This is a genomic window from Ruegeria sp. YKSF57, from assembly GCF_059612585.1.
Window position 1 is genome coordinate 1 of sequence record NZ_JBXWQW010000023.1, and the last position, 55,072, is coordinate 55,072.

The following is a 55,072-nucleotide window of genomic DNA, read 5'->3' on the forward strand; positions in this document are numbered from 1 at the left end:
CGCGCAGGATGTAGCGCGGGCGCGCTCGCGCGGGCGGCCCTATGCCACTTGCGCCGCGCAGCTTGCCGGGATGGTGCAGACCCGGCTGGAACGACGCGAGGCAATCTGAGGTGGCAGCAAGCAGTCTGGTTCTGTTTGGCGCAGTCTATCTGGTGCTCTACCGGCATGTACGGGCAGCAGCACAAGACATCCGGCGCAATCGTCAGCGCGGCGAGGTAGAAGAAAGCGGGATATTTCCCTAGCACACCAAGCAACGGCGCCAAAGGCAGACCGATGCCCTGTGTGGTATTGCGTCCCTCAAAGTAAGACGCCGCCCTTTTGAGGCGGCGTTTCAGGTGTCAATCCTGCGGGATAACGCGCAGGCCCAGCTCCATCAACTGATCCGACGTCGGATCCGAAGGGGCCGACATCATCAGGTCTTCGGCGCGTTGGTTCATCGGGAACATGATGACCTCGCGGATGTTCACTGTATCGGCCAACAGCATCACGATACGGTCGATACCTGCTGCGCAGCCGCCATGCGGGGGGGCGCCGTACTGGAAGGCGTTGACCATGCCGCCGAACCGCTTGCGCACCTCGTCCTCGCCGTATCCGGCAATCTCGAAGGCCTTGAACATGATCTCGGGCTTGTGGTTCCGGATCGCGCCCGACAGGATTTCGTATCCGTTGCAGGACAGGTCGTACTGATAGCCCAGCACCTTGAGCGGATCGCCCATCAGCGCGTCCATACCTCCCTGCGGCATCGAGAAGGGGTTGTGCTCGAAATCGATCTTGCCGGTTTCCTCGTCCTGCTCGTAGATCGGGAAATCGACGATCCAGGCGAATGCAAAGCGGTCGGTCTCGGTCAGGCCCAATTCGGCACCGATCACGTCGCGCGCCTTGCCGGCGACCTTTTCGAACGACTTGGGCTTGCCGCCCAGGAAGAAGGCCGCGTCGCCGACGCCCAGACCCAGTTGCTGGCGGATCGCCTCAGTGCGCTCGGGGCCGATATTCTTGGCCAGCGGGCCTGCGGCCTCCATGCCCTCCCCCTGATCGCGCCAGAAGATATACCCCATCCCCGGCAGCCCTTCTTTCTGGGCAAAGGCATTCATGCGGTCGCAGAACTTGCGGCTGCCACCAGTGGGCGCGGGAATGGCTCGAATTTCGGTGCCGTCCTGCTCCAGCAACTTGGCGAAGATGGCAAAACCCGAGCCACGGAAATGCTCGGAACAGTCCTGCATCTTGATCGGGTTGCGCAGGTCTGGCTTGTCGGTGCCGTACCACAGCGCGGAATCGCGATAGGAAATCTGCGGCCAGTCCCGCCACGCATCCACCTTGCGGCCCTCGCCGAATTCTTCGAACACACCGGCCAGTACAGGCGCGATGGTATCAAACACGTCCTGCTGCTCGACAAAGGACATCTCGAGATCGAGCTGATAGAAATCGGTGGGCGAGCGGTCGGCGCGCGGATCTTCGTCGCGAAAACAGGGCGCGATCTGGAAATAGCGGTCAAATCCTGACACCATGATCAGCTGCTTGAACTGCTGCGGTGCTTGCGGCAACGCATAGAACTTGCCGGGATGCAGACGCGAGGGAACCAGAAAGTCGCGTGCGCCCTCGGGGCTTGACGCGGTGATGATCGGGGTCTGGTATTCGCGGAAATCCCTATCCCACATGCTGCGGCGCATCGAGGCGACCACGTCGGACCGCAGCGTCATGTTGCGCTGCATCGCCTCGCGGCGCAGGTCCAGATAGCGATAGCGCAGGCGGGTTTCCTCGGGATATTCCTGATCGCCGAACACCATCAGCGGCAGTTCCGACGCCGCACCCAGCACTTCCAATTCGCGCACGTACACCTCGATCTCGCCAGTGGGTAGCTTCGGGTTCACCAAATCCGCATCGCGCGCCTTGACGGTGCCGTCGATACGGATGCACCACTCGGACCGAACCTTTTCCAGTTCGGCAAAGGCGGCGCTGTCGCCGTCGCACAGAACCTGCGTTACGCCGAAATGGTCGCGCAGGTCTATGAACAAAACGCCCCCGTGGTCGCGCACGCGGTGAACCCAGCCCGACAGGCGGACGGTGTCACCGACATTGGCGGCAGTCAGTTCGGCGCAGGTGTGGCTGCGATAGGCGTGCATCGGTCATATCCCTTCGGGCGGAGAATTCGTCGCGCCGATACACCGCGATAGGCCCGGGAAGTCAAGGGTCGCGCGCCATCGTGACCGGGAAGTCACCCAAAAGAGGTGGAAATCACGAAATTGGTGCATATTTCCAATGCTGTGATATGGATTTCTTGTCTTCTGTTTCAGAACGCTCACCCATCGAGCGGGGAAGAGTAGGATGATGTGGCAAAGAATTTTAGATCGTGTGTTGAACAGGTTCGTCACTCAGGGCGCATTGCGGGTGACGTTTCCGGACGGGTCCAGCGAAGTCTATGGTGACGGAACGCACCCGTGCCCCCATTTCCGGATCCATGCCCCCGACCTGATGCGGCGATTGTGCCAGAACCCCGAGCTTGGCTTTGGCGAAGGGGTGATGGAGGGTACGCTGACCACCGAAGACAGCAGTCTGGACGATGTATTGAGGGTTGCGATTCGCAATTTGTCGGCGGGCAATCTTCCGAGATTCTATCATTGGCTCGAACGGGCAAAGTTTTTCCTGCGACCGGTTCTGCAGCGCAATACGCTGCGTCTGGCACGGCGCAACGTGGCGCATCACTACGACCTGTCCGACGATTTCTACCGGCTGATGCTGGACCCGGACATGCAGTACAGCTGCGCCTATTTCGACACGCCAGACCTGACGCTGGATCAGGCTCAGGCCGCGAAAAAGGCGCATATCGCGCGCAAGCTGTGCCTTGAACCCGGTCACCGGGTTCTTGACATCGGGTGCGGCTGGGGCGGGCTGGCATTGACCTTGGCCCGGGAACATGGCGCCCATGTCACCGGCCTGACCCTGTCGCAGAACCAGCATGACGCTGCCAAGGCGCGCGCGGTCGAGGCCGGGATGCGGGACCATATCGATATCCGCCTGATGGACTATCGCGAGTTCACCGGACAGTTCGACCGGATCGTTTCGGTCGGCATGCTGGAGCATGTGGGCGTGCCCCACTATGACACCTATTTCGGCAAGGTCGCCGATTTGTTGAAACCCGACGGCGTGGCGTTGATCCATACCATCGGGCGCAATGGACCGCCGACCAACCAGTCGCCGTGGCTGAACAAGTATATCTTCCCCGGCGGCTATGTACCGTCCCTGTCGGAACTGGTGGTGCCGATTGGTCGGGCAGGCCTGTGGAACCTGGATATCGAAAGCCTGCGCCTGCACTACGCCAAAACGCTGCGCTGCTGGAGGGACCGGTTCGAAGCCAATATCGATCAGGTCCGCGCGATGTATGACGAGCGGTTCGTCCGCATGTGGCGCTTTTACCTGACCATCTGTATCCTGGTTTTCGAAGAGCGGGACCAGACCGTGTTCCAGTTCCAGCTTGGCCATCGGCGCGATGCGGTGCCTCTCACCCGTGACTACCTCTACCCTGGCCGCGATCGGCTGCGGGACGCCGCCGAGTGATCAGGAGGTTGCCATTTCCACCCTGATCAACCCTCGCAGGGAATTGCCAGCAAGAATACTCTGAGCTTCTCTTAAGTCGTTCAAAGTTAGTATAGCTTCGGACACCTCTCGTTTTACAAGCAGTTCTTCACGCAGAATTCCCGGCAAAAGACCAGCGGAAAGCGCCGGAGTCAGCATTTTGCCATCAGCCATGACCGCGAAGATATTGGTGATGGTACCTTCGCAGACTTCCCCACGTTCGTTGAGAAAGATCATCTCATCGATCCCGTCGCGCAGATTTGCGCGAACCTCATCGTAAAGCGCGCGCCGGGTGGTCTTGTGCCGCAGCCAAAAATTCCCGGAGTCCAGCCGCTCTGGGGCGACCGCCACGCGCCAGACAGATGGGGTTTCGGTCAGGGCACCGGTGGTCAGGCCAAACTGACCGTCTGCCTCCAAAGTCAGACGGCAGCGCAGCGGATCGTCGCCCGCCACCGCCTGCAACCGCAGTTCTGCTGCCGAGCGGTCAAATGGAATGTTCAAGGCCTGCGCCGACCGCGCCATTCGCGCAAAGTGACGATCAAGGCGTGCGAACCCTTCACCGGAGCGATAACCCAATGTTTCGATCAGGCGGAAATCAGGCTCAGTTGGCGGGCAAAGCGCGCTTTCCATAACGCCTCCTCGTATTCCGATGCTGCGGTACTGTCCCAGACGACGCCGCCACCAACGTTCAGCGTGGCCCGGTTCCCCTCGGCCATCAGCGTGCGGATCGCCACGTTGAATTCGGACCGGCCGTCAGGTGCGGCCCAGCCGATGGTGCCGCAATAGATGTCGCGCGGCCAGGGTTCCAGATCGCTCAGAATTTCCATCGCGCGGATCTTTGGCGCGCCGGTGATCGAGCCGCAGGGGAAGAGAGCCTTCAGTATGTCAGACAAACGGGCATCGGCGCGCAACTGCGCCCGCACAAGCGATACCATCTGATGCACGGTGGCATAGGTTTCGACCCTGAACAGTTCGGGCACCTTGACTGTCCCCGGCACCGCCACCCGGCTGATATCGTTGCGCAAGAGGTCCACGATCATCAGGTTCTCGGCCCGGTTCTTTTCGTCGCTGATCAAAAAGTTGCGGCGGCGGGCGTCCTCGGCCGGATCGGCGCTGCGCGGCTGGGTGCCTTTCATGGGGCGGGTTTCAATCATTCCGCGAGCATCAGTGCGAAAGAACAGCTCGGGCGAACGCGACAGCAGGTCGGGCAATCCCTCCTGCCGGACAAACGTGCCATGTCCCACGGGCTGGAGATGCGCCAATGCCGCATATAGCGCGACAGCAGGCCCTTCGAGGTCAAGATCGACCGGAAAAGTCAGGTTCGCCTGATAGATGTCACCTGCGCCGATGGCGTCGTGAACCGCGCGGAACGCATCCCCGTACCGATCTTCGTTCCAGCGCGGCGCAAACCGGGTGATCTCCCCTGCCCCTGTGGTTACAGAGCATTGGCCGGGCGCACCATAGACACCAAAGCAGATCAGCGGCAGCCGCCGGCCAACCGGCATGCGCGCGGCGAGCCGCGGCTCCAGTGTGTAGCCCAGCTCATAACTGGCATATCCCGCCAGCCACGCCCCCTGCGCCCGGGCGGCATCAATAGCGGCTAGGGCTGCAGGCACATCGGCGGGTTCGTCGGCGCGGATCACGCGCGACGGGCGGTCGAAACACGTTCCCGGACCGGCCGGACCCTGATCGAAACGAATATGCAAGTGCATCCCCATTTGCCGTGGGCTGCGATATAGAGGTTTCGGGGACAGGCGAAAGGGGGGAAAGCGGCAAATGCGCATCAGATTCCGATCCCCCTTGCACCTTTTCGCGCGGTCCCTATAACCCACGACAATTTGGGCGCTTGGTGGGCGCCTGCCGACTCGCGAAAAACCGAAGGAACCTGGCCATGCCGAAGAGAACCGACATCCAGTCGATCATGATCATCGGGGCGGGCCCCATCGTCATTGGGCAAGCCTGCGAGTTCGACTACTCCGGGGCACAGGCCTGCAAGGCGCTGCGCGAGGAAGGGTACCGGGTCATCCTGGTGAACTCGAACCCGGCCACGATCATGACCGATCCGGAACTGGCCGACGCCACCTATATCGAACCGATCACGCCCGAAGTCGTCGCCAAGATAATCGAAAAGGAACGCCCCGACGCGCTGTTGCCCACGATGGGCGGGCAGACGGGTCTCAACACCTCACTGGCGCTGGAAGAGATGGGCGTGCTGAAAAAGTTCGGCGTCGAGATGATTGGCGCCAAGCGAGAGGCCATCGAGATGGCCGAAGACCGCAAGCTGTTCCGCGAGGCGATGGACCGGCTGGGGCTGGAAAATCCCCGCGCCACCATCGTCACCGCGCCGAAGAAACCCAACGGCACAGCCGACCTGGATGCTGGCGTTCAGATGGCACTGGACGAGTTGGAAGACATCGGCCTTCCCGCCATCATCCGCCCGGCCTTTACCCTGGGCGGAACCGGCGGCGGCGTCGCCTATAACCGTGAGGATTACATACATTATTGCCGCTCGGGCATGGATGCCTCGCCGGTCAACCAGATCCTCGTCGACGAAAGCCTGCTGGGCTGGAAGGAATACGAGATGGAGGTGGTGCGCGACACCGCCGACAACGCCATCATCGTCTGTTCCATCGAAAACGTCGATCCAATGGGCGTGCACACCGGTGACTCGATCACCGTGGCCCCTGCCCTGACGCTGACCGACAAGGAATACCAGATCATGCGCAACGGCTCGATCGCCGTGCTGCGCGAGATCGGTGTGGAAACCGGCGGATCGAACGTACAATGGGCGATCAACCCCGAAGACGGCCGGATGGTCGTGATCGAGATGAACCCGCGCGTGTCTCGCTCTTCGGCATTGGCGTCCAAGGCCACGGGTTTCCCGATTGCCAAGATCGCCGCCAAGCTGGCCGTCGGATACACGCTCGATGAGTTGGACAACGACATCACCAAGGTCACGCCCGCCAGCTTCGAGCCGACCATCGATTATGTCGTCACCAAAATTCCGAAATTCGCCTTCGAGAAATTCCCCGGTGCGGAACCGTTCCTGACCACGGCCATGAAGTCGGTGGGCGAAGCGATGTCCATTGGACGGACGATCCACGAATCGCTGCAAAAGGCGCTGGCCTCGATGGAATCGGGCCTGACCGGGTTCGACGAAGTTTCCATTCCCGGTCTGAGTGTGGGCCCTTGGGAGGAAGTGACCGACAAGGCCGCCGTTATCAAGGCCATCAGCCAACAGACCCCCGACCGGATGCGCACCATTGCGCAGGCGATGCGGCACGGGCTTTCGGATGACGAGATTCAGGCGGTGACCAAGTTCGATCCCTGGTTCCTGGCCCGCATTCGCGAGATCGTGGACGCCGAACGCGAGGTGCGCGAGGCAGGACTGCCCGCCGACGAGGCCGGGTTGCGCGCGCTCAAGATGCTGGGCTTCACCGATGCCCGCCTCGGCAAGCTGACCGGCAAGAAAGAAGCCGAAGTCCGCAAGGCCCGCAAGGAGGTCGGGGTCACCGCTGTGTTCAAGCGCATCGACACCTGCGCCGCCGAGTTCGAAGCGCAGACGCCCTATATGTATTCGACCTACGAGGCCCCGATGATGGGCGAGGTCGAATGCGAGGCACGCCCGTCGGACCGCAAGAAGGTGGTCATTCTGGGTGGCGGCCCGAACCGGATCGGTCAGGGGATCGAGTTCGACTATTGCTGCTGTCACGCCTGCTATGCGCTGACCGATGCGGGCTATGAAACCATCATGGTCAACTGCAACCCCGAGACGGTGTCCACCGACTATGATACCTCAGACCGTCTGTATTTCGAGCCGCTGACATTTGAACACGTGATGGAAATCCTGACGAAGGAACAGGAAAACGGCACGCTGCACGGTGTCATCGTCCAGTTCGGTGGCCAGACCCCGTTGAAACTGGCCAACGCGCTGGAGGCCGAGGGCATTCCGATCCTGGGCACCACCCCGGACGCCATCGACCTGGCCGAAGACCGCGAGCGGTTTCAGGACCTGGTTAACAAGCTGAGCCTGAAACAGCCCAAGAACGGCATTGCCTCAACCGACGAGCGGGCTATTGAAATTGCAGATGAAATCGGCTTTCCGCTGGTAATTCGCCCCTCCTATGTACTGGGCGGTCGCGCGATGGAGATCGTTCGCGATATGGACCACCTGAAACGCTACATCGCCGAGGCGGTGGTGGTCTCGGGCGACAGCCCGGTGCTGCTCGACAGCTATCTCAGCGGCGCCGTCGAACTGGATGTGGATGCGCTCTGCGATGGCGAGGCGGTGCATGTGGCCGGCATCATGCAGCATATCGAAGAGGCGGGCGTTCATTCGGGCGACAGCGCCTGTTCGCTGCCCCCCTATTCGCTCTCGCCCGAGATCATCGAGCAGATCAAGGAGCAGACCAACAAGCTGGCGCGTGCGCTGAATGTCGTCGGCCTGATGAACGTACAGTTCGCAATCAAGGATGATGAAATCTATCTGATCGAGGTGAACCCCCGCGCCTCGCGCACCGTGCCCTTCGTCGCCAAGGCCACCGACAGCGCCATCGCCTCGATCGCCGCGCGGGTGATGGCGGGAGAGCCGCTGTCGAACTTCCCGATGCGCCCGCCCTACAAGGAGGGGCAGGACACCAAGATCGCCGACCAGATGACTCTGGCCGACCCGAACATGCCCTGGTTCTCGGTGAAAGAGGCCGTGCTGCCCTTTGCCCGATTCCCCGGTGTCGATACCATTCTGGGTCCGGAAATGCGCTCGACCGGAGAGGTAATGGGCTGGGATCGCTCATTCCCGCGCGCCTTCCTCAAGGCTCAGATGGGGGCGGGCATGGTGCTGCCGTCCTCGGGTCGTGCGTTTATCTCGATCAAGGATGCCGACAAGGGCGCGGCGATGCTGGAAGCGGCGAAAGTGTTGGTAGAACAAGGATTTACACTGGTCGCCACGCGCGGAACGCAAAGCTGGCTGGACGGCCACGGGGTACCTTGCGACGTTGTCAACAAGGTCTATGAGGGCCGCCCCGACGTGGTCGACATGCTCAAGGACGGGCAGGTTCAGCTGTTGATGAACACCACCGAGGGCGCGCAGGCGGTCGAGGACAGCAAGTCCATCCGCTCGATCGCGCTGTATGACAAGATCCCCTATTTCACCACCGCCGCCGCCAGCAATGCCGCGGCGCTGGCGATCAAGGCGCAGGCCGAGGGGGATGTCGAGGTGCGCAGCCTGCAAGGCTGATACTTGCCGGCTCCTGCCTCTCCCGTTGACCTTTGGCTGGCGGGGGACAATGCTGTTTTCAACGAGCAGTACAAGGAAAATCAGCCATGCGTACCATTGTGGTCTTCGCCTCCCTTCTGGCGCTTGCGGCCTGTGACGTGCCGTTTGTTCCCCTGATCTGAGCCGCGTAAACCGGGAGGGGGAAACTTGTGTCGGGCCGCGGTCAAGGCGTCCGGGCTTCAGCGATGTACAGATGAAGTGCGCGATTTGTACGCGATTTCATCCCCCACTTGTCCGAATTGTACCATTCCGCGACACCGATCCGGACTGGCGACGGAGCTGCCGCCGCCATCGAAAACTGCCGGGTGGCGGGCTGGCGCCTGCCGTTACCGAAACATTTCAGAGATGAAGCAATTTTTCACTGATCCGGGGGGATTCCCTTGGGTCACTTCCCCTTGATCAGCGCGTGAGGCGGCTTCATTTTGAGCCAATCCGAAACATTCAGGATCCGCCATGTACACGCCCGCCATTACCGGAACCGGTGTCTATACGCCCGAGAACGTGATCACCAACGCCGAGCTTGTCGAAGCCTTCAACGCCTATGCCGATCGGCAGAACGCCGGGAATGCCGCGGCCATCGCTGCCGGGCGGGTGGAGCCGATGCAGCATTCGTCGGAGGAGTTCATCGTCAAGGCGTCGGGAATCGAGAACCGGTACGTGATGGACAAGGCCGGCGTTCTGAACCCCGAGATCATGCACCCCACCCTGCGACAGCGCAGCGATGACGAACCGGGGATCATGACCGAGATGGCGGTGGATGCCTGCCGCAAGGCGCTGGCGCAAGCGGGGCGCAGCGCCGAGGATGTGGATCTGGTGATCTGTGCGGCGTCGAACCACGAACGCGCCTATCCGGCGATTGCGATCGAGATACAGAACGCGCTGGGGATCAAGGGGTTCGGGTTCGACATGAACGTGGCCTGCTCGTCGGCGACCTTTGGCATTCAGGCGGCGGCGGACATGGTGCGCTCGGGGTCGGTGCGGGCGGCGCTGGTGGTCAACCCCGAGATTTGCTCGGGCCACCTGGAATGGCGCGACCGGGATTGTCATTTCATCTTTGGCGATGTGGCCACCGCGACCCTGATCGAACGCGAGAACGAGGCCAGCGGGCCGCATTTCGAGATCCTGTCCACCCGCTGCGCCACCGAGTTTTCCAACAACATCCGCAACAACAACGGCTTTCTGCGCCGCTCGCGCCCCGACGGAGTCGCGGACCGGCGCGACATGCAGTTCATGCAGAACGGGCGCAAGGTGTTCAAGGAAGTGCTGCCGCTGGTCAGCCAGCATATCGCCGATCACATGGCCACCGAGGGCATCGCGAACACCGACCTGAAACGGCTGTGGCTGCATCAGGCCAACAAGACGATGAACGATTTCATCGGCAAGAAAGTGTTGGGACGCGAACCGGAACCGGGCGAACAGCCCAATATCCTGCAGGACTATGCCAACACCTCGTCCGCCGGGTCGATCATCGCCTTTTCCAAGTATTCGGACGACTTGCAGGAAGGCGATATCGGCCTGATCTGTTCGTTCGGTGCAGGGTATTCGGTGGGATCGGTGATCGTCAGACGGCACGGGTGACGGGTTGGGTGTTGGAGCCGGTCTGGGGGTGTCGGCTTTGAGCCCATAATTACAAATGCTGCACGATACCTGAATGGCTGCTATTGCGATGGAGCCGTCCTCGTTCGTGATAAGTCACATTTGTGACGGCCTCCGTCTGTTAAAGCGATGCCGGTTTATTGGCGGCGCTCAGGCGACTGGTTGCCATCAGCAGGCCAGAAGTCAGGATCAGAGCAATCCCCAACCAGGCCAGCGTGTTTGTTGTCGTTCCCCACAAAAGGAAGGCCCAGAGGCTTGCAAAGATCAGAAATGAATATTCGAACACAGCCACGACAGCAGGGGTGCCGACCCGATAGGCCTGGGCGATCAGTGTAACGGCGATGACGGCGCCTGCTGCCTGAAACAGGGTCAGCCACAAGAACCGCGGGCTTGGCGTGGTCCAAGGCTGTGTCATGAAGCTCTCGCCGGGCACGAGCGAAACAACACCCAGCATGGCCACCCCTACGATACCGATGGTGGTGAATATGCCGATGGCCAGAGTCACTGGGTTTTCGTCAGCACACCAATGGCGGGTCAGCATCATCCCCAATCCGTAGAAGAAGCCAGCGGCCAGCGGCATCAAAGACAGCGCAGTGAGGTTCTTGTGATCAGGTTGCAACAGCATCAACGCGCCCGTGAAGCCGAGCAAAACCGCGAATGCTCCGACAAACCCCAACGCCTGACGAAACAGGATCACGGTCAATAGAGCCACCCAAAGCGGCGCACTGAACAAGCCCGCGCCGGCTTGGGCGACGGGCAATGCGCCCAAGGATGCAAAATAGATCAGAAGACCCAGCGAAACGAGCAGGCTCCGCCCGACCAGCCCCTTGACGTTGACAGGGCGAAGCGATTTCCCCGCAACTCGCCCAACGATGAGCAACAGAGGGATGGCAAGCAAGGTGCGGAATAGCTGGAACTGCCACAGCCCGGCCTCTTCGGCTACTGATGCCACGAAATTGTCGATGAAGCTGAGGATTGCCGACGCAACCAGCGCGAGGCTGATTGCAGAGAGGTTCCGGGTCGGGTGCATACGACTTAGGCCTGCGCATCCATCGCCGTCAGCACTTCGTCGATCGAACGGATCGCACCGTGCTGGAGATATTCCATGGCGTTGAGCGAGGCCTGGTGTGCGGCAATGCTGGAGCCCGCCACGCAATCCTCGATCACACGGCAGAAATAGTCGCCCTGATGGCCGTCGACAAACGTGTAGTGCACGCAGACATCCGTCAGCCCACCCGTGAGGATCAGGGTTTCGGCCTTCAATCCTTTGAGCAGGATTTCCAGGTCGGTGCCATAGAAGGCAGAGTAGCGGCGTTTCTGGATCTTGTAGTCATTCGGGAGGATGCCCAGCTGGTCCACCGCCAGGTCGGTCAGAGGGTTGTTGTCGAGGCAATGGATATCCTCGTCACCGTCGGTTTCGCGGCCCATGTCTACAAGATCGGCGCGGTGAATCTCCTGAATGAATATGACCGGGATTCCCATTTCGCGTGCCTTGTCGATGACCCCTTTGGTGCGAGCCATACGCTCAGCGTAGTCCGGCATGTGCGCGATCGTGCGTTCCTCGTCGGGGATCGGTGCGAATGTCGAGCACTGGATGTCGATCACGATCAGGGCGGCACGGCCTTCGATCAGCTCGCGTTTGGTGTTTAGTATCTGGGTCATCGGGGTGCCTTTCGGTCTTGCATTTGAGGAAGATCGTCTTTGCGTTCACGCATTTTTCGTAGAAGGCTTGAGCGCCTTGTCCTCGCGCGGACGGAGATGCTTGAGATAGCGCCTTTCGGCATATCTGAATGCCAGCGAGATCAGGAACACGATGGCCATATAGAACACCATCGCTGTGACGAAGCCTTCGTAGGCCAGGTAATAGCGTCCGTTTAACCAGCGCCCGACTCCGAGAAGGTCCTGCAAGGTCACCGTGCTTGCGATGACCGAGCCGTGCAGGGTGAAGATCACTTCGTTTGAATACGCGGGCAGTGCTCGGCGAAAGGCGCTTGGCAGCACCACCAGACGCATCCGCGTCCAAGGAGACATGCCACAGGCCTTCGCGGCCTCGATCTCGCCATGTGGTGTGGTCTCGATCGCGCCGCGCAAAAATTCGGTAGTATACGCCGCAGAATTGAGGGTGAACGCGATGAGCACGCACCACCATGGATCGCTTAGGATCGGGTCCCAGAGGAATGAGTTGCGAACCGACTCGAACTGACCCAGACCGAAGTAGATGAGATAGGTCTGCACCAACAAGGGCGTGCCGCGAAAGGCGTAGGTATAGCTCCAGATAACCGGGTTCAGCACCGGCTTCTTGCAAGCCCGTGCAATGGCCAGCGGCACGGCGATCAACCCGCCCAGCAGAAGCGCCAAGAATGTCAGCTGGAGCGTGACCCAGGCGCCTGCGAAAAAGCGGTCAATGTTGTCGTAGATCAGAACGAAGTCGAGCGGCGACGCGGTTTCGCTGAAGTCGCGCAGATATTCAAAGAATGTGCGGTCGCCTTCCATGAACTTACGCCTTTCGCACGCCAGCGCTGTAACGCCGGTCAACCCAACGCAAGGCCATGTCCGAGGCGGCAGTGATGATCAGGTAGATGACAAGAACCGCAAACATGAAGGTGAAGAGCTTGTGGTTTGAGCGCCCGGCCGAGAAGGCGTTCCAGACGAGATCGTGCAGGCCAATGACAGAGACCAGCGCAGTGGCCTTGACCAGAACCAGCCAGTTGTTGGTGAAACTCGGGAGCGCATAGCGCACCATTTGAGGCCATGTGACGATCTGAAAAACTTGCCGCGGTGTCATCCCGACCGACTTTGCTGCCTCGATTTGACCGGGAGGAATGGCCAGGATGGCGCCGCGGAACGTCTCGGCCATATAGGCTCCGAAGATAAACCCAAGCGTCAGGACCCCTGCGATGAATTGGTTCACATCGACATAGCCCCAAAGACCCGTGGCCTGACCAATGTCATTCAGGAGTGCTTGGCCGCCATAGAAGATCAGCATCATCAGGACCAATTCGGGAACGCTGCGGACGAAGGTGGTGTAGAGATTGCCGACGCGGCGCATTCCGCGCGAATGCGACAGCTTTGCAAAAGCGCCCAGGAGACCGAACAAGATGGACAGCACCAAGGATAGCAACGCCAGTGATATCGTGACGACCGTTCCTTCGATCAGGATCTGACGATATTCGAAAATCAGCTCCATGAGCCGTTCATCCAGTTCAGGTTTTCAGAGGAGATGGGCGGCAGAGGCAAGAAATGGCTCCTGCCGCCCGGCGTGTCTAACGGATCATTCGCCGTAGATATCGACCGCGAAGTACTTGTCGTTGATCGACTGGTAGACGCCGTTGGCGCGGATCGCGAGGATCGCTTCGCTCAGCTCATCTGCCAGAGGATCGCCCTTCCGCACGGCAATGCCGGTTCCCTCGCCCAGGCAGTCGACGTCGTCAAGGTTCGGCCCGTGGAACGCAAAGCCCTCGCCCTGTGGGGTGTTGAGGAACCCGTCCATCGCCTGAAGCGTGTTGTTCAACTGCATATCCAGACGGCCGGCAGCCAGATCGGCGAACACATCTTCCTGGGTGTTATAAAGTTTCAGGTCCGCGTCCGGGAAGTGCTTCTCGACATAGCATTGCAGGGTGGTACCGCGCAGAACACCGATCTTGACGCCCGCCGTGCCTTCCTTGGTCAGCACGATGGTCGAACCTTCCTTCGCGACAAAGCGCGAAGGCGTGAAGTAGTACTTCTCAGTAAAATCGACCCGCTTCTTGCGATCTTCGGTGATCGACATGGAGGCGACAATGGCGTCATACTTGTTGGCGATCAGCGCCGGGATCATGCCATCCCATTCCTGTTCGACCAGCTCACATTCGCGGTTCAATTCGGCGCAAAGTGCCAAGGCGATGTCGATATCAAAGCCCGAAAGTGTGCCGTCAGCTTCTTTCATTGAAAACGGTGCATAGGCGCCTTCGACCCCGATGCGCAGCGTTTCAGCCATCGCCGGTGCGCCCAGCAACGCAGCGGTGCTGACTACGGCAGCCAGGATGGTTTTTGTGAGTTTCATGGTTTCTCTCCCTGATTTGATGAAGATTGGTTAGTGTCGTGTGTTGGACAGGAACTCGCGGAACCGTTCAGTTTCCGGGCTGCTGAACATTTGCTGCGGCTTGCCCTGTTCCTCGATCCGTCCCTGGTGAAGGAAGATCACGTCGGACGACACGTCGCGGGCAAAGCCCATCTCGTGGGTCACGACGATCATGGTGCGCCCCTCATCGGCCAAAGACCGGATCACCTTGAGCACCTCGCCCACCAATTCCGGATCAAGCGCCGAGGTGGGTTCGTCGAACAGCATAACCTCGGGTTCCATGGCGAGAGCTCTGGCGATGGCCGCGCGCTGTTGCTGACCGCCAGAAATATGTGCCGGGTAATAGTCGCGGCGCTCGTACATGCCGACCCGCTGCAGCACTGCCTTGGCTTTTTCGATGGCCTCGGCCCGGGGTTGCTTCAGCACATGCATCGGTCCGGCAATGACGTTTTCCAGAACGGTCATGTGCGACCACAAATTGAAGGACTGGAACACCATCGCCAGACGCGACCGGATACGTTCGACCTGTCGTGCGTCGGTTGGCCTGAAATCGCCATGGCGGTCTGTTGCCATCTTGATGGCCTCACCATGCACGGTGATCGTGCCCGCATTCGGCATCTCCAACAGGTTGATGCAGCGCAAGAAGGTGCTTTTACCCGACCCGGATGAGCCAAGCATTGAAATGACATCGCCTTCGCGGGCCTCAAGTGAAACGCCTTTCAGGACTTCCAAGGCTCCGAACGACTTGTGAAGGTCATCGACCTGCAGGGAAATATCGGGATCAGATACAGGTTGCGGGTGCGCCATGAGCTTTCCGGTCAGGTCGGATTCTTTATCTGCAAACGGTAGCGTCCGCTCTGAACTCGGAAAATTAGGAATAACTGGCCCTCAGCGACGGTTTTGACTACGCTGTAACGCATGTCGACGTCACTCCGCCATCTCAATGCCCTGCGTGCCTTTGAGGCCGCGGCGCGTCACCAAAGCATTGCCAAAGCGGCGGCTGAATTGAATGTCAGTCACTCGGTCATCAGCCAGCACGTGAAGAACCTGGAAGCCTGGTTCGGCACCAACCTTTTCATCCGCTCGGGCAATCGGATCACGCTTACCGAGGATGGGCGGGCGCTGCTACCGCGCGTGTCCGGCGGATTTCAGGTCCTGAAGGATGCTTGCAGCGATATGTTACGCGCGACGAAAAAGGGGACTCTGACCGTCAGTGCAGAACCCGCCTTGGCGTCCTTGTGGCTCAGAAAGCGCATCACAGAGTTCTGCGAGGAATTTCCCAAAGTCGACATTGATCTTCGTCCGGCCTGGCAGCCCTCCCGGCTTGGCGAAGGACATGCGGATTTGATCATTCACTTCGAAACGCGTCTTCCGTCAGCTGGCGTCAGGAAGCATCAGCTCTTTCCAATTGACGGCTACCCGGCATGTTCGCCTGAATTGTACGATCGGTTGAAGGTACAGGAGGAAGGCGTGAACTGGAGCGAAGCACCTCTCGTTCACGATAATGGCCGGGAAATCTGGCAAAAGTGGTTCGCCACGCACGAGCCCGGAAAAGTTCAGTGGGAACACGGCCGGGTTTATTCCGACCTATCGCTGGCAATTGACGCGGCACTTGACGGTGAAGGTATCATCCTTGCTGACGAGACTTTGTGCGCGAGGGAAGTAAAATCCGGAAGCCTCGTCAAACTGGACGACAGACAAATACGCTGCGTCTGGTACGCAATCGCTGTACCACGGCAGGCAACAAGGAAGCCCGCGGCCGACACTTTTGCAGCTTGGTTGATAGATCAAGCTGCGCCTGTGCGAACAGAAACAAGTTAATGGAAGTCACACGCTTAAAGTCGTGCCTGGATTGAGCTACAAGCCAATTACCGCCATTCGCGTTGGGGCATGGAATGACCACTTCGTCCCGCACTGCCGCCACCTATCGGCAGGCGCGATGGAAACGGGGCGGCCCCGACAGTCGGCTGCAAAAGCGACAAACCGGCCCGCTATCAGGTGCTTTCCTCTTCGAGGTGCAGTTTCATGTCGATCAGCACCTGTTGCAGTTGCACGGTTTCGCGCAGCAGGCGTTTGGCCTCGTTCACGGTGATGATGCCGTCTTCGATCGCTTCCTGGTATTCGCTCATCAGCATGGCAAAGCGCTGGCTGAGCGCGATCACGTCGGAATTCACGCCGCCGGTTCTGGGCTCGTCCGAGTTGCGGCCGTTGTAGGACAGGGTGATGTTCTTGAGGTCCGCCAGCGCCGAGGTCACGTGCGGATAGCTGGATTTGGCCTCAAGCTTGGCGACCGCGTCCACCGGCATGAAGCGGTCGGAATGTTCGGCATTGTCGGAATAGTACCGGCCCAGCGTCGCCTTGGATTTGCCGGTGATCTCGCAGGCCGCCTCGATCCCGACATCCTTGACCAGCGCCTCGGTGTGTTTCTTCAGATAGGCGCAGATATCTGCCATTTTCGCCTCATCGAACAACTGCCTCTGCCGACCCTTTTTTGTTTCCGGGGGAAAGGGTCAGGAAATTTCCCATTTCAGAGTATTAATTCAAATGTCATACCTTGGCTATCCCTCAGACAAACGAGGGATTTTGTGAGTGAGTGGCGGCAGTTCCTGCTGGTAGTGAGTGTTGGCGGGGCAAAATTGATCGCCCCGCTCCTTTCCGGTCAGATGATGGCCAATGACGTCGTCGTTGCGGTTATGGGTTGACCATCCCCGAACGAGCGTTGGCTCAGGCCCCGTTGCCGTGGCGGCGGCGTCGTGTAACCTTGTATCATCGCATAACTCTTTGGCCCACAGCGCCTTGCCCCCTTTGCGCGGGCGGTCTAGACCCGGCGCATGGCCAAGCTCTACTTCAACTATTCGACCATGAATGCCGGCAAGTCGACGGTCCTGCTGCAGGCGTCACACAACTATCGTGAGCGCGGCATGCAGACCTATCTGATGACGGCGGCGGTCGACGGGCGCGCGGGCGCCGGGCGAATCGCGTCGCGAATCGGGATCTGCGAGGAGGCCGACACCTTTGGCCCGGGCGACGATGTGTTTGCGATGATCGAGGCGCGGCTTGCACAGGGCGAGGTGGCCTGTGTTTTTGTCGACGAGGCGCAGTTTCTGACCGAGGATCAGGTCTGGCAACTGGCCCGCGCGGTGGATGATCTGGATGTGCCGGTGCTGGCCTACGGGCTGCGGGTCGATTTCCAGGGCAGGCTGTTTCCCGGCTCGGCGACGCTGCTGGCGCTGGCCGACGAAATGCGCGAGGTGCGCACGATCTGCAAATGCGGGCGCAAGGCGACAATGGTGATCCGGCAGGATGCGAACGGCCGCGCCATCACCGAAGGCGCGCAGGTGCAGATTGGCGGCAACGAGAGCTATGTCTCGCTCTGCCGCAGGCACTGGCGCGAGGCGGTCGGCGATCTGCCCTCGGCCTGATCACGGATCAGACCGCAGCCTGCCCGTGGCAGGCTGCCCGGCCCAACCGGCGGTGGCGCATCCCTGATGCGCCTGCGGCGGGCGGGAGCGCATGTGGTTCAGTTCACCGCGTTGGGCAGATCGTGGCCTGCGACGAAGGCGGCGACATTGTCGAGCGCCATGTGGCCCATGTTGCTGCGCACCTCTTCGGTTGCGGTGCCGAGATGCGGCAGCAGGGTGACGTTGTCCATCGCGCGCAGTGCTTCGGGGACCGTTGGTTCGAACTCGTAAACATCCAGCCCGGCGCCAGCGATCTCGCCGGTTTGCAGGGCCGCGATCAGGGCGGGTTCGTCCACCACTTCGCCACGGGCGATGTTGACGAGCAGGCCGGTGGGATTCATCGCCTTGAGGATTGCGGCATCGATCAGGTGCCGGGTCTCGGCACCGCCGGGGACCGCGACGATCAGGAAATCGACCGAGGCCGCCAATGTGGGCAGATCGGCGGCGGCATCAGCCGGGAAATCGAGCTGTTTCGGGCTGCGGGCCACATAGGCCACCTGCATGCCGAAACCGAAGTGGCAGCGCCGGGCGATGGCCTGTCCGATGCGGCCCATGCCGACGATGCCGACGCGCTTGCCGGTGACGTGATGGCCCAGCATCTGGGTCGGGTGCCAGCCCTGCCACTGACCCGAGCGCACCAGCCGCTCGCCCTCGCCCGCGCGGCGCGCGGTGGACAGCAGCAACGTCATGGCAATGTCGGCGGTGGCGTCGGTAACGGCGCCCGGCGTGTTGGTCACGGCAATCCCCGCTGCCTTTGCTGCCTGCGCGTCGATGTGATTGTAGCCGACGCCGAAATTGGCCAGCAGCCTGCAGCGGGGTTGCGGCACCGAGGCAAAGACCCCGGCCGAGAACAGATCGCCCAGCGTGGGCACCACCACGTCGAAATCGGTCAGGGCGCGGCGCATCTCGTCACCGGAGAGCGGCGTATTGCCGTCGCGAATCTCGGCACCGAATTCGGCGCGCGCCCGCGCCTCGACCGCTGGCGTCATCGGGCGGGCGATCCAGAGTTTCATCAGTGCATCCTTCCGCCCAGCGGCACCTTGCCGTCGGGGCCGATCAGAACGATTTCGCCGCTTTCGTCCGGCAGGCCCAGCACCAGAACCTCGGACATGAACTTGCCGATCTGGCGTGGGGGAAAGTTGACCACCGCCATCACCTGCTTGCCGACCAGAGTGGCCGGATCATAATGCGCGGTGATCTGGGCCGAGGTCTTGCGTTCACCGATCTCGTCACCGAAATCGATCCACATCTTGATCGCAGGTTTGCGGGCTTCGGGGAAGGGTTCGGCACGGATGATTTCGCCCACGCGCACATCCACTTTCAGAAAGTCGTCAAACGATATTTCACTCACGCGAGAGCTCCCTGGATCGGTTGGTTGCGGCCTTGACCGCGCGGTGCAGCAGGTCGGGGAACCCGGTTTCCTGGTGCATCAGCACCTCGAGCGCGGCCTGTGTGGTGCCGTTGGGCGAGGTCACGTTGATGCGCAGCTGTGCGGGGTCTTCGTCGGCTGCCATGGCCAGCGCCCCGGCGCCGGCGACGGTGGATTTGGCCAGTTTCATCGCAAGCTCGTGCGGCAGGCCATGCGCCTCGCCCGCTTTGGCCAGCGTTTCGATCAGGTGAAACACATAGGCCGGGCCGGACCCGCTGACACCGGTAACGGCATCCATCTGCGATTCGTCGTCAAGGCGAACGGTCTGGCCCACCGCCGACAACAGGCTTTCGGCCTGGTCCATATCGGCCTCGGAGGCGTGTGCATTGCCGATCAGCGCGGTGATGCCCTGACGGATGGCGGCCGGGGTGTTGGGCATGGCGCGGATGATGGGCGTCGCCGTGCCCAGAGCTTTTTCGAAGGTGGCGATGGAGGTTCCGGCGGCGACCGAGACGAACAGGGTGCGCCCGCCGCCCAGCGCCTTGATCGCAGGCAGCGCTTCGCCCATCATCTGCGGCTTGACCGCCACCAGCACCACGGCGGGCGCTTCGGGCAGCGGAGCGTTGATGTTGACGCCCTGCGCCTTGAGCCGGTCGGACGGATACGGATCGATCACCCAGACCGACGCGGCCGGAAGCCCGTGTTCCAGCCACCCGGCCAGCATCGCCGACCCCATCTTGCCGCATCCCAGAAGCACCAGCCCCTGTTCGGCAACACGTTCCATGTCCATGAAAAGCCCCTCCCCCGTGTTAAGGTTCGGGGCGCAGGTTTACGCGCGACCGTAGGCCTCTGCAATGGCGACTTGCATCGCATCGGCAGAGCTGCGGTTGCCCCAGGTCACCAGCTGGATCGCCGGGTAATAGCGCTCGGCGCTCAGCACGGCGGCGGTGATCATGGTGTCGATCTGTTCGGGGCTGGCCGTCTGGCCGCCCGCAAGAACCAGACCATAGCGATAGACCATCAGCTTTTGCCCGCCCCAATAGGTAAAGGCGCCGGCCCAGCATTGATCGTTCATTGCGTTGAGCAATTCGTAGAGCTGCGGAATGCGCTCTTCCGGCGGCTCCATCTCGAACGAGCACACCATGCGCAGCGTCTCGTCAAAACCGGACCAGGCCAGGGTGATCGAATAAGTGCGCCACTGGCCTTCGACCGCCATGGCGATCTGATCGTCCCCGATGCGGTCGAAATCCCATTCGTGATGTTCGGCCAGATGTTCGACGATGTCGATCGGATGGATGTCTTCTTCCAGATACTGCTCGGAAAGGGCCATGTTACACCTCACTGATCTCTAGCGGTTTGGGGCTGGCAGCGCCCCAGCGCTAGTTGCCTGCTCTACAAACCGGGCGTCAGCCTTGGGTCTGTACAAGATATGGTGCGATGTGGTTGCTTTCCTGACAACCCCCATTTTTGGGGATAACAGCAATAAGTTGTGGACAGACGGCAACGGCGATCAAAATATCGACGTTTGATGCAGCTTTTTCTTGCATTAAGCAAGCGGAACGGCAGAATACACCTCACCGCGCAGCCCCGGCGGGTTGCTCGGAATGGTTGATTATTCCCGAAATTCCGGCGTCAGCGGCGATCAGTCGCCCTGTTTGGCCTCGAGCGCGGCGATGCGCTTTTGCAGCGCGGCGTTTTCTTCGCGCGCCTTCTGGGCCATCGCGCGCACCGCATCGAATTCCTCGCGGGTCACAAAGTCGCGGTCGGCGAGCCAACGGTCCATCATCGATTTCATCGCGGTCTCGGCCTCTTCCCGCGCGCCCTGGGCCACGCCCATGGCGTTGGTCATCAGTTGGGAAATGTCGTCAAGAATCTTGTTGCGGGTCTGCATGTCTTTACTCCCGTGTCGCGGTTGTCCTCTATATGGGTCACAAGCGCGGCAGGCTCAAGGTTGACTTGCCCCTCAAACCACGGGCAATGAGACGCACATGCAGGCAGTGATCCCCTTTCCCGACCTTTCGCCCGAACTGTTCTCGATCTCGATCTTCGGGATGGAGTTCGCGCTGCGCTGGTATGCGCTGGCCTATATCGCGGGTATTCTGCTCGCGTGGCGCATGGCGCTGACGGCATTGCGCCGTCCCGCCCTGTGGCCGGATCAGGCGCCACCGATGAGCGCACGGCAGCTGGAGGACCTGCTGACCTGGATCATTCTGGGCGTCATTCTGGGCGGACGGCTGGGATTCGTCCTGTTCTATCAGCCGGGATATTACCTGCAGAACCCGGCCGACATCCTGAAAGTCTGGCAAGGCGGCATGGCGTTTCATGGCGGCATGCTGGGCGTGATCGTCGCCGCGTTTCTGTTTGCCCGAAAACACCGGATCCCGACCCTGCCGCTGGCCGATCTGGTCGCCCACACGGTGCCGCCCGGATTGCTGTTGGGGCGGCTGGCGAATTTCGTCAATGCCGAATTGTGGGGGCGGCCAAGCGATGTACCCTGGGCGGTGATATTTCCCGGTGAGATGGCGCAGTATTGCCCGGAGGTCGAAGGGGTTTGCGCGCGCCACCCCTCGCAGCTTTACGAAGCGGGGCTGGAAGGGCTGCTGCTGGGCGCGTTGTTGCTGTGGCTGGTCTACCGGCGTGGCGGGTTCCGGCAACCGGGCCTGATTCTGGGCGTGTTTCTGGCAGGCTATGGCCTGTCGCGCTTTGTCGTCGAGTTCTTTCGGCAACCGGATGCGCAATTCGTCTCGGACGGCAATCCGATGGGGCTGGCGTGGCAGGCCGGCGGCTATGGCCTGACGATGGGACAGGTGCTGTCGCTGCCGATGATCGCCGTTGGCCTGTGGTTCGTCTGGCGGGCCAGGCGGGCGCGGGCATGAGCCTGCGCGACATACTGATCGGGCGCATCCGGCAGGATGGGCCGATGACGGTCGCGGATTACATGGCCGAATGCCTTTTGCATCCCATGCACGGCTATTACTCTACCCGCGACCCGCTTGGCGCTGAGGGCGATTTCACCACCGCGCCCGAGATCAGCCAGATGTTCGGCGAACTGGTGGGGCTGGCGCTGGCGCAAAGCTGGCTGGATCAGGGGAGCCCCGCCCCCTTCACGCTGGCCGAGCTTGGCCCCGGACGCGGGACGTTGATGGCCGATATCTTGCGCACGACGCGCGGCGTTCCCGGCTTTCACGAGGCGGCCCGCGTGGTTCTGGTGGAAGCGTCCCACGCGCTGCGACAGGTTCAGGCCGACACCCTGACCAAGGCCAGCCCGCGCTGGCTGGACAAGGTCGAAGACCTGCCGGATGCACCGTTGTTTCTGGTCGCCAACGAGTTCTTTGACGCCCTGCCGGTGCGGCAGTTCCTCCGCGACGGCGCCGGCTGGCGCGAGCGGCTGGTTGGCGAAAGGGACGGCAGGCTGGCCTTTGGTCTGGGCGCGCAGGCGCAACAGGCCGCGCTGGATTACCGGCTGGGTGACACGCGCGAGGGCGATCTGGTCGAGCTGTGCCCTGCCGCCGCGCCGGTTACTGCCGCCGTTGCCGGGCGCATAGCGCGCCATGGCGGCGCGGCGTTGGTAATCGACTATGGCGACTGGCGGTCGCTGGGAGATACGTTTCAGGCCCTGCGCGCGCATGACCGCGCCGATCCGCTGGCCGATCCGGGACAGGCGGATCTGACCGCGCATGTGGATTTCGAGGTGCTGGCGGAGGCCGCCCGCGCCACGGGTTGCGCGCATAGCCGGTTGACCACCCAAGGCGTGTTTCTGGAACGCCTCGGCATCACCGCCCGCGCACAGGCCTTGGCGCAGGGAAAGGCAGAAAATGACCTGAATGCGCTGATTGCCGCGCATCGCAGGTTGACGCACCCCGAGGAAATGGGAAACCTGTTCAAGACAATGGCGCTTTATCCTGCGTCATCCTCACCACCACCCGGATTGGACCCATGACGCTGGAAATACTGACGTCAGACCTTTTGACCCCGGCACACCACGGTTTCTTCAGCCGCCGCGGCGGGGCGTCTTCGGGCATATTCTCGGGGCTGAACTGCGGTGTCGGATCAACGGACCTGAACGACGCCGTGGCCCTGAACCGCACCCGCGTGGCGGACGCCATGAAGGTGACGGCCACCGATCTGGTCGGTGTGTATCAGGTGCATTCCGCCGATGTGGTGATTGTGACAGAGCCGCTGGACGAACGGCCCAAGGCCGATGCGCTGGTGACGGCGGTGCCCGGGCTGGCGCTGACCATCCTGACCGCCGATTGCCAGCCCGTGCTGTTTGCCGATCACAAGGCCGGTGTCATCGGGGCCGCCCATGCCGGATGGCGCGGCGCGTTGGGCGGAGTGCTGGAGGCCACGCTGGATGCGATGGAATCGCTGGGTGCGCGGCGCGAGAACACGGTTGCGGCAATCGGTCCCACGATCTCGCAGAACGCCTATGAGGTAGGGCCGGAGTTCCTGGACGATTTCCTGATGGAGGACATGGACAACACCCGGTTCTTTGCCAATGGCAACGGCGACCGGATGCTGTTCGACCTGCCCGCCTATGGGCTGCACCGACTGCGACAGGCCGGAATCGGGGCCGCGGAATGGACCCGGCATTGCACCTATTCCGACCCTGACCGGTTTTATTCCTATCGCCGGGCCACACATGCGGGCGAAGTTGACTATGGCCGGTTGATATCGGCGATACGACTTTGAGGCTTTGCGGCCAAATTAAGGCAAAACCGCCACGATCCCGCCCAAAAATTTGTATCTAATTTCCTGTGAATCAGCTGTGGAAATGCACCTGACCTCAACCGGTTAAGTGCGTTGCGCGCACAGTCGAAATCTGGCGCAGACAGGAAAGGAGTCCGCAAGACGCGCAAATTTGTCCTCTTTTTTTCCCGGATCGGCCCTAAGGGCGCCGCAAAACCATTTCATTTTGGAATTATCCAAGCTGGACGGGTGCAAAGCCCGCTGAAGGAAGGGGAAGAATGAAAACCGGTTCACGCTTTATCAGGTCGGTGATCGCAACTGCCAGGGATCACGTGCTGCCAATGCCCTGGAAGCTGAAATCGGATCGTTCAGACAACATCACTCGAATGTGAGTGAGTGTGAGATATCTCCGGAAGGCCAAGCTGCCGGCCTTTTGGATCGTCCGTATCGGCAAGCGCCCTGGGCCGATGTGGATCTGAACCGCAACTGTGCGCGGTGTTCCGGGGCGTGTGAGTGTGGTGGGCTTTTTTGCCTGCTTGTTATGAGTTCTGTTTTGGGGGGTCATCGTTTTGACCAAAGTTGAGCATCAAATCGCTCGCTTTTTAGGCCATTGCCGCTGCATCGAGCGCGGTTATTGCGACCGTTTCAGGACATTAAACCTGTATGCCAATTCAAGGCCGTCTGAGGGGGCTGCCCAAAATATGGCAGGAATGAAGGGGACGGAATACGAATGTCTATTCCATATTCGTTAACGCGAGCGGCGCGCAATGCTGTTGAAACATCTGCGCTGCTGCAGGACCCGGCTGCGCTGCGCGGTCAGAACCGGCCGCAACTCAGGCGTTACGAGGTCTGCGCCAAGGCCGCCAACGGTGACATCATCCAGAAACGCCATATCGCACCGGCCCTGCCGCTGTTCGAGGATGCGTTCTGCGCCTTTTCGCGCGGATCGCTGATCGAGACCGATCAGGGGCCGATGGCCATCGAGGACCTGCTGCCCGGAGATCACGTCGCCACTCAGGACGGCTCGCAGGAAGTCTTGTGGAAAGGCTCCATCACCTTGCTGCCGGGGCGTCCCGACGCGCGGGGGCGGACCCATCCGTTGACCCGGTTCATGGCCGACACGTTCGGCATCCAGAAACCGATGTCGGGGGTCATTGCCGGGCCGGCGGCGCGCATTCTGGCCACGCCCGCGCATCTGCGCCACCTGTCCAGCGGGTCCCCGATGCTGACGCCGGTGCAGGAATTCGTGGACGGCATGAGCGTGGTGGAAACCATTCCGCCCACCCCGGTCGAGCTGTTTCACATCTGCCTGAAGAAACACGCGGTGATCAATGTCGACGGCATCCAGTTCGAGACCTATCACCCCGGCATCAATGCCGTACGCATTCTGGGTCAGACACTGCGTGAGCTGTACCTGAGCCTGTTCGAGCACATTCACACGCTCAGCGATTTCGGCCCCCTGGCATTTCCGCGTGCCGGTGACGGCGAAATCGACGCGATCACGGCCTGAGGGGAAACGCCATGCATCTGCTTCTCAGCTGGGTTTTCTCACTGACCATCGCGGCGTTTCTGCCGTCTTCGACCTCGCCTTCGGGCGCGGTCGCGATCAGGCGCTTCGGTTCAGGCGTTCTTCCAGGACGTCAAACGGAACGCCGGGTTCGTCCTTTGCGCCTCGAATGACAAGCGACGTCTTGACGCTGGCCACGTTCGGCGTGGTCAGCAACTCTCCGGTCAGGAATTGCTGAAAGCTGCTGAGATCGGGTGAGACGCATTTCAGGATGAAATCCACCTCGCCGTTCAGCATGTGGCATTCCCGGACCAGCGGCCAGTTGCGGCAGCGTTCCTCGAAGGCGCGCAGTTCGACCTCGGCCTGGCTGTCCAGACCGACCATGGCAAAGACCTGAACCTCGAACCCCAGTTCACGGGCGTTGACATCGGCGTGATAGCCCCGGATATACCCGGCCTCTTCCAGGGTGCGCACCCGGCGCAGGCAGGGCGGAGCGGATATTCCCACACGTTTTGCGAGTTCGACATTGGTCATGCGACCGTCCGCCTGCAATTCGGAAAGAATCTTGCGGTCAATTTCGTCCAGCCGTGTAGCGACCATAAAATGCTCCTGGGTTTTTCGGTTCTTATAGCAGCACCCCGGTTGGGCGCAATATTATTTCGCACCCGCGCAACATTCTTTAATCTCAAAGACATATTTGGCCTCGGCTGAGGGCGCTGCGGGAACAGGGGCGGATCATCTTGGGGCTTTAAGAGCGTGGCCTGCGCCGCTATATCCCTCGTTCGAGACCATCAGGTTCATTCGGGCAGAAAACGGGGGCACCATGACCGAGACACGTCACACCAAGGTTCTGATCATCGGGTCGGGGCCTGCGGGCTATACCGCCGGCGTTTATGCAAGCCGGGCCATGCTGGAACCCATACTGGTGCAGGGCATCGAGCCCGGCGGCCAGCTGACCACGACAACCGAGGTCGAGAACTATCCCGGCTTCACCGAAGTTCAGGGCCCCGATCTGATGATCAAGATGCAGGAGCATGCCGCCGCGATGGGATGTGAGGTCATCGGCGACATCATCACCGATCTGGACCTGTCCAAACGGCCGTTTACCGCCAAGGGCGACAGCGGCACCACCTATACCGCTGACGCGGTCATCCTAGCCACTGGAGCGCGTGCGAAATGGCTGGGCCTGCCGTCCGAGGACAAGTTCAAGGGCTTTGGCGTGTCGGCCTGCGCAACTTGTGACGGCTTTTTCTATCGCGGGCAGGAAATCGTGGTGATCGGGGGCGGCAACACCGCCGTGGAAGAGGCACTGTTCCTGACCAATTTCGCCAGCAAGGTGACCCTGATCCACCGCCGCGATGAGTTGCGGGCGGAAAAGATCCTGCAGGACCGGCTGTTGAAGAACGAAAAGATCGTGCCGCTGTGGTTCCACACGCTGGAAGAGGTGATCGGCACCGATGCGCCGCTGGGCGTCGAAGGCGTTCGGGTCCGGAACGTCAAGACCGACGAGATCACCGAAATCCCCTGCAAGGGCGTATTCGTGGCGATCGGCCATGCGCCCGCAAACGAGCTGGTCAAGGACACGCTGGAGACCCATATGGGCGGCTATGTCGTGACCAAACCGGGCAGCACCGAAACCTCGATCCCCGGCGTTTTTGCAGCGGGCGATCTGACCGACCATGTCTATCGTCAGGCGGTGACAAGCGCCGGTATGGGCTGCATGGCGGCACTGGATGCCGAACGGTTCCTGGCCGAACAGGACTGAACGGATGCCGGAATTCTCCGGCCCGGTCCGGAGAATTCTGCTGCGGTCGTGCAGGGCATGATTCATTGCCCTCCCTCGCAACCTGGCTTTGCCCAAGCCGGCTTGATGGGCCCGTCCCCGGCGGTGCCCCGGGCAAACCCCGGCACGGGCTGGCCCGGTGACAATCGCGAGAGTGGGGCTTGACCATCCCGGTCTGCGCCTCACAATGTTGACCCTGGCGCGAAAAGCAAACCGGAGGCGCAAGTGGCAAGTGTTCTCTGGCGAGGCAACTGGACGACACGGCTCAGGATCGTAACCGGGCTGATCCTGCTCACCTTTGCCTTTTTCCATTTTTTCAACATCGGTCTGGGCCTGTTCCATACCGACTATCTGCACGACATGCAGGACGGTCGGACAATGGTGTCGCGGCACGGCCTTGTGAGCATCGTTCTATATGCGGCACTGCTGATCCATGCCGGTCTGGCGCTGGTCTCGGTTGCGCGGCGCAGGACATTGCGCATGCCGTTCAGTTCGGCCCTGCAGATTGTTCTTGGCCTTCTGATTCCGCTACAGCTGATCTCGCATCTTGTGCAGACGCGCTATGCCCATGAAATCTATGACGTCAATGACGAGATGGGCTATATCATCGCGCTGATGTGGCCTGGCCCGGCCATCTGGATGCAGAGCCTGCTGCTGCTCATCGTCTGGGTGCATGGCTGCATCGGCCTGCACATGTGGCTGCGGCTGACCCGCTGGTGGTCGGGGATGGTGCCCTATCTGATCGGATTGGCGGTGTTTGTCCCCTGTTTTGCACTGGCCGGGTTGCTGACCGAAGGGCGGCGGATCTGGGCCGATTTTTCCGATGAGTTCCTGCGCGAGCAGTATATCGAACATTATAACTGGCCCAGCCCCGAAGCCTTCGAGGCGATGTTCAGCGTCAAGGATAACGCCCTTATGGCGTTCTGGGCGGCACTGGCGGCGGCGCTGGCCTTTCATCTGGGTCGCAAGATGTGGCGACGCAGACATTCGGTGCGAATTCAATACGTGGACGGCCCGGAAATCCGCTCGGAAAAAGGCATGACCCTGCTGGAGATGTCGCTTGCCAACGCGGTGCCGCATACCGCCCTGTGCGGCGGCAAGGGGCGCTGCACCACCTGCCGGGTCATCGTCGAGGAAGGCGCCGACCTGCTGCATCCGCCGGGCACGGTCGAGGCGCGCAGCCTTGCCGCAATCGATGCCCCGCCCGGTATGCGGCTGGCCTGCCAGATCCGCCCGATGGACCCGGCGACGGTATTCCGCGTCTTTCGGCCCGAAGGCGGGCGCAACCGCGCGCATGCCAGTCAGGGGCAGGAACGGCAACTGGCAGTGTTGTTTCTGGATATGCGTGGGTTTACCGCCCGTACCACGGGGCAGTTGCCATATGACGTTGTTTTCCTGCTGAACCGGTTCTTTGACGCCATCGTGCCCGCAATCACGAAAGCGGGCGGTGTGGTGGACAAATACCTTGGCGACGGGCTGTTGGCGGTGTTCGACACCCGGGACGCCGCCAGTTCGGCGCGGGCCGGTATTCAGGCGGCAATCGGCGTCAGCCGCGCCCTGCAGGAGTTCAATCAGCGGCTGGCACAGGAAGACGCGCCGGAAATCCGGATCGGAATGGGGCTGCATATCGGCACCCTCGTGCTGGGCGAGATCGGGGCGGCCGGGCATGCGCCCCGCACCATCATCGGTGACACCGTCAATGCCGCCAGCCGTCTGGAAGGCGAGACCAAGGCGCTGGGCGCCGAGCTGCTGATCTCGACCAACGTATTGACGGCCGCGGGCATCGCGGTGGCGCCCCTCGCACTTCAGGAATTCAGGTTGCGGGGCGTTCCGGAACCCCTTGCCGCCCTGGCAGTTGAATCGGCCTCGGAATTGGCCTCGATGCTGGGGCTACCGGAACAATGACCCTTTTGAGGGTCGCAATCCGTCACCTGGACGAAAATCTTCCCACAGATCGACAAATGCCGGCAAAAGACGTTCCGATTGGCGGAAAAACGACACACTTCGTCCTTTGTTGCGGCCGACCGTCTGGACTCCGCCCGTGCAACCGGGCAAATGCCGCTCGAAACTGCTGGAAAATGCAAATTCCCACCCTGGTGACACGAGTATTGAAATGACGATGTTGAGCAACCTAGCCCCGATTCCCGAACTGTACGTTTCCTACGAATCCGCCCAGAAGCTGAAAGTCGAAGCCGCCGAGCTGACCAGCTGGGATCTGAGCCCGCGCCAGATCTGCGATCTGGAACTGCTGATGAATGGCGGTTTCAACCCGCTCAAGGGTTTTTTGTCGGAAGAAGACTACAATGGCGTGGTCGAGAACATGCGTCTGGCTGACGGCACCCTTTGGCCGATGCCCATCACGCTGGACGTGAAAGAGGACTTTGCCGACAAGATCGAACTGGGTCAGGACATCGCCCTGCGCGATCAGGAAGGTGTCATCCTGGCGACCATGACCGTGACAGACCGCTGGACGCCCGACAAGGCGAACGAGGCTGCAAAGGTTTTCGGCGCCGACGACAGCGCACACCCGGCGGTGAACTATCTGCACAACGTGGCCGGAAAGGTCTATCTGGGCGGGCCGATCACCGGTATTCAGCCGCCCGTGCACTATGATTTCAAGGCCCGTCGCGACACGCCGAACGAGTTGCGGGCCTATTTCCGCAAGGTGGGCTGGCGCCGTATCGTCGCCTTCCAGACCCGCAACCCGCTGCACCGCGCGCATCAGGAACTGACCTTCCGCGCCGCCAAGGAAGCGCAGGCCAACCTGCTGATCCACCCGGTCGTCGGGCTGACCAAACCCGGCGATGTCGATCACTTCACCCGCGTGCGCTGTTATGAGGCGGTGCTGGACAAGTATCCGGCCTCGACCACCTCGATGAGCCTGCTGAACCTGGCCATGCGCATGGCCGGCCCGCGCGAGGCGGTCTGGCACGGCCTGATCCGCAAGAATCACGGCTGCACCCATTTCATCGTCGGCCGCGATCACGCAGGCCCGGGCAAGAACTCGGCCGGTGAGGATTTCTATGGGCCCTATGACGCGCAGGACCTGTTCCGCAAATACCAGGACGAGATCGGCATCGAGATGGTCGATTTCAAACACATGGTCTATGTGCAGGAACGCGCCCAGTACGAGCCCAATGACGAGATCAAGGACAAGGACAATGTCACCATCCTGAACATCTCGGGCACCGAGTTGCGCCGCCGCCTGCAGGAAGGTCTGGAAATTCCGGAGTGGTTTTCCTTCCCCGAAGTCGTTGCCGAGCTGCGCAAGACCCGGCCACCGCGCTCGCAGCAGGGCTTCACGGTGTTCTTCACCGGTTTTTCGGGATCCGGCAAATCCACCATCGCCAACGCGCTCATGGTCAAGTTGATGGAAATGGGGGGCCGTCCGGTGACATTGCTTGACGGCGATATCGTGCGCAAGAACCTCAGCTCGGAACTTGGCTTCTCGAAAGAACACCGCGATCTCAACATCCGCCGCATCGGCTATGTCGCCTCGGAAATCACCAAGAACGGCGGCATCGCCATTTGCGCGCCCATCGCGCCCTATGCGACGACCCGCCGTGCCGTGCGTGAAGATATCGAAGCCTTTGGCGCCTTCTGCGAAGTCCATGTCTCGACCTCGATCGAAGAATGCGAACGCCGCGACCGCAAGGGCCTCTACAAGCTGGCGCGCGAAGGCAAGATCAAGGAATTCACCGGAATTTCGGACCCCTATGACGTGCCGGAAAATCCCGAATTGCGGGTCGAAACCGAAAATGTGGATGTCGACAACTGTGCACACCAGGTTTTGTTGAAACTGGAAAGCATGGGCCTGATCGCCGGGCACTGACCTCGCAACAGACTTGCAAGACGGCCCCCTTTGCGGGGCCGTATTCTTTTGGGGATGTCGGAATTACGAAAGGGCGCTGCCCCTCTTGCCCTTCGGGCAATTCACCCCGGGGTATTGAAAACCAGAAAGAATCAGGAGCGTGCCGGAGGCGCACATTTTGGCGACGGTTGGCCAGGATCAGAGCTGATCGCGCAGCGCCCGCGCCACCCGGCCTTCGAAATCCCCCAGTTCCGCCGCTTTGGGCTTGATTGCCTGAAGCAGTGGCAATCTGGACGCGTAATCGTCCACAGTCAGAGCTTCGACTGCTTGCCGGATATCGTCGGCGCTTTTGCACAGGATCATGCCTGCCGGGTCCAGGAACCTCTCGATATTGGGACAGCCCCAATAGATCGGCACGGTATCGCACAGGATCGCGTCGATCAGTTTTTCCGAGACATAGTTGGTCTCGCGTACGTTCTCGATCACGATCGAAAACCGATAGGGTGCCAGCCCGTCCGACTTGCGCGCGAACGGCATGTAGCCGCGCCCCATGATATCCACGTCCTGCCCCGTTTCGCGGACCCAGTCGATCATCTCGTGGCGAAGCTGGTGACCGATCAGGTCCCGCTTGGCCGAGGCGATCAGGGAACAGGATTTGGTTTTCAGAGGGTTCAGGTCCGGCCAGTCGGACACCATGGTCGAGCCATAAGGCACGAAGACAGCGTTGGGGATGCTGTTCAGTAGGACTTCGTGAAAGGTAAAGACCCGGAAGAACCGCCGCCAGGTGAACCGCAGCAGGCGGTCGTGCTTGGCGTGGATTGCACTCGGTTCTCCCATCATCAACGAGATCTGCGCCGGTGTTCCCCGGCGCAGCCGGAAATGGGCCATCGTATTTGGATACATGATCAGGTGATCGCTCGGGGCCAGATCGCCCACACGGGCGCCGGTCAGGCGCCCGGGGCATCCCAGCGGCCAGATCAGGTCGGACAGCGGCAGCGCCGCCAGATCGGGGCCAAGCCGATTGCCGTAGGGCAACAGCGCGATTGCAGGCTCCGGCATCACATCTCACCTTCGGGCAGATCGACCTGCCCGCGCATCAGCACAAAACCCGATCCGGCCACCTTGATCCCCGTCATCCGGTCCGGTTCTCCGACCCGGGTGACGGTGGCGCGACCGGGACGGCCCATGTCATGGCCCTGCTCGGCGACGAAACTGTCCTTGGGCATCAGCCCGTATTTCCACAGATAGGCCGCCATCGCGCCGGTGGCAGAGCCGGTGAACGGGTCTTCGGGCGGGCTGGGCGGCGCCATCAGAAGACGGGAAAACGTATCACCCTGCCCGGTCGCGCCCTGCAGGGTGACCAGAAACGGCTCCATCATGTCGGTGCCGGAATAACCCTGGCTTTCGGCCATGCGGCGCAGGGCGTCGATGTTCAGCCTTGCCGCCCGCAACGCCTGATGGTCGCGCAGCACCGTGATGCAGAACGGCAGGCCGGTGGACACGATCTGAGGCGGCGAGACAATCGCCTCGGGGTTCAATCCAATCCCTTCGGCCACGAGTTCAGCCAGGATAATCGCGCCGAATTTCGGTGCGACCTGCGTCATCTCGATCTCGTCATCGGTGAGTCGGATCGACACAATTCCCGCACCGGTTTCAAGTGTCAGATCATCGCCCGAAATCATCCCGCGAGACCGCAGGGCCGCGACGGTTGCAATAGTGGGATGTCCGGCAAAGGGGATTTCGCGGCTGGCCAGGAAATAGCGCACGCGGATATCTGCAATTTCGGACGGGCCGGTAAAAGTGCACTCGACCAGAGAGGTTTCGCGCACGAAGGCTTGTGAGGTTTCCGGGGACAGTCCTGCACCGCCATGGACAACGGCACATCCGTTGCCGCCAAAGGGCCGGTCGGTAAAGGCGTCCACCCAGTCGAAATCGAACCAGCTCATATCCGCTCTCTCGCTGTGTCAGTATTCTCGGCGGGAGTATGGGCCCGGCCGGTCCGTATGTTTCGCCGTCCGGGCGGCGAATGTCACGTCAAATCGTGGCCGACCGTTGTCTTAGTGCACCGTCACCGGCGTCAGATCGTTCTGGCGGGCCAGTACGAAGGCCAGCTTGCGGTTGGCGACCAGGGCCAGTTGCTGACCGTTCGCGTCATGAACCGCATAGAGGTGATCGAGATCACCGGCCTGAATACGGACTTCTTCCGGCAGATCGGCCACGTCGACGGCCTTGACATAAACGATCCGGCTGTCCTTGTCCTTGAAATCGAATGGTGTGTGCATGGCTTACCCTTTCCTGATGTTGATCGTCTGCACCACCGCTTCGGGAATGGCGCGGGTCAGATCGATATGCAGCAGCCCGTTTTCCATCACCGCCTCACCGACCTCGACACCGTCTGCCAGCACGAACATGCGCTGGAACTGACGTGCGGCGATGCCACGGTGCAGGAACACGCGCCCCTCGCTGTCGTCGCGTTGCCGTCCCCGGATCACCAGTTGGCGATCCTCGATGGTGATTGACAGATCCTCTTCGGCAAACCCGGCCACGGCCAGCGTGATCCGATAGGAATGATCCGAGGTCTGTTCGATGTTGTAGGGCGGATATCCTTCGTTGCCGGCCTTGGCCGAGCGTTCCAGAAGGCGTTCCAACTGCTCGAACCCCAACAGGTGCGGATAGGAGCCAAGTGTAAGTTTCGACACGTTGTTTCGTCCTTGTTCATCAAAGCGACGGTTCGGGCGGTCCCGTTCTGGCAACCGCTCTGTCTAGAATATGGGAAGAAACCGGGATGTCCACAAGGTCTAGGCGGATTCCCTGTTACGCACTATTGTGTGTACCAAGCAGAACAAAAAGAATTGAGTCGCCATATGAATGCGCCAACGGACCTGTCGATGAAATCCGACGACGTGCTGAAGGTGGAACTGGAGGTCTTTCGCCGCCAGCACCGCGATCTGGATGAAGCCATCGAAGCGCTGGAAGCCAAGGGAACAGCCGATCAGCTTACGATCAAGCGGTTGAAAAAGCAGAAACTTCGCCTGAAGGACATCATTGCGATGATCGAAGACCGCCTGACGCCTGACATCATCGCCTGAACTTTTCCCCGTTGAACGGAATGCCGGATCGGACGCATTGGGCACGACGCCATGCCCGGACCAGGTGACGCGTCGTTCTGATCGCACCCATCCGAAGTGTCCAGCGGGAAATTCTCTATGAAAATGGCTGTCTTGGCGCATTGCCACATAGGCGGATTTGGCTATAGTGCGCGCTCTTTCCACAGATGGGGGCCGGGTGCATGGGCGACATCAAAGTAGGGATCATCATGGGCAGCCAGTCGGATTGGCCCACGATGAAGGAAGCCGCCGACATTCTGGACGAGTTGGGTGTGGCTTATGAGGCCAGGATCGTCTCGGCGCACCGCACCCCGGATCGCTTGTGGGAGTATGGCAAGACCGCGGTGGAGCGCGGGTTGCAGGTGATTATCGCAGGCGCGGGCGGGGCGGCGCATCTGCCAGGCATGATGGCGTCGAAAACGCGGGTGCCGGTGATCGGCGTTCCGGTTCAGACCCGTGCGCTGTCGGGCGTCGACTCGCTTTATTCCATCGTGCAGATGCCCAGGGGCTTTCCGGTGGCGACCATGGCGATCGGGTCTGCGGGCGGAGCCAATGCCGGGCTGATGGCGGCAGGCATTCTGGCGTTGCAGGATGACGCCCTGGCCAAACGGCTGGATGACTGGCGCGCGGCGCTTTCGGCCTCGATCCCGGAAGAACCGCAGGGATGAGCCGGATCGGTTTCATCGGCACCGGCCATATCGCGGCGCCCATGGTGCGGTTTCTGGCCGCCAGGGGGCATCACATCGCGGTGACGGAACGCAGCGCGTCGGTTTCCGCACAGCTGGCGCAAGAGCTTGGGGTCGACGTGGATACGCCTCAAGGCGTCATCGACCGGTCCGATATCGTATTCCTGTGCCTGCGCCCGCATCTGGCGGCGGAGGTTCTTGCGCCGCTCAGCTTTCGGGCGGATCAGCAGGTTGTCTCGGTCATGGCGGCGGTGCCGGCCGGGCAACTGGCCAGACTGTGCGCCCCGGCCTCGGATTTCGTGCAGACCATTCCGCTGGGATTCCTGCAGACCGGAGGTTGCCCGCTGGTCGCGTTCGGCAATGACCACCTGCTGGCACAATTGTTCGAGCCGGAAAACCCGGTGGTGAAAGTGGCTGACGAGGTCGCGCTGAACGCACATTTCGCAATCTGCGCCATGGTTCCGGGAATTCTGGACCTTATGGCAACCGGTGCAGGGTGGCTGGCCCGGGAAACCGGCGATGCGGATGCGGCGGAGTTTTATACGACGCAACTTGTGTCGGGGTTTCTGTCGACGATGGACAAGGGCAAGGCGGGGCGTCTGGTGGAAGAACGCGATGCCCTGGCAACTGATGGCACTTTGAGCCTGCAGATGACGGATACACTGACATCGGGCGGAGCACATGAAGCTTTGCGGTCTGCGCTGACCGCGATTGGAAAACGGCTGGAGACCTGACGATGACGGAAATGCTCGCCCCCGGTGCGACGATCGGAATTCTGGGCGGTGGTCAGTTGGGCCGGATGCTGTCGGTTGCTGCGGCACGTCTGGGCTTTACCACCCATATTTTCGAGCCGGGTCAGAACCCGCCCGCGGGGCAGGTGGCCGACCGGGTGACAACCGCGCCTTATGATGACGCGGAGGCGCTGCAGGCGTTTGCCGACAGTGTCGATGTCATCACCTATGAGTTCGAGAACATCCCGACCGAAGCGCTGGATCTGCTGGAGGCGCACCGCCCGATCCGTCCCGGTCGCGAGGCGCTGCGTGTCAGTCAGGACCGCCTGATCGAGAAATCCTTTCTGCGTGATCTGGGCCTGCTGACCGCACCCTTTGCCGATGTCGCCGATCTGGGCGATCTGCAGGCGGCGATTGCCGAAATTGGTACACCGGCCATTCTGAAAACCCGCCGCTTCGGCTATGACGGCAAGGGGCAGGCCCGGCTGCGTGCGCCCGAGGATGCCGAGGCCGCGCTGGCGGACATGGCCGGCGCGCCCTCGATCCTGGAAGGGTTCGTGGAGTTCAGCCATGAAGTGTCGGTCATCGCCGCGCGCGGGCTGGATGGCCAGGTTGCCTGCTTCGATCCGGGCGAGAACGTGCATCGCGACGGCATCCTGCACACCACCACGGTGCCCGCGCGCCTGTCACCGGCGCAACGCACCGATGCGGTGCTGCTGGCCGCCAACATCCTGAACGCGCTGGATTACGTCGGCGTCATGGGGGTCGAGTTGTTCGTGACGCCGCAGGGTCTGATCGTCAACGAAATCGCCCCGCGCGTGCACAATTCGGGCCACTGGACCCAGAACGGCTGTGCGGTGGACCAGTTCGAGCAGCATGTCCGCGCCGTCGCGGGCTGGCCACTGGGCGACGGCCAGCGCCACTCGGACGTGGTGATGGAGAACCTGATCGGCGCGGATATGGACCGGGTGCCGGATCTGGCCCGCGAGCGCGACGTGGCGATCCACCTTTATGGCAAGGCCGAGGTCAAGCCCGGGCGCAAGATGGGCCATTTCAACCGGATCACCCGCTGAGGGGTGCGGGAGCATTTTTCAAGATGAAGAAATGGCGGTTCGCTTACCGCAGGAACCGTGCAGCAATATCACCGGACATATAGCTGACGCGCCCGCCTGACAGGGTGGCGGCGACGCGGCGCGTGGTGGCATCCAGGATAACCAGATCGGCGCGTTTTCCGGGTGCCAGAGCGCCCCGGTCATCCAGGCCCAACACCCGCGCCGGACCGTCCGAGACCAGCGACCAGGCAGCGGCGAAATCCAGCACGCCTGTCGCCACCAGCATCAACGCCGCGCGGCGCGGGCTGGGATAGTGATAATCCGAGGCCAGCGCGTCGCACAGCCCCATCGCAATCAGTTCTACGGCGCTGGCATTGCCGTTATGCGAGCCTCCCCGCACCACGTTGGGCGCGCCCATGATCACATGGTCCCCGGCGGATTTGGCGGCCTCGGCGGCCTCGCGGGTTTCCGGAAATTCGGCGATGCTTGCGCCCCGGTCACGCCATTGGCCGCGGCCATCGGCGGTGGCATCGTCGTGGCTGCCCATCCGCACCCCCTGCCCCGCCAGGCGGGCGCAAAGTGTATCCAGCGCGGCGGGAACTTCGTCGCGGCGCGCATGCAGGCCCTGCATCAGTTCCAGATGGGCCTCGGGGCTGCGCCCGGCCTTCAGCGCCTGCCCGGTCAGGCGCGGCGGCTTGCGCCCCTGCGCCAGCCGATCATGCGGCAGGTGGTCGTTGAAGACAACATAAGGGATGTTCCAGTCGGCCACGTAGTCGGGCAGTGTGGGATGATCGTCCAGCAAATGGGTTTCGAACCGCAATTGCGGGATCAGGCAGGTCACAACCTCGCCGCGGACCTGCATGATGGCGCGGAATACCTGGGCGGCGAAATCCGGCCCGCGCAGCCCGCCCTCCCAACTGTAGAACTGGGCCAGAACGGCGGTGGTGATCCCGTTCGCCGCAAGTTCGGCCTCGGCGGCCAGCACGCCTTCGTTCGTCTGTTTCATCGCGCCCCGGCGCGGCGCCAGGTGGCGTTCGAACCCGTCACCGTGCAGATCGACGATCCCGGGCAGGATCATGTATCCCGACAGGTCAACACATCGCCCGACCGGGTCATTGCAGATCACACCCTGGGCGATGCCAAGCTCTGCCTCGGTCAATCCTTCATCGGGCAGCAGCACCCGCGCGCCCTGTAACCGCAGATCCAGTGCCGTCATTGCGTCGACTCCGACCTGGGCTGGGTGCAATCCTGCCCGACGCAGATGTCGTCGATCACCTTGGCCACAGCCTCGGACCACGAAATCTCGGGGCCGAAGCGCCCGAATTCGATGAAATGCAGCACCTGCGCCACCACGCGAGGATTGTTCATCATGAAGGTATGGGTGACCGGCAGCACGATATGATCGGTCATACCCTGAACCCTGGTACTGTCGATCGAGACCTTGCCGTCGTCGGGTCCTTCGATCAACGAAGAAAACAGCGGGTTCAGCGAGTTTCTGCCCGCGATCACGCCCAGGTCGAAATTCACCGGCGGCAGCTGGCGGGGCACGCTGTCCGGCCCGGTTCCCAGTGCCAGACCGGCGGGGCCGTTCAGCAGGCCGAACACTTCCCAGTCGCCAAGTTCGTCCACCAGCTCGCTGCCCTGGTTGGGCGGCCCAAGCATGACGACGCGGCCAAGGTTTTCCGGCATGTGATCCTTCAGCCAATACCGGATCAGGATGCCACCCATCGAATGCGCCACGAAATGGGTTGTCTGGTCGCCGCATTCGGCCATTGCCGCAGGCAGGGTCTGGTTGGCCAGCTCGGGAATTGGCAGATCGGTCGAGGGGTATCCCGGGCGCACCACATCGTAACCGCGATGCAGCAAGAGCTGTTCCATCACCGCAAACGACGTCTCGGTCCGTGCCAGCCCGTGCAGCAGCACGACGCAATCGGCGCGCAGGGCCGCGGGCCAGAGCAGGAACAGGAGCAGCAGATACCTCATGTCAGCCAGATAAGCCTATTTGGCGTGCAGGAAAAGCCTCAGCCCGCGCGACGCCGGGTTACCGCCAGCGCAATCCCGCCCAGAACCAGCGCCGTGCCGGCGGTCAGCTTCCAGCTGAGCGTCTCGCCCAGCAGCAGAACGCCCGCGAGTATCGCGATCACCGGCACGCTCAGCTGTGCGGTGGCGGCGACCGGCGCGGCCAGACCGGGCAGGACGCGGTACCACAACGCATAACCCAGCCCGGATGTCACCGCCCCCGACAGGATCGCCAACAGATACCCCGGCAGGGCCATGCCCCAGCCCCCGCCCAGCGCGAGAATGGCGAGGGCCGTCACCGGCAGGGCGATGATGAAATTGGCGCCTGTCCCGGCCAGCGCATCCGGCTCGCTGCGCCCGGCCAGTGAATAAGCCCCCCAGCCCACGCCTGCGGCGATCATCAGGGCCGCCCCGCCGGGGTCGACCCGAACCGCGCCCGTTGGCCACAGGATATAGGCCAGCCCGCCAAAGGCGATGCCCGCGCCGGCCAGCTGCCGCGCCGTGGGCGGCGTGCCGGAAATGGTGGTGGCGGCAAACATGGTGATCTGCACCACCCCGAACAGGATCAGCGCCCCGACCCCGGCATCCAGCGTCAGATAGGCGGTCGAAAACCCGATCATGTAAAGCGACAGCGACCCCGCCCCGACAATCCGTCGGCGCGAGAGCAAGGGCAGCCCGCCGCCCTTCAGATGCACCAGAACCGCCAGCGTGACCGCCCCTGCCAGCACCCGGACCACGGCAAATCCGCCCGGCTCGCTGGCGCCGATGTCGATGGCCATGCGGTTGAGGATCGAGTTCGCGGCAAACGCGACCATGGTCAGAGCGGTCAGGAGAAACAGCTTCATCTCAACCGCATAGCGCGTTCGCGCCCGTTTGAATACTCACTTTTCTGCCGGTCGGTATCGAACGCCCCGGGATGGATCGGCGTTTTCTCCAGATATTCTCCTGATACCGGAATACCAAACGCTCAGCCGCTTTTCGCGGCGCAACGCTCAGGTCGGGATCCGATCCGATGATCTTCGCGCAAGTGCCGCTTCTTTCCGGTCCCAAATACCCTCGCCGAAGGCAGGCCCGCATAGCGGGCCTTTGAACGAAACCGGGGCCGCCCAAAGGCGACCCCGAAACATCTGGCCGGGTTCCGGGCAGATTGGCCTTAGGGCCAATCGCCTGTCTTCCCAAGCGGAATTTCCTTGCGGAAATCCGGCTTACATCATGCCGCCCATGCCGCCCATGTCGGGCATGCCGCCACCTGCCGGTGCGTCTTTCTGCGGCTTGTCGGCCACCATCGCTTCGGTGGTGATCAGCAGACCGGCAACCGATGCGGCGTCTTCCAGAGCGGTCCGGACAACCTTGGCCGGATCGATCACGCCGAACGAGAACATGTCGCCATATTCCTCGGTCTGCGCGTTGAAGCCGAAGGCCGGGTCGTTCGACTCGCGCACCTTGCCTGCAACCACGGCGCCGTCGACGCCTGCGTTCTCGGCGATCTGGCGCAGCGGCGCTTCGATGGCCTTGCGCACGATGTTGATGCCTGCGGTCTGGTCGGGGTTCGCACCTTCCAGATCGATCAGAACCTTGCCGGCCTGAACCAGAGCGACACCGCCGCCCACGACAACGCCTTCCTGAACGGCCGCGCGGGTTGCGTTCAGAGCATCGTCCACACGGTCCTTGCGCTCTTTCACTTCGACTTCGGTCATGCCGCCGACGCGGATCACGGCAACGCCGCCTGCCAGTTTGGCAACACGTTCCTGCAGCTTTTCGCGGTCGTAGTCAGAGGTGGTTTCCTCGATCTGGGTGCGGATCTGTGCAACGCGTGCTTCGATCTCGGCCTTCTCGCCAGCGCCGTCAACGATGGTGGTCTCGTCCTTGGAGATCGAGATTTTCTTGGCGGTGCCCAGCATGTCCATGGTCACGGACTCGAGCTTCATGCCCAGATCTTCCGAGATCACCTGGCCGCCGGTCAGGATCGCGATGTCCTGCAGCATGGCCTTGCGGCGATCGCCGAAGCCCGGTGCCTTGACGGCTGCGATTTTCAGGCCGCCGCGCAGCTTGTTGACCACCAGGGTCGCCAGCGCTTCGCCTTCGACGTCCTCGGCGATGATCAGCAGCGGTTTCTGCGACTGGATCACCTGCTCGAGCAGCGGAACCATCGGCTGCAGCGACGAGAGCTTCTTCTCGTGCAGCAGGATCATGCAGTCTTCCAGCTCGGCGACCATCTTGTCGGCGTTGGTCACGAAGTAGGGCGACAGATAGCCGCGATCAAACTGCATGCCTTCGACGACATCGGTCTCGGTTTCCAGACCTTTGTTTTCCTCGACGGTGATGACACCTTCGTTGCCGACCTTCTGCATCGCGTCAGCGATCTGGCGGCCGATTTCGGCTTCGCCGTTGGCCGAGATGGTGCCGACCTGAGCGACTTCGTCCGAGTCGGTGACGTCACGGGCAGCAGCCTTGATGCCTTCGACAACCTTGTGGGTCGCCAGGTCGATGCCGCGCTTGAGGTCCATCGGGTTCAGACCGGCAGCAACCTGCTTGAGGCCTTCCTTGACGATGGCCTGGGCCAGAACGGTTGCGGTGGTGGTGCCGTCGCCGGCTTCGTCATTGGTGCGCTGGGCGACTTCTTTCACCATCTGCGCGCCCATGTTTTCGAACTTGTCTTCCAGTTCGATTTCCTTGGCAACCGAAACACCGTCCTTGGTGATGCGCGGTGCGCCGAACGACTTGTCCAGCACCACGTTGCGGCCTTTGGGGCCCAGGGTCACTTTCACGGCGTCAGCCAGAATGTTGACACCCCTGAGCATCTTGTTGCGGGCATCGGTCGTAAACTTGACGTCCTTAGCAGCCATGTTCTTTCTCCTTGAGAGATAAATACGTGTTGAAGCGTTGAAAGATCAGAGAGGCGGGCGCCTTACTCGATGATCCCCATGATGTCGCTTTCCTTCATCATCAGCAGCTCTTCGCCACCGACATTGACCTCGGTGCCCGACCATTTGCCGAACAGGATCTTGTCACCGGCTTTGACAGCCATTGCGATCAGTTCGCCGCTGTCCTTGCGCGCGCCTTCGCCGGTCGCGACGACTTCGCCTTCGCTGGGCTTTTCTTTTGCACTGTCGGGGATGATCAGTCCGCCTGCGGTTTTCTCTTCGCTTTCCACGCGGCGAACCAGCACACGGTCATGAAGCGGTTTCAATGCCATCTTTGCAGCTCCTTGGGCTCAAAGGTTGTTTTTCCTCCCCCCGCCTCAATGGCGGGAGCGTTATCACTCATAGTCGTCGAGTGCTAACGGCGAATAGCTAGGCAGGAAAAAACCGGCTGTCAACAAGCTGGATGAATTTTTTTCGACATGGCGAACACAGGCGCCGTCGGCTCCGGGTTTGACTTCGCGCCAACCGCACATAGGGTGGGAATGGCCGTGCCTCAAGAGCAGATCGCAGAGATATGGCCGACGGGGGACGAAATGCAGATCAAAGCGAATGGTATCGCACTGGAAGTCGAACAATGCGGCCCCGGCGATGGCACGCCACTGGTCCTGATCCGTGGCCAGGGCAGCCAACTGGTTCATTGGCCGGACGAGCTGATCGGAGGGTTTGCCGACGCGGGTTTTCGCACGATTCTGTTCGACAACCGCGATGTCGGGCTGTCCCAGCGCTGTCCGGTGCCCGAAGCTCCGGGCGAAGCAGATGCGATTCTGGATCTGCTGCGGCAAGGCGGCGATCTGCCCAGACCCTTTGGGATCACCGACATGGCGGCGGATGTCGTCGGCCTGATGGACGCGCTTGGCATTGCCTGCGCGCATGTGTTCGGCATTTCGATGGGCGGCGCGATCCTGCAGCGGCTGTGCATCGACCACCCCGACCGTTTGCTGAGCGCCACAATGGTCATGACGACCTGCCGCCCTTTCGCCGAACGCGCAGGCCGTGATGGCGCGGCGATGCTGGCGCTGGCGGAAAAACTGCTGGTGCGGCCCAGCACGCTGGAGCAGTATCTTAACGATCAGGTCGAAGAGCATCGCCTGTGGGGCAGCCCCGGCTATCCCATGGCCGAGGACGACATTCGCGCCATGGCCGCCCGCGCCTATGCCCGCGGGGTCGACGATCAGGGCATGAATCGCCAGGTTCTGGCCATCGCCAACGCATGCGACCGGCGCACCGCGCTGCAAGAGGTCACCCTGCCCTGTCTCGTCATCCACGGCACCCACGACGAACTGGTTCCCCTGGAATTGGGCGAGGAAGTGGCCGCCTGCATTCCCGGCAGCGAGTTGCATGCCATCAACGGCATGGGGCACATCATCACCCCCGCCCTGTCGCCGCTGATCGTGAACCTGGTGGCAGACTTCATCTCACGACAGTCGCCTGGGGTTTAGACCCCAAAGCGCCTGAGCCGGCCGCGTTCAGAAGAGACCGCGTCGCCAAACCGTTTTGGTTCGTTGTGCGGGACAAAACTTCCGATCAACCAATTCAAATCGATGTCCGCTTTTCACTTTCAGAGTTTGAATATCCTCAGCTACGCATGGTCCGATCTGAATTTTTTTGGAGTCTGGCCGGTCCAGCGCTTAAATGCTCGTGTCAGCGCGCTTTGGTCAGAATAACCAAGGAAAAAAGCGATCTCGCTTAGAGACATGCTTCCGGACGAGACAAGGTTCCGAGCCTGATTTTCGCGCACCTCATCGACAAGCCGGGTGAATGTCATATCGCGTTCCTCAAGACGCCTTTGCAATGTACGAGTGCTGACCGCAAGCGCTTGGGCGATAGCGCTGATATCTGGTTCTCCATCCCCCAATACACGCATGATTTCTTGTTGCGCCTGCGTTACCAGATCATCGGGGTGCGGACGCATCGAATTGAGGTGTGACGCGTGGTCCGAAAGCACCTCAAACAGACCCTGATCGCCGGTTGCGAGTGGACGGTTCCAGTCTTGCTCCCGGATAGAAAGCCGCGCTGTCTCGCCGGAGAAGCTGACCTCGCTTCGAAAATATCCGCGATAAAAGGCCGGGTCGCCAGCTGGTGCATGAAGAAATTCAACTTTCCGGGGTGTCCAGTCAGGACCGAGCATCCGTCGAAATCGCTCTGTGACCACGGTGAAAGTGATCTCAACAGCGGGAAAAGGCACAGGCCCGATCATGGACTTAAGCGCTAAGTGATGCCCGAAATCGTCTTCACCAATCTCGAAATTGAGCCATGTGTTGATGAGCCGGAAATGCTCAACAAACCGGGCCAGTCCTTCGCCGGGGGTTGAGGCGGCCAGCAGCAGATAATCTATCGTCTTGTATGAACCGTGCACCGCGCGAATACCGGCGTCCATCGCAAGATAGGGATTGCGGGTTTCGCGATAGGCGATCTCCCAAAAAGCTTTCATGACGTCCAACGTCACTTCGCCATCCGGGTCGTAGGCCACGTCGGATGGAATGCCAGCCTGATCCAACAATGTCTCGGAGGAAATGCCGACTTCCTCGGCAGCCTTCAAGACAGCGCGGACAGTCGCCGTCGTATTTCGATGTTCCTGCATCAGCAAGAGATATCAACGGGTTGCTGCGCTGTCAAAAATTTGGCGCGTGAGGTCGAGATCGAAATTTCCTGTTTGAGCAATATACGATTGTCGGTTCACACAGGAGAAGTAATATGACCACGCTTTCGAAAAAAACCGCCCCCGCAGCAGCCGTCGTCGCATCCGTGGCCGCCGCTTCGTCGGTGGCGCAAGAAGCCTACCCGCTGGACAATCTGGGATATGTCGTTCAATTCGTCCGCTTCGAAAGCTCGCTCGCCCGTGAAGACGTTCTAGCCGCCGCAAACGAACGCCGACCGTTATTCGAGGCGATGCCGGGACTGGTTCAAAAATACTACCTCGAACTTGATGAGCCCAATTCCTATGGCGGCATCTACATCTGGGAAAGCAAGGAAGCGATGGCGGCCTTTCGTGAAACAGACATTTTCAAAGGTATCCCTGCTGCATATGGCATCGCGTCGCAGCCGCAAGTAGACATCATCCCGGTGCTGTTTCCACTCAGGTGAATTGACCACTTCTTTTTTGCTGGCGACTCAGCACCCAGCTACAACGTTTAGACATGGCCGTTGCAACCCATGTCTAAAAGCCGATGAGTAACGTCGCGCGCCTCAGTAATCTTAGATCGCCAATGCTGACGTTGGTACCAACGTCAGCATCGGTAGAAATGGGCTCAAAGCCGACCAACGCCTTTTCACAACATGGCCCCAAAATTGCAGACCGGCCTGCGCTGCCGGTCAGCTGTCTTGCTCCCAACTATAGGCCCAGTGCCGGAGGCCCTCCCGGCCCGCTTCGGTCAGGCGGTAGACACCGGTCGCAACCTTCTCGAACCAGCCATAGTGATTGTCGCGCATGATCCGCGTCGCCGGGGCGACCCCGGTTGCCCTGGCAACGTCGGCCCCCTTGGCGGCGCCGTTTTCGGCCAGATGCGCGGCACAGCGCAGCGCGTCCTGGCGATAGGCCGTGACGATGCCGTGACGGGTCGCACCGCCCGAGTTGGGATCGCCCTGCAGCCGGTCGAACTCGCGCAATAGTCTTGCGGTGCGTTTGGCAGACTTGCGAGGGGCGTAGGGGCCGGGATCGCAATGCACCTCTGCCCGGCCGTCGGGACGGACGGTGATCAGGCCCAGCCCCAGACGGCGGCACAGATTCAGGTTGTCCCGCAGGGCGCGCCGCGCGGTTCTCCCGCTGGGCCGGACGACCGCCACGTAAACCTGTTCGGACAGCCTGAGCCGTGCGACGGCCTGATGGAACAGCGACAGGGAAAACCGCAGTTTCAGTTCGACGATCACCGGCGGCTCACCCGCGCGACAGGCAACGACGTCGGCGGCGCCAACCTCGCCCTTCACCTCGTAACCCTGCCGTTCCAGCAAGGCCTTGATCGGGGAATAGAGATCCTGCTCGCGCTCCATGTCACATGCTTGCCCCAAACCGGCGCGTTGCACAATTTGCATTTGCGACCCCTTGCGGCCACGGGCCACAATGGACCCAACCGACCGCACCCGGAGAGACATCATGATTCGCGCCCTTTTTGCCCTAATGCTGATACTCTCGGCATCCGTGGCGCAGGCGCGGTGCACCGGCAGCGACCTGCGGGATCGTCTGACCCCGACATATGAGCAGCGTCTGCAACAGGAAATCCGCAAGGTTCCCTTTGCCTATGGCAACCACTGGGTTGCCACGCGGGGCGAGCGGCGCATTCACGTGATCGGCACGCAGCACAACGGCGACAGCCGCATGCGGCGGGTCATGCGCAACCTGCGTCCGGTCATCCGGTCGGCCGACGTGGTGCTGCTGGAGGTAACGACCGCCGAGATAAGACAGCTCGATGACGTGCTGCAAAGCAATCCCGGCCTCCTGCTCATTCCGCGCGGCCCGACGCTGGCAGACATGATGTCGGCCGAGGACTGGAGCATGCTGAAGCTGCGGATGCTGCCCGAGGGTCTGGACCCCAAGGTGCTGGCCCGGCTGCAGCCATGGTACATTTCGCTGACCCTGTCGCGCTCGGGCTGCGGTGGGCGCGGCATCGCCGCCTATGCCGGGCTGGATGAACGGATCGAACGCATGGCCCTTCGCAGCGGTGTCCGCGTCGCATCGCTCGAACGGGTGGGCGACGGTATGCGCGCGCTGTCGGATCAGCCGGTGCGCGACCAGTTGCGCCTGTTGGAGCTGGATATCAAAAGCTCGCTCAACTATGACGATCAGGTCGTCACGCTGGGCAACGCCTATTTCGACGAACGGCTGGCCGAGGCCATGCTGATCCAGAAATGGACGCTGTACCGCGACATCGACATCCCGCGCCGCGAAGTCACGCGCCTGTTGCAGCAATATGACCGACGGATTCTGGCCGGCCGCAACCGGGCATGGCTGCCGGTGATCCTGAACACCAAGGGAAAGACGGTTGTGGTCGCCGTCGGGGCGGGGCATCTTGCCGGACAACAAGGGGTTTTGAACCTGCTCCAGAACAACGGATATACCCTGACCCGCGCCGAATTCTGAATTTCAACAATGGATGATTTCATGCGTCTGCTGCTTGCATTTGTAATTTCCTGCCTGTTGCCGGCGACGGCTTTTGCCGCCTGCGAAGGGCGTGATCTGCGGCTGGACCTGACCGCCGGGGACCGTGCCGCGCTGGATGCCGAGCTGGCGGAAATTCCTTTTGCCGAGGGCAACCACTGGATCGCGCGCAAGGATGGAACGACCCTGCATCTGGTCGGAACGTTGCACACCAGCGACCCGCGGATGGACGCGATCGTCGGTCGGCTGACCCCCGCACTGTCGCAGGCCGATGCGTTCTGGTTCGAGGTCAAGAAAACCGACATGGAGGCGTTCGAACAGGGGCTTGCCACCGATTTCAGCCCGGTCCTGATCACCTCGGGGCCGACCCTGATCGACCTGTTGGACGACGAAAGCTGGGCCGCCCTGTCCAACCGTCTGGCGGAACGCGGCATTGCAAGCTGGATGGCGGCTAAGATGAAGCCGTGGTTTCTGAGCATGATGCTGGGTATCCCGCCCTGCATCGTCAAAACCCCCGGCGCCGACCGGGGCATGGATCAGCGGCTGACCGAACTGGCCGAGGCGCATGACATCCCGCAGCACTCGCTGGAACAGGTCAGCGACCTGATCGCGATTTTCGAAAGCCACCCGATCGAGGAACAGGCGCAATCCATCGTCCGCATGGCCGACGCGTTCGAGGCCGGGGACGACCACATGGTCACGATGGCCAATGCGTATATGGAGGAACGGCACGCCGAGATTTTGCTGGTCGCGCGCCTGCTGGGGCAAGAAACGTCCGAGATTGCACAGGACGAATTCGACAAGGAATGGGCAACCTTCGAGGACCAGCTTGTCGTGCAGCGCAACCGGAACTGGCTGACTCATATCCTGGGCATTCAGGGCCAGACCGCAGTCATCGCCGTAGGTGCCGGCCACCTGGCCGGAGAAGAGGGGTTGCTTCACCAGCTCGAACAGGCCGGTTATGATCTGCAGCGCGCCGAATTCTGACATCTGAGCGCCGGATCAGACCAACCGTCGCATGCCGCGTTCTGCCGGGTGACAAGCCGATGTGACCGCCCTATAAGGCGCGCAAATTTCCAATTCGCAGGACGCTGACATGACCACCCAAGTATTTGGCCACAAATCCCCCGACACCGACTCGACCGGTTCGCCCATCGTCTGGGCCTGGTACCTGAACGAGGTCAAGGGTGTCGCCGCAACCCCGGTTCTGCTGGGCGAGCCCAACACCGAGGCCGCGTTCATGCTGCAGCGCTGGAACCTCGACAAACCGGCCATCATCGCCGATGTCGAAGACGGCGCGCCGGTCGTGATCGTTGACACCAACAACCCCGCCGAGTTGCCCGCCAACATCAACGGTGCCGACATCCGCGCCATCGTCGATCACCACAAGCTGGTCGGCGGTCTGGAAACCAAGGGTCCGATCGACATCACCGTGCGCCCGCTGGCTTGCACCGCCACCATCATGATCGACCTGATGGGCGACGATGCCGACAAGATGCCCGAGGCGATCAAGGGTGCGGCGCTGACCTGCATCCTGTCCGACACGCTGGAGTTCCGCTCGCCCACCACCACCGACCACGACAGGGCAGTGGCCGAGAAACTGGCCGTCGATCTGGGACTCGACATCCCGGCCTATGCCGCTGAAATGTTCGCGGCCAAGTCGGACGTATCGTCGTTCTCGGATGCCGAACTGATCCGCATGGACAGCAAAGAATACGAGGTTGACGGAACCAAGTTCCGCGTCTCGGTTCTGGAAACCACCGCGCCGGGCGTGGTGCTGGACCGCAAGGCCAGCCTGACCGACTCGATGGTCGAGGTCGCCAAGGAAGATGGCGTCGATCAGGTGCTGCTGTTCGTGGTGGACATCCTGAACGAAGAGGCGACGCTGCTGGTGCCCAACGATCTGGTCAAGGGCGTGGCCGAGAAAAGCTTTGGCGCCACTGTCGATGGCGACGCCGTTGTTCTGCCCGGCATCATGAGCCGCAAAAAGCAGATCATTCCGAATCTCAAGGTCTGATCCCATCGCATCGCTGCGCGAAAGGCGCCCGACCGGGCGCCTTTCTTCTTCGCCTTTTGCGAACATTCTCGGTTGTTTTATCGATAGACTGCAATTCCGGCGCGTTAGTTATTGTCGCCGGAGAAGCCAGGATTTGTCAGCTCAACTTGTTCAGATCATTGCAAAAAGATGGCATGTGTGCAAAACGGTCCGCACACGCATAGTTGGAAATTGAAAGGCGTAATTCGTGCTAAAGAATATCATTCTCACCGGCTTTCTGATGGTGCCGCTGGCCGCATGTGCAACTTGGGAAACAAGCAATATCGACAACAATCCGCCTGAGGCCGCCGTCGCCGCGATCACCCCGGGCGAAGTCCATCTGACCAGCGCCGCTTTTGACCCGGCCACACAGACAAAGATCTCGGATCTAAAAGTTTCGGTCAACAAGACAACGGCCTTCCATCCGGAGCCGACCGTTGAGCATGTGGAACAGAAGCTGCGCGAGGAAGCGGCAAAGATTGGTGCGGATACCGTTGTCGATACCAAGATTACCGGTGTGAAGGTCACACCCTTCAGCTGGGGCACCCGAGTTGGAACCGGAACCGCTGTTCGCGTCCAATAGACGCTTTGGAAATCCGGTCAATTCGACAGCTTGACCAAGCATTGCCCGGACCATGCCAAACCCGTAAAAGACGCCGCTCGGCGTCTTTTTTTCCGGCGTAATACCCTCAACCCGATCCCGGACCGCCGTTCGACCGGACCAGGGCGGATGTTGGGCAATTCCGACAACGTTCCCGACGCCCAGACAAGCAGCATGGTCAATGCCCGTCAGTTGGGGCATAACCGCCATAAACGAACAGGACATCAAGGCCCCATGACTCAGATCATTCATTCGCTTTCCGAAATTTCCGACCGGTACAAGGCTCTGTTCGTCGATCTGTGGGGTTGTGTTCACAATGGCATCACCGCCTTTCCCGAAGCGGTCGCGGCGCTGAAGGATTTCCGCGCGGCGGGCGGCAAGGTGGTTCTGGTGACCAACTCGCCAAAACCCCGGGTCGGTGTCGCGGTGCAGTTGGGGCATTTCAACGTGCCGGACGACTGCTATGACACCATCGCCACCAGCGGCGACTCGGCGCGGTCTGCAATGTTTCTGGGGGCGGTCGGTCACAAGGTCTATTTCATGGGGGAATGGCAGCGCGACGAGGGGTTTTTTGAGCCGCTGAAGCTGTTGGACCATCCCATTCACATCGACCGGGTCCCGCTGGACGAGGCCGAAGGCATCGTCTGCTGTGGCCCGTTCGATCCTATGGCAGATCCGGACGTGAACCGCCCCGATTTCCTTTTTGCCAAGCAGAAGGGGCTCAAGTTGCTCTGCGCCAACCCCGATATCGTCGTCGACCGGGGCGAGGTGCGCGAATGGTGCGCGGGCGCTTTGGCGCGGCTTTACACCGAGATGGGCGGCGAGAGCCTCTATTTCGGCAAACCTCACCCGCCAATCTATGATCTGGCCCGCCGCAGGCTGGCAGCGTTGGGCACCGATATCCCCGATTCCGACATTCTTGCTATCGGTGACGGCCCCGCCACCGACATCGCCGGCGCAATGGGTGAAGGCATCGATTCCCTGTTCATCACGGGCGGTCTGGCTGCATCCGAGACAAAAACATCGGTCCACCCTCATCATGAATCTCTAATGGACTATATAAAAAGGGAAAAAATGGAACCGACCTATTCAATCGGACGTTTGCGCTAGCGGAATTAGGGGTTGATTTTCTGCGACTGCGAAGTAATAAAGTTGCTCATCACCGGTCGGAAGTAACGTTTTGTTGCCCGACCATGGCATTGAGAGGGCGACATGTTGGACAATCTTCCGCGCGGAACCATCTGCATCGAGGACATCGAAATGGGCATGACCCGTCACCTGCGCAAAGTGGTGACGGACGAGGATATCGAGATGTTCGCCCAGGTTTCGACCGACCGCAATCCGGTGCATCTGGACGACGACTATGCCCGGGACACGATCTTTGAAGGCCGTATTGCGCATGGCATGCTGACCGCCGGACTGATCTCGGCGGTGATCGGCGAGCAGTTGCCCGGCCACGGCACCGTTTACATGGGCCAGACCCTGAAATTCCTGGCCCCCGTCCGCCCCGGCGACATGGTCTATGCCGAGGTCAAGGTAGTCGATATCGATATCTCAAAGCGCCGGGTCAAGCTGGACTGTCACTGTGCCGTTGACGGCAAGAAGGTGCTGGTTGGCGAGGCCATGGTTCTGGCCCCCTCGCGCAAATTCGACTGATCCCGGAACTTGGCCAAAACCTGCAAGTAAGTTACACTTTTCCCGTCGTCAATGCCGGCGGGAGGAGAGATGCAGCGTAGGCTAGCCACGATACTGGTCGGCGACATCGTTGGCTCCACCCGCCAGATGGAGCAGGACGAAGAGCGGGCTATTCGCAGTTTTTCGGATCGGCTTGCGGTGGTTTCCGAAACCGTAAACAAGCATGACGGGCGGGTTTTCAACCAGGCCGGCGATGCGGTTCTGGCCGAATTCCAGAGCCCGGTGAACGCGTTGCGGGCCGCGATGGCTGCGCGCGGAGCGATTAACGCGGCACAAAAATCGACCGTGTCGGACATGCGGTTTGGCCTGCATCTGGCGGATGTGGTGGACGTGGACGGAGACCTGCGCGGCGATGGCGTCAATATCGCGGCGCGCATTCAATCGGCGGCCGATCCGGGCGCAATTGACACCAGCCAGAGCCTGTTCGATCAGGTTCGCCGCAACTCGCCCTGTGTCTTCGACGATATAGGCGAGCGTCGGTTCAAGGGTATTTCAGAACCGATTCACGTGTTTCGCGTCCGGGAAGAAATCGTGCGTTTCCGGGGTCGGGCCAGCGAGCAGTTCAAGTTGGATGTGCACGCCAAACGCCCACATTCGATTGCGGTTCTGCCCCTGCTCTCGGCAAGTTCCGCCGATACCGACCAAAATACGCTTGCCGACGGGCTGACCGAGGATCTGATCCTGGACCTTGGTCGGATGAAACAGTTGTTCGTGGTATCGGCCACCGCCTCGATGGGTCTGTCCAATCGCGATCCTGTCGCGGCGGGCAATCTGTTGGGGGTCCGCTTCATTTTGACCGGCTCCATCCGGTCTTTGGGCTCGAAACTGCGGCTGAACCTCAATCTTGTCGAAACGGAGAACGGACAGGTTCTTTGGACCGACCGCATCCAACGCCCGTTCGATGAATTCGTCGACATGATGGAAGAGATCACCGCCCGTGTAACCGCAACAGTGACAGGGCGCGTTCTGGAAGCCGACACCCAAACCGCCCGCCAACGCCCGGCGAGTTCTTTGACGGCCTACGAATATTACCTGCGCGGGCTGGACTATCACCGCAGAGGGGGCGTCACCGATCAGAACGTTCACAAGGCCTTGCACTGGTTTGAAAAGGCGATCGAGACCGATCCGAACTTTGCCAAGGCTCAGGCCATGTGGGTGTGTTCGGCATCCGGATTGCCCGATTACGACTGGGGCGACGGGAGGCGGCGCACCGAACGGGCCTTGCAACTTGACCCAAACGACCCCGAGGCCAACCGCATCATGGGTTCGATCCTGATGCTGGAATACAAATTCGATGCCTCGCGCACCTATCACCGCAAGGCGATCGAGCTTGCTCCAAATGACGCGTATATCATTGGCCGGTGCGCGGCGTTTCATAACTTCGCAGGTGAACCGGAAACCGCCTTGTCGCTGCTGGACCGCGCCGGAGCACTCGATCCGTTCCTGCCTGCGTGGATCACCGAGGAAAGGATCGCGGCCCTTTATCATCTGCAAAGATACGACGACGTTCTGAGTGCCGCGCGCGACCTGCCCTTTCAGACGCGACGAAGCTTGTTGTACAAGGCCGCCTCGCGGGTCGCGTTGGGCGACACCCGGCAAGCCGTTGCAAACGTGGCCGACGCGTTGGGCCGTGATGCAGATCTGACTGTCGAATTCGTTCGCTTCAACGAATGCTACCAGAACCGCAGCATCGCGAAGACGCTGATAGACCGATTGCTGCAGGCGGGGCTGCCGAAATAGATCAGCGAATGATCCGGGCGCAAACCGGATTGCTATTTTTTGCGCGGCTTCGAGCGCCCTTTCAGAACCCCTGATTCAAGGATGATCTCGGAAACAAGGTGCTCACGGCGATAGGCCATCACGTGAACGCCCGACACGCCTGCGATTTCCTTGATCTGCTGAATCAGTTCGACACAGATTTTCTTGCCTTCTTCCGCCGGTTTGTCGGCCTTTTCCATCCGGTCGATGATGTCGTCGGGAATGTGGATGCCCGGCACGTTCGACCGCATCCAGCGCGCCGCCTTGGCCGAGGCCATCGGCCCCACCCCGGCGATGATGTAGACTTTTTTGTCCAGCCCTTCGTCGCGCACCCGCGACATGAATTTCTCGAACAGCGGGATGTCGTAGATATAGTTGGTCTGAATATACTCGGCCCCCGCCTCGACTTTTTTGGCCAGCCGGTTCGGGCGCCAGTCATAGGGCGGAATGCAGGGGTTTTCAGCAGCCCCCAGAAACAACTGCGGCGGCCGCGTGATCTTGCGGCCGGACAGGAACTTGCCCTGATCCCGCATGGTCCGGATCGTGCGCAACAGCGTCAGCGAGTCGAAATCGAACACCGGTTTCGCCCCCGGCTGATCGCCGGTACCGACGCCATCCCCGGTCAGGCACAGCACGTTGCTGACGCCCAGCGCCGCCGCGCCCAGCACGTCGCCCTGAATGGCGATGCGGTTCCGGTCGCGGCAGGAGATCTGATAGACCGGCGAATAGCCCGCGCGCGTCAGCAACGCACAAATACCGATCGAAGACATATGGCAGTTCGCGCCCGACGCATCGGTTGCGTTGATCGCGTCCGCCACCTCACCCAGCGGTTGGGCGGCCTGAAACACATCTTCGGGATCGGCGCTGTCAGGCGGGTTCAGCTCTGCCGTCACCGCGAAGCGGCCAGATCGCAAAACCCGTTCCAACCGGCTGTGCGAGACATATCCCTCGGGCACGGGAACATAGCCCGAAGGCTCCACATCCTTGCTGGATGGTGCGCTCATGTTCTGCCTCCCTGATGCGTCGTGGCGCGTGGTGGTTCCTCGGCCAGCGGCGCCGAGGACGGCTCGTTCCTGCGCGCCTCGGGAAAGGCCTGCGCCAGAGTCTGGCGCGCGGCATCGCGCGCCTCGCGCCGTTTGGAGGCAATCTCGCGGCTGACCCGCAACCACGACGACGACCCCTTCAGCGTGTGTTCGACCGGCGGCAGCACCTGCTTGATCTTTTCCGGGCCTTCTCGCATCCGGCTCGACCCGTCCCAGGCCAGCGCCCAGACGCATTTCATATCGGGCTTCACCTCGCAGAACGCGCCCGGCCTCACCCCGCCGCAAGGACCGTTGCGCAATTGCTTGGGGCAGTTCATCGGGCACGACATGCCGGTCGAGGACAACACGCATTGCCCACACATCTTGCAATCGAACAGCAGGGTCTTGACGCCTTTTTCGACCAGTGCAATCGGGCGTTCGACGCGGTTATAGCCAATCTTGGCAAAGACCGGATCAAGCGCCACCATCCCTTGCTCGACGCGCTTGTAGACCCACTCGAAAAACCGAGCGTGGCGAATGGCGAATAGGCGCATTCTGTACATGAGGCACGACCTCAGGGTATGCCCGCGATCTCAAGGGACCGGAACCGAATACCTTTTTCCGACGGGCGGTTACATCAACCGGAGTTCCACTTTACACCTCGTCTTTTTGGCGGATCAAGAAATAGATTGGGCAATGCAAACCTGTCGCACAGCGACAGACAGCGTGGATGTCAAATCAGCCCGCCGGCCTTGGGCACACTTGTGACCCCGGCAATTCGTGAACTGGTGCTTGAACAAGGTCCGTTGTCAAGCTACGCAGGCGCCCATGCGGATCATTCGGGATTACCAGTTCGTCGAAGATCAGGATCGCGGCGCCAGCGTCGCGATTGGCAATTTCGACGGCGTCCATATCGGCCACCGGTCGGTGATCGAACTGGCCCGCGATGCCGCCCCCGACGCCCCCTTGGGCGTACTGACCTTCGAGCCGCACCCGCGCGAGTTCTTTGCCCCCGACAGCCCGCCTTTCCGGCTGATGCGCGGCAACACCCGCGCGCACCGGCTGGAAAAACTGGGGGTCAAAAAGCTTTATGAACTGCCCTTCAACGCCGCGCTGGCCGGATTGACACCAGAAGGTTTCGCAAAGGGCGTCATCTGCGACGGTCTGGGTTTGGCGCATGTCGTTGTCGGGGCGGATTTCTGTTTTGGCAAGGGCCGCAGCGGTAACGC

56 protein-coding genes (1 of these 56 cut by a window edge) are annotated in these 55,072 nt (G+C 61.2%); 27 read left to right on the forward strand and 29 right to left on the reverse strand.

The features are described from left to right. Positions 1 to 110: 110 nt before the first annotated feature. A complete protein-coding gene (locus tag AC2FLX_RS11280; protein WP_480749479.1) occupies positions 111 to 242 on the forward strand; it encodes a hypothetical protein in 132 nt (43 codons plus the stop codon). 96 nt (positions 243 to 338) lie between these two features. Here AC2FLX_RS11280 and aspS read toward each other — a convergent pair whose 3' ends face one another. Further along, positions 339 to 2,120, reverse strand: coding sequence for an aspartate--tRNA ligase (gene aspS, locus AC2FLX_RS11285; RefSeq protein WP_496810475.1), 1,782 nt, complete (start codon positions 2,118 to 2,120; stop codon positions 339 to 341). 229 nt (positions 2,121 to 2,349) lie between these two features. Here aspS and AC2FLX_RS11290 point away from each other — a divergent pair, with 229 nt between their 5' ends. Next, positions 2,350 to 3,552 carry a class I SAM-dependent methyltransferase gene (locus AC2FLX_RS11290; RefSeq protein ID WP_496810490.1) on the forward strand — a complete coding sequence of 401 codons (1,203 nt, stop codon included), beginning with the start codon at positions 2,350 to 2,352 and terminating at the stop codon, positions 3,550 to 3,552. On the opposite strand, the gene AC2FLX_RS11295 is transcribed toward AC2FLX_RS11290, so the two are convergent. Together AC2FLX_RS11295 and AC2FLX_RS11300 are read right to left on the reverse strand one after the other, a co-directional pair. Next, positions 3,553 to 4,200 (reverse strand): aminotransferase class IV family protein, encoded by a 648-nt coding sequence (locus AC2FLX_RS11295; protein WP_496810474.1) that lies wholly within the window; start codon positions 4,198 to 4,200, stop codon positions 3,553 to 3,555. It abuts the gene before it with no gap. Next, positions 4,155 to 5,282, reverse strand: a complete 1,128-nt coding sequence (locus tag AC2FLX_RS11300) for an aminodeoxychorismate synthase component I (protein WP_496810473.1) — start codon at positions 5,280 to 5,282, stop codon at positions 4,155 to 4,157. Before AC2FLX_RS11300 ends, AC2FLX_RS11295 begins: the two co-directional genes overlap by 46 nt. 179 nt (positions 5,283 to 5,461) lie before the next feature. Between AC2FLX_RS11300 and carB the strand changes: the two genes are divergently transcribed. Both carB and AC2FLX_RS11310 read left to right on the forward strand, forming a co-directional pair. After that, a complete protein-coding gene (gene carB, locus AC2FLX_RS11305; RefSeq protein WP_480749483.1) occupies positions 5,462 to 8,806 on the forward strand; it encodes a carbamoyl-phosphate synthase large subunit in 3,345 nt (1,114 codons plus the stop codon). 492 nt (positions 8,807 to 9,298) lie between these two features. Further along, the gene (locus AC2FLX_RS11310; RefSeq protein ID WP_496810472.1) at positions 9,299 to 10,423 is read left to right on the forward strand and encodes a beta-ketoacyl-ACP synthase III; all 1,125 of its coding nucleotides are present in this window, start codon (positions 9,299 to 9,301) and stop codon (positions 10,421 to 10,423) included. 139 nt (positions 10,424 to 10,562) lie between these two features. Here the strand turns inward: AC2FLX_RS11310 and AC2FLX_RS11315 are convergent, their stop codons facing one another. From AC2FLX_RS11315 to AC2FLX_RS11340, 6 genes are all read right to left on the reverse strand, one after another. Next, positions 10,563 to 11,471 (reverse strand): DMT family transporter, encoded by a 909-nt coding sequence (locus AC2FLX_RS11315; RefSeq protein ID WP_496810471.1) that lies wholly within the window; start codon positions 11,469 to 11,471, stop codon positions 10,563 to 10,565. Positions 11,472 to 11,476: 5 nt separating this feature from the next. Beyond that, positions 11,477 to 12,103: a cysteine hydrolase family protein gene (locus AC2FLX_RS11320; RefSeq protein ID WP_496810470.1), complete on the reverse strand. Its 627-nt coding sequence runs from the start codon at positions 12,101 to 12,103 to the stop codon at positions 11,477 to 11,479. A gap of 45 nt (positions 12,104 to 12,148) precedes the next feature. Next, the gene (locus tag AC2FLX_RS11325; RefSeq protein ID WP_496810469.1) at positions 12,149 to 12,934 is read right to left on the reverse strand and encodes an ABC transporter permease; all 786 of its coding nucleotides are present in this window, start codon (positions 12,932 to 12,934) and stop codon (positions 12,149 to 12,151) included. Between the two features lie 4 nt (positions 12,935 to 12,938). Beyond that, the gene (locus tag AC2FLX_RS11330; protein WP_496810468.1) at positions 12,939 to 13,628 is read right to left on the reverse strand and encodes an ABC transporter permease; all 690 of its coding nucleotides are present in this window, start codon (positions 13,626 to 13,628) and stop codon (positions 12,939 to 12,941) included. 84 nt (positions 13,629 to 13,712) lie between these two features. Beyond that, positions 13,713 to 14,483 carry a transporter substrate-binding domain-containing protein gene (locus AC2FLX_RS11335; RefSeq protein WP_496810467.1) on the reverse strand — a complete coding sequence of 257 codons (771 nt, stop codon included), beginning with the start codon at positions 14,481 to 14,483 and terminating at the stop codon, positions 13,713 to 13,715. Positions 14,484 to 14,513: 30 nt separating this feature from the next. After that, positions 14,514 to 15,308 carry an ABC transporter ATP-binding protein gene (locus AC2FLX_RS11340; protein ID WP_496810466.1) on the reverse strand — a complete coding sequence of 265 codons (795 nt, stop codon included), beginning with the start codon at positions 15,306 to 15,308 and terminating at the stop codon, positions 14,514 to 14,516. Positions 15,309 to 15,419: 111 nt separating this feature from the next. Here AC2FLX_RS11340 and AC2FLX_RS11345 point away from each other — a divergent pair, with 111 nt between their 5' ends. After that, positions 15,420 to 16,322, forward strand: a complete 903-nt coding sequence (locus tag AC2FLX_RS11345) for a LysR substrate-binding domain-containing protein (RefSeq protein WP_496810465.1) — start codon at positions 15,420 to 15,422, stop codon at positions 16,320 to 16,322. A gap of 173 nt (positions 16,323 to 16,495) precedes the next feature. Here the strand turns inward: AC2FLX_RS11345 and AC2FLX_RS11350 are convergent, their stop codons facing one another. Further along, complete coding sequence (locus AC2FLX_RS11350) at positions 16,496 to 16,954, reverse strand: hypothetical protein (RefSeq protein ID WP_496810464.1); 459 nt, start codon at positions 16,952 to 16,954, stop codon at positions 16,496 to 16,498. A gap of 378 nt (positions 16,955 to 17,332) precedes the next feature. Between AC2FLX_RS11350 and AC2FLX_RS11355 the strand changes: the two genes are divergently transcribed. Beyond that, a complete protein-coding gene (locus AC2FLX_RS11355; protein WP_480749497.1) occupies positions 17,333 to 17,923 on the forward strand; it encodes a thymidine kinase in 591 nt (196 codons plus the stop codon). A 98-nt stretch (positions 17,924 to 18,021) separates the two neighbouring features. Here the strand turns inward: AC2FLX_RS11355 and AC2FLX_RS11360 are convergent, their stop codons facing one another. The 5 genes from AC2FLX_RS11360 to AC2FLX_RS11380 all read right to left on the reverse strand — a co-directional run bounded on the left by AC2FLX_RS11360 (position 18,022) and on the right by AC2FLX_RS11380 (position 21,222). Then, positions 18,022 to 18,975: a 2-hydroxyacid dehydrogenase gene (locus AC2FLX_RS11360; RefSeq protein WP_496810463.1), complete on the reverse strand. Its 954-nt coding sequence runs from the start codon at positions 18,973 to 18,975 to the stop codon at positions 18,022 to 18,024. Then, positions 18,975 to 19,313: a tRNA-binding protein gene (locus AC2FLX_RS11365; protein WP_480749499.1), complete on the reverse strand. Its 339-nt coding sequence runs from the start codon at positions 19,311 to 19,313 to the stop codon at positions 18,975 to 18,977. Before AC2FLX_RS11365 ends, AC2FLX_RS11360 begins: the two co-directional genes overlap by 1 nt. After that, complete coding sequence (gene proC / locus AC2FLX_RS11370; protein WP_496810462.1) at positions 19,306 to 20,121, reverse strand: pyrroline-5-carboxylate reductase; 816 nt, start codon at positions 20,119 to 20,121, stop codon at positions 19,306 to 19,308. The genes AC2FLX_RS11365 and proC overlap by 8 nt, the downstream gene beginning before the upstream one ends. A 39-nt stretch (positions 20,122 to 20,160) precedes the next feature. Beyond that, complete coding sequence (locus tag AC2FLX_RS11375; RefSeq protein ID WP_496743764.1) at positions 20,161 to 20,661, reverse strand: type III secretion system chaperone family protein; 501 nt, start codon at positions 20,659 to 20,661, stop codon at positions 20,161 to 20,163. 312 nt (positions 20,662 to 20,973) lie between these two features. Continuing rightward, positions 20,974 to 21,222 (reverse strand): accessory factor UbiK family protein, encoded by a 249-nt coding sequence (locus AC2FLX_RS11380; RefSeq protein WP_480749502.1) that lies wholly within the window; start codon positions 21,220 to 21,222, stop codon positions 20,974 to 20,976. Between the two features lie 97 nt (positions 21,223 to 21,319). Here AC2FLX_RS11380 and lgt point away from each other — a divergent pair, with 97 nt between their 5' ends. The 4 genes from lgt (at position 21,320) to AC2FLX_RS11400 (ending at position 25,530) form a co-directional block, all read left to right on the forward strand. Continuing rightward, on the forward strand, positions 21,320 to 22,207 hold the full coding sequence (lgt, locus tag AC2FLX_RS11385; RefSeq protein ID WP_496810461.1) for a prolipoprotein diacylglyceryl transferase: 888 nt from the start codon (positions 21,320 to 21,322) through the stop codon (positions 22,205 to 22,207). Next, positions 22,204 to 23,271: a class I SAM-dependent methyltransferase gene (locus tag AC2FLX_RS11390; protein ID WP_496810460.1), complete on the forward strand. Its 1,068-nt coding sequence runs from the start codon at positions 22,204 to 22,206 to the stop codon at positions 23,269 to 23,271. The genes lgt and AC2FLX_RS11390 overlap by 4 nt, the downstream gene beginning before the upstream one ends. Further along, a complete protein-coding gene (gene pgeF / locus AC2FLX_RS11395; protein ID WP_480749505.1) occupies positions 23,268 to 24,023 on the forward strand; it encodes a peptidoglycan editing factor PgeF in 756 nt (251 codons plus the stop codon). The genes AC2FLX_RS11390 and pgeF overlap by 4 nt, the downstream gene beginning before the upstream one ends. A 727-nt stretch (positions 24,024 to 24,750) precedes the next feature. Next, positions 24,751 to 25,530: a Hint domain-containing protein gene (locus tag AC2FLX_RS11400; protein ID WP_480749506.1), complete on the forward strand. Its 780-nt coding sequence runs from the start codon at positions 24,751 to 24,753 to the stop codon at positions 25,528 to 25,530. Positions 25,531 to 25,626: 96 nt separating this feature from the next. Here AC2FLX_RS11400 and AC2FLX_RS11405 read toward each other — a convergent pair whose 3' ends face one another. Next, on the reverse strand, positions 25,627 to 26,127 hold the full coding sequence (locus AC2FLX_RS11405; protein ID WP_496743759.1) for an Lrp/AsnC family transcriptional regulator: 501 nt from the start codon (positions 26,125 to 26,127) through the stop codon (positions 25,627 to 25,629). Positions 26,128 to 26,350: 223 nt separating this feature from the next. Here AC2FLX_RS11405 and trxB point away from each other — a divergent pair, with 223 nt between their 5' ends. The 3 genes from trxB (at position 26,351) to AC2FLX_RS11420 (ending at position 31,142) form a co-directional block, all read left to right on the forward strand. Then, entirely contained in the window at positions 26,351 to 27,292 is a 942-nt protein-coding gene (trxB, locus tag AC2FLX_RS11410; RefSeq protein WP_480749507.1) for a thioredoxin-disulfide reductase, read from the forward strand. Between the two features lie 243 nt (positions 27,293 to 27,535). Next, positions 27,536 to 29,215: an adenylate/guanylate cyclase domain-containing protein gene (locus AC2FLX_RS11415; RefSeq protein WP_496810459.1), complete on the forward strand. Its 1,680-nt coding sequence runs from the start codon at positions 27,536 to 27,538 to the stop codon at positions 29,213 to 29,215. Between the two features lie 208 nt (positions 29,216 to 29,423). Next, positions 29,424 to 31,142 carry a bifunctional sulfate adenylyltransferase/adenylylsulfate kinase gene (locus AC2FLX_RS11420; RefSeq protein ID WP_496810458.1) on the forward strand — a complete coding sequence of 573 codons (1,719 nt, stop codon included), beginning with the start codon at positions 29,424 to 29,426 and terminating at the stop codon, positions 31,140 to 31,142. A 177-nt stretch (positions 31,143 to 31,319) separates the two neighbouring features. Here the strand turns inward: AC2FLX_RS11420 and AC2FLX_RS11425 are convergent, their stop codons facing one another. From AC2FLX_RS11425 to AC2FLX_RS11440, 4 genes are all read right to left on the reverse strand, one after another. Then, positions 31,320 to 32,180, reverse strand: a complete 861-nt coding sequence (locus AC2FLX_RS11425; protein WP_496810457.1) for a glycosyltransferase family 10 domain-containing protein — start codon at positions 32,178 to 32,180, stop codon at positions 31,320 to 31,322. After that, complete coding sequence (locus AC2FLX_RS11430; RefSeq protein ID WP_496810456.1) at positions 32,180 to 33,067, reverse strand: PhzF family phenazine biosynthesis protein; 888 nt, start codon at positions 33,065 to 33,067, stop codon at positions 32,180 to 32,182. Before AC2FLX_RS11430 ends, AC2FLX_RS11425 begins: the two co-directional genes overlap by 1 nt. Before the next feature lie 111 nt (positions 33,068 to 33,178). Further along, entirely contained in the window at positions 33,179 to 33,403 is a 225-nt protein-coding gene (locus tag AC2FLX_RS11435) for a DUF1150 family protein (RefSeq protein ID WP_480749512.1), read from the reverse strand. Between the two features lie 3 nt (positions 33,404 to 33,406). Then, positions 33,407 to 33,820, reverse strand: coding sequence for an Hsp20 family protein (locus AC2FLX_RS11440; RefSeq protein WP_480749513.1), 414 nt, complete (start codon positions 33,818 to 33,820; stop codon positions 33,407 to 33,409). Between the two features lie 165 nt (positions 33,821 to 33,985). Here AC2FLX_RS11440 and AC2FLX_RS11445 point away from each other — a divergent pair, with 165 nt between their 5' ends. The 4 genes from AC2FLX_RS11445 to AC2FLX_RS11460 all read left to right on the forward strand — a co-directional run bounded on the left by AC2FLX_RS11445 (position 33,986) and on the right by AC2FLX_RS11460 (position 36,718). Further along, entirely contained in the window at positions 33,986 to 34,210 is a 225-nt protein-coding gene (locus tag AC2FLX_RS11445) for a YdcH family protein (protein ID WP_480749514.1), read from the forward strand. Positions 34,211 to 34,410: 200 nt separating this feature from the next. Beyond that, entirely contained in the window at positions 34,411 to 34,896 is a 486-nt protein-coding gene (gene purE / locus AC2FLX_RS11450) for a 5-(carboxyamino)imidazole ribonucleotide mutase (RefSeq protein WP_496743754.1), read from the forward strand. Continuing rightward, positions 34,893 to 35,648 (forward strand): NAD(P)-binding domain-containing protein, encoded by a 756-nt coding sequence (locus AC2FLX_RS11455; protein ID WP_496810455.1) that lies wholly within the window; start codon positions 34,893 to 34,895, stop codon positions 35,646 to 35,648. Before purE ends, AC2FLX_RS11455 begins: the two co-directional genes overlap by 4 nt. 2 nt (positions 35,649 to 35,650) lie before the next feature. Then, positions 35,651 to 36,718, forward strand: a complete 1,068-nt coding sequence (locus tag AC2FLX_RS11460; protein WP_496810454.1) for a 5-(carboxyamino)imidazole ribonucleotide synthase — start codon at positions 35,651 to 35,653, stop codon at positions 36,716 to 36,718. A gap of 43 nt (positions 36,719 to 36,761) precedes the next feature. On the opposite strand, the gene AC2FLX_RS11465 is transcribed toward AC2FLX_RS11460, so the two are convergent. From AC2FLX_RS11465 to AC2FLX_RS11485, 5 genes are all read right to left on the reverse strand, one after another. Further along, the gene (locus AC2FLX_RS11465; RefSeq protein ID WP_496810489.1) at positions 36,762 to 37,913 is read right to left on the reverse strand and encodes an alpha-D-ribose 1-methylphosphonate 5-triphosphate diphosphatase; all 1,152 of its coding nucleotides are present in this window, start codon (positions 37,911 to 37,913) and stop codon (positions 36,762 to 36,764) included. Further along, positions 37,910 to 38,680 carry an alpha/beta fold hydrolase gene (locus AC2FLX_RS11470; RefSeq protein ID WP_496875431.1) on the reverse strand — a complete coding sequence of 257 codons (771 nt, stop codon included), beginning with the start codon at positions 38,678 to 38,680 and terminating at the stop codon, positions 37,910 to 37,912. The genes AC2FLX_RS11465 and AC2FLX_RS11470 overlap by 4 nt, the downstream gene beginning before the upstream one ends. Before the next feature lie 38 nt (positions 38,681 to 38,718). Further along, the gene (locus tag AC2FLX_RS11475) at positions 38,719 to 39,561 is read right to left on the reverse strand and encodes a DMT family transporter (protein ID WP_496743746.1); all 843 of its coding nucleotides are present in this window, start codon (positions 39,559 to 39,561) and stop codon (positions 38,719 to 38,721) included. A 360-nt stretch (positions 39,562 to 39,921) separates the two neighbouring features. Beyond that, complete coding sequence (gene groL / locus AC2FLX_RS11480; protein ID WP_480749521.1) at positions 39,922 to 41,562, reverse strand: chaperonin GroEL; 1,641 nt, start codon at positions 41,560 to 41,562, stop codon at positions 39,922 to 39,924. Positions 41,563 to 41,624: 62 nt separating this feature from the next. Further along, positions 41,625 to 41,912 (reverse strand): co-chaperone GroES, encoded by a 288-nt coding sequence (locus AC2FLX_RS11485; RefSeq protein WP_170614752.1) that lies wholly within the window; start codon positions 41,910 to 41,912, stop codon positions 41,625 to 41,627. Between the two features lie 261 nt (positions 41,913 to 42,173). Here AC2FLX_RS11485 and AC2FLX_RS11490 point away from each other — a divergent pair, with 261 nt between their 5' ends. Continuing rightward, positions 42,174 to 43,079 (forward strand): alpha/beta fold hydrolase, encoded by a 906-nt coding sequence (locus AC2FLX_RS11490; protein ID WP_496810623.1) that lies wholly within the window; start codon positions 42,174 to 42,176, stop codon positions 43,077 to 43,079. A gap of 140 nt (positions 43,080 to 43,219) precedes the next feature. Here AC2FLX_RS11490 and AC2FLX_RS11495 read toward each other — a convergent pair whose 3' ends face one another. Then, positions 43,220 to 44,221 carry an AraC family transcriptional regulator gene (locus AC2FLX_RS11495; RefSeq protein WP_496810624.1) on the reverse strand — a complete coding sequence of 334 codons (1,002 nt, stop codon included), beginning with the start codon at positions 44,219 to 44,221 and terminating at the stop codon, positions 43,220 to 43,222. Positions 44,222 to 44,334: 113 nt separating this feature from the next. Between AC2FLX_RS11495 and AC2FLX_RS11500 the strand changes: the two genes are divergently transcribed. After that, a complete protein-coding gene (locus AC2FLX_RS11500; RefSeq protein ID WP_496743738.1) occupies positions 44,335 to 44,724 on the forward strand; it encodes an antibiotic biosynthesis monooxygenase in 390 nt (129 codons plus the stop codon). 228 nt (positions 44,725 to 44,952) lie between these two features. Here AC2FLX_RS11500 and AC2FLX_RS11505 read toward each other — a convergent pair whose 3' ends face one another. Then, positions 44,953 to 45,627, reverse strand: coding sequence for a DUF2161 domain-containing phosphodiesterase (locus AC2FLX_RS11505; protein ID WP_480749586.1), 675 nt, complete (start codon positions 45,625 to 45,627; stop codon positions 44,953 to 44,955). Positions 45,628 to 45,730: 103 nt separating this feature from the next. Here AC2FLX_RS11505 and AC2FLX_RS11510 point away from each other — a divergent pair, with 103 nt between their 5' ends. The 7 genes from AC2FLX_RS11510 to AC2FLX_RS11540 all read left to right on the forward strand — a co-directional run bounded on the left by AC2FLX_RS11510 (position 45,731) and on the right by AC2FLX_RS11540 (position 52,803). Continuing rightward, a complete protein-coding gene (locus tag AC2FLX_RS11510) occupies positions 45,731 to 46,714 on the forward strand; it encodes a TraB/GumN family protein (protein WP_496810625.1) in 984 nt (327 codons plus the stop codon). Between the two features lie 21 nt (positions 46,715 to 46,735). Continuing rightward, entirely contained in the window at positions 46,736 to 47,719 is a 984-nt protein-coding gene (locus AC2FLX_RS11515) for a TraB/GumN family protein (RefSeq protein WP_480749528.1), read from the forward strand. Between the two features lie 109 nt (positions 47,720 to 47,828). Further along, on the forward strand, positions 47,829 to 48,749 hold the full coding sequence (locus AC2FLX_RS11520) for a manganese-dependent inorganic pyrophosphatase (protein ID WP_480749529.1): 921 nt from the start codon (positions 47,829 to 47,831) through the stop codon (positions 48,747 to 48,749). A 226-nt stretch (positions 48,750 to 48,975) separates the two neighbouring features. Then, entirely contained in the window at positions 48,976 to 49,350 is a 375-nt protein-coding gene (locus AC2FLX_RS11525; RefSeq protein WP_480749530.1) for a hypothetical protein, read from the forward strand. A gap of 252 nt (positions 49,351 to 49,602) precedes the next feature. Continuing rightward, positions 49,603 to 50,478 (forward strand): TIGR01459 family HAD-type hydrolase, encoded by an 876-nt coding sequence (locus AC2FLX_RS11530; RefSeq protein WP_496810626.1) that lies wholly within the window; start codon positions 49,603 to 49,605, stop codon positions 50,476 to 50,478. Between the two features lie 102 nt (positions 50,479 to 50,580). Further along, positions 50,581 to 51,024 carry a MaoC family dehydratase gene (locus tag AC2FLX_RS11535; protein ID WP_480749532.1) on the forward strand — a complete coding sequence of 148 codons (444 nt, stop codon included), beginning with the start codon at positions 50,581 to 50,583 and terminating at the stop codon, positions 51,022 to 51,024. A gap of 69 nt (positions 51,025 to 51,093) precedes the next feature. After that, positions 51,094 to 52,803: an adenylate/guanylate cyclase domain-containing protein gene (locus AC2FLX_RS11540; RefSeq protein ID WP_480749533.1), complete on the forward strand. Its 1,710-nt coding sequence runs from the start codon at positions 51,094 to 51,096 to the stop codon at positions 52,801 to 52,803. 32 nt (positions 52,804 to 52,835) lie between these two features. On the opposite strand, the gene AC2FLX_RS11545 is transcribed toward AC2FLX_RS11540, so the two are convergent. After that, entirely contained in the window at positions 52,836 to 53,825 is a 990-nt protein-coding gene (locus AC2FLX_RS11545) for a methylenetetrahydrofolate reductase (protein WP_480749534.1), read from the reverse strand. Next, positions 53,822 to 54,406: a methylenetetrahydrofolate reductase C-terminal domain-containing protein gene (locus AC2FLX_RS11550; RefSeq protein WP_480749535.1), complete on the reverse strand. Its 585-nt coding sequence runs from the start codon at positions 54,404 to 54,406 to the stop codon at positions 53,822 to 53,824. The genes AC2FLX_RS11545 and AC2FLX_RS11550 overlap by 4 nt, the downstream gene beginning before the upstream one ends. Before the next feature lie 265 nt (positions 54,407 to 54,671). Here AC2FLX_RS11550 and AC2FLX_RS11555 point away from each other — a divergent pair, with 265 nt between their 5' ends. Then, a protein-coding gene (locus AC2FLX_RS11555; protein WP_496810627.1) for a bifunctional riboflavin kinase/FAD synthetase crosses the window boundary here: on the forward strand, positions 54,672 to 55,072 show its start. 532 nt of this gene lie beyond the right edge of the window; 401 of the gene's 933 nt are visible here — the first part of the coding sequence; its start codon is at positions 54,672 to 54,674; its stop codon lies off the right edge, out of view.

What these genes read in the sequence shown, in the direction of transcription:
- aspS (WP_496810475.1), bottom strand. Translation starts at nt 2,120, where the DNA reads ATGCACGCCTATCGCAGCCACACCTGCGCCGAACTGACTGCCGCCAAT.
- AC2FLX_RS11295 (WP_496810474.1), bottom strand. Translation starts at nt 4,200, where the DNA reads ATGGAAAGCGCGCTTTGCCCGCCAACTGAGCCTGATTTCCGCCTGATC.
- AC2FLX_RS11300 (WP_496810473.1), bottom strand. Translation starts at nt 5,282, where the DNA reads ATGCACTTGCATATTCGTTTCGATCAGGGTCCGGCCGGTCCGGGAACG.
- carB (WP_480749483.1), top strand. Translation starts at nt 5,462, where the DNA reads ATGCCGAAGAGAACCGACATCCAGTCGATCATGATCATCGGGGCGGGC.
- AC2FLX_RS11310 (WP_496810472.1), top strand. Translation starts at nt 9,299, where the DNA reads ATGTACACGCCCGCCATTACCGGAACCGGTGTCTATACGCCCGAGAAC.
- AC2FLX_RS11315 (WP_496810471.1), bottom strand. Translation starts at nt 11,471, where the DNA reads ATGCACCCGACCCGGAACCTCTCTGCAATCAGCCTCGCGCTGGTTGCG.
- AC2FLX_RS11320 (WP_496810470.1), bottom strand. Translation starts at nt 12,103, where the DNA reads ATGACCCAGATACTAAACACCAAACGCGAGCTGATCGAAGGCCGTGCC.
- AC2FLX_RS11325 (WP_496810469.1), bottom strand. Translation starts at nt 12,934, where the DNA reads ATGGAAGGCGACCGCACATTCTTTGAATATCTGCGCGACTTCAGCGAA.
- AC2FLX_RS11330 (WP_496810468.1), bottom strand. Translation starts at nt 13,628, where the DNA reads ATGGAGCTGATTTTCGAATATCGTCAGATCCTGATCGAAGGAACGGTC.
- AC2FLX_RS11335 (WP_496810467.1), bottom strand. Translation starts at nt 14,483, where the DNA reads ATGAAACTCACAAAAACCATCCTGGCTGCCGTAGTCAGCACCGCTGCG.
- AC2FLX_RS11340 (WP_496810466.1), bottom strand. Translation starts at nt 15,308, where the DNA reads ATGGCGCACCCGCAACCTGTATCTGATCCCGATATTTCCCTGCAGGTC.
- AC2FLX_RS11345 (WP_496810465.1), top strand. Translation starts at nt 15,420, where the DNA reads ATGTCGACGTCACTCCGCCATCTCAATGCCCTGCGTGCCTTTGAGGCC.
- AC2FLX_RS11350 (WP_496810464.1), bottom strand. Translation starts at nt 16,954, where the DNA reads ATGGCAGATATCTGCGCCTATCTGAAGAAACACACCGAGGCGCTGGTC.
- AC2FLX_RS11355 (WP_480749497.1), top strand. Translation starts at nt 17,333, where the DNA reads ATGGCCAAGCTCTACTTCAACTATTCGACCATGAATGCCGGCAAGTCG.
- AC2FLX_RS11360 (WP_496810463.1), bottom strand. Translation starts at nt 18,975, where the DNA reads ATGAAACTCTGGATCGCCCGCCCGATGACGCCAGCGGTCGAGGCGCGG.
- proC (WP_496810462.1), bottom strand. Translation starts at nt 20,121, where the DNA reads ATGGACATGGAACGTGTTGCCGAACAGGGGCTGGTGCTTCTGGGATGC.
- AC2FLX_RS11375 (WP_496743764.1), bottom strand. Translation starts at nt 20,661, where the DNA reads ATGGCCCTTTCCGAGCAGTATCTGGAAGAAGACATCCATCCGATCGAC.
- AC2FLX_RS11380 (WP_480749502.1), bottom strand. Translation starts at nt 21,222, where the DNA reads ATGCAGACCCGCAACAAGATTCTTGACGACATTTCCCAACTGATGACC.
- lgt (WP_496810461.1), top strand. Translation starts at nt 21,320, where the DNA reads ATGCAGGCAGTGATCCCCTTTCCCGACCTTTCGCCCGAACTGTTCTCG.
- AC2FLX_RS11390 (WP_496810460.1), top strand. Translation starts at nt 22,204, where the DNA reads ATGAGCCTGCGCGACATACTGATCGGGCGCATCCGGCAGGATGGGCCG.
- pgeF (WP_480749505.1), top strand. Translation starts at nt 23,268, where the DNA reads ATGACGCTGGAAATACTGACGTCAGACCTTTTGACCCCGGCACACCAC.
- AC2FLX_RS11400 (WP_480749506.1), top strand. Translation starts at nt 24,751, where the DNA reads ATGTCTATTCCATATTCGTTAACGCGAGCGGCGCGCAATGCTGTTGAA.
- AC2FLX_RS11405 (WP_496743759.1), bottom strand. Translation starts at nt 26,127, where the DNA reads ATGGTCGCTACACGGCTGGACGAAATTGACCGCAAGATTCTTTCCGAA.
- trxB (WP_480749507.1), top strand. Translation starts at nt 26,351, where the DNA reads ATGACCGAGACACGTCACACCAAGGTTCTGATCATCGGGTCGGGGCCT.
- AC2FLX_RS11420 (WP_496810458.1), top strand. Translation starts at nt 29,424, where the DNA reads ATGACGATGTTGAGCAACCTAGCCCCGATTCCCGAACTGTACGTTTCC.
- AC2FLX_RS11425 (WP_496810457.1), bottom strand. Translation starts at nt 32,180, where the DNA reads ATGCCGGAGCCTGCAATCGCGCTGTTGCCCTACGGCAATCGGCTTGGC.
- AC2FLX_RS11430 (WP_496810456.1), bottom strand. Translation starts at nt 33,067, where the DNA reads ATGAGCTGGTTCGATTTCGACTGGGTGGACGCCTTTACCGACCGGCCC.
- AC2FLX_RS11435 (WP_480749512.1), bottom strand. Translation starts at nt 33,403, where the DNA reads ATGCACACACCATTCGATTTCAAGGACAAGGACAGCCGGATCGTTTAT.
- AC2FLX_RS11445 (WP_480749514.1), top strand. Translation starts at nt 33,986, where the DNA reads ATGAATGCGCCAACGGACCTGTCGATGAAATCCGACGACGTGCTGAAG.
- purE (WP_496743754.1), top strand. Translation starts at nt 34,411, where the DNA reads ATGGGCGACATCAAAGTAGGGATCATCATGGGCAGCCAGTCGGATTGG.
- AC2FLX_RS11455 (WP_496810455.1), top strand. Translation starts at nt 34,893, where the DNA reads ATGAGCCGGATCGGTTTCATCGGCACCGGCCATATCGCGGCGCCCATG.
- AC2FLX_RS11460 (WP_496810454.1), top strand. Translation starts at nt 35,651, where the DNA reads ATGACGGAAATGCTCGCCCCCGGTGCGACGATCGGAATTCTGGGCGGT.
- AC2FLX_RS11465 (WP_496810489.1), bottom strand. Translation starts at nt 37,913, where the DNA reads ATGACGGCACTGGATCTGCGGTTACAGGGCGCGCGGGTGCTGCTGCCC.
- AC2FLX_RS11470 (WP_496875431.1), bottom strand. Translation starts at nt 38,680, where the DNA reads ATGAGGTATCTGCTGCTCCTGTTCCTGCTCTGGCCCGCGGCCCTGCGC.
- AC2FLX_RS11475 (WP_496743746.1), bottom strand. Translation starts at nt 39,561, where the DNA reads ATGAAGCTGTTTCTCCTGACCGCTCTGACCATGGTCGCGTTTGCCGCG.
- groL (WP_480749521.1), bottom strand. Translation starts at nt 41,562, where the DNA reads ATGGCTGCTAAGGACGTCAAGTTTACGACCGATGCCCGCAACAAGATG.
- AC2FLX_RS11485 (WP_170614752.1), bottom strand. Translation starts at nt 41,912, where the DNA reads ATGGCATTGAAACCGCTTCATGACCGTGTGCTGGTTCGCCGCGTGGAA.
- AC2FLX_RS11490 (WP_496810623.1), top strand. Translation starts at nt 42,174, where the DNA reads ATGCAGATCAAAGCGAATGGTATCGCACTGGAAGTCGAACAATGCGGC.
- AC2FLX_RS11495 (WP_496810624.1), bottom strand. Translation starts at nt 44,221, where the DNA reads ATGCAGGAACATCGAAATACGACGGCGACTGTCCGCGCTGTCTTGAAG.
- AC2FLX_RS11500 (WP_496743738.1), top strand. Translation starts at nt 44,335, where the DNA reads ATGACCACGCTTTCGAAAAAAACCGCCCCCGCAGCAGCCGTCGTCGCA.
- AC2FLX_RS11505 (WP_480749586.1), bottom strand. Translation starts at nt 45,627, where the DNA reads ATGGAGCGCGAGCAGGATCTCTATTCCCCGATCAAGGCCTTGCTGGAA.
- AC2FLX_RS11510 (WP_496810625.1), top strand. Translation starts at nt 45,731, where the DNA reads ATGATTCGCGCCCTTTTTGCCCTAATGCTGATACTCTCGGCATCCGTG.
- AC2FLX_RS11515 (WP_480749528.1), top strand. Translation starts at nt 46,736, where the DNA reads ATGCGTCTGCTGCTTGCATTTGTAATTTCCTGCCTGTTGCCGGCGACG.
- AC2FLX_RS11520 (WP_480749529.1), top strand. Translation starts at nt 47,829, where the DNA reads ATGACCACCCAAGTATTTGGCCACAAATCCCCCGACACCGACTCGACC.
- AC2FLX_RS11530 (WP_496810626.1), top strand. Translation starts at nt 49,603, where the DNA reads ATGACTCAGATCATTCATTCGCTTTCCGAAATTTCCGACCGGTACAAG.
- AC2FLX_RS11535 (WP_480749532.1), top strand. Translation starts at nt 50,581, where the DNA reads ATGTTGGACAATCTTCCGCGCGGAACCATCTGCATCGAGGACATCGAA.
- AC2FLX_RS11540 (WP_480749533.1), top strand. Translation starts at nt 51,094, where the DNA reads ATGCAGCGTAGGCTAGCCACGATACTGGTCGGCGACATCGTTGGCTCC.
- AC2FLX_RS11545 (WP_480749534.1), bottom strand. Translation starts at nt 53,825, where the DNA reads ATGAGCGCACCATCCAGCAAGGATGTGGAGCCTTCGGGCTATGTTCCC.
- AC2FLX_RS11550 (WP_480749535.1), bottom strand. Translation starts at nt 54,406, where the DNA reads ATGTACAGAATGCGCCTATTCGCCATTCGCCACGCTCGGTTTTTCGAG.